Raw genomic sequence first — 56,159 nt, 5'->3', positions numbered from 1 at the left:
GTGCACCCCGACGAGCGGCCCACCCGGGACTTCCGCGCTGATGAGGTACGTGACGACGAGGCCACTCGCCCGACTCTCACCAACCCGGAGCATCGGGCCACGATGCCGGCGGGCCATGTGCGGCATCACCGGCGGGACCAGGAAACCGCACCGCTCGGGAGTACACCACGGCGGGTGGGTGGTGGTCGGCTTACCGGTACGGGTCACCGCCGCCACCGCCCACCGTTACCCCGACGTGCTTGGCCCGCCGCCAGCAGCGGGGCACACCGCAGGGTGGGCAGCTCGCGGGTCACCCCGACCGACCACCACTGAGTGTGCGGCAGGGCAGCGGCGCTGGGCGGGTTCGTCGGGGCGCTGTGACGTCCGGGGCGCGACGGTGAGCGCTTTCGAGCCCGCCAGGACGAGAACCAACCACATCGACGATGAGTGCCGGACATCACACCTCCACGGGTAATCGGGGGCGAGGACCCCGGGTTGCTTGGCTGCCAGCGGCATGGCCTGGTCCTCCGAGCGGCCTGAGTCCAAAACCTGCTCGCGACAGGACCAACATCGGCGACAACTGGCTTAAGCCAGTTTCGATGAAGGGCATTGGGCTGTCAATAGCTGGCTTGAGCCAGTTGCGCTAGCCTGGGTACCACCTTGAGGAGTGGTGATCCGATGAGTGACCAGCAGGAGCGGCAACCTCCGAGCCGCCGCATCGCCGAGGAGCTACGGGCCGCGATCATGCGCGGTGACCTCGGCGACGGCGACCAACTACCTTCCGAACGCGATCTGGCGGCCAGGTACGCCACGGCCCGTAACACCGCCCGGGAGGCGTTGGGCATCTTGCAGGCCGAGGGCCTTGCCCAGGCCCAGCACGGCCGAGGCGTGTTCGTACGCCTGCGACGTCCGCTGATGAGGATGGGTCGCGACCGGTACTCCCGCCGGGCGCGGAACGAGACGGGACTTTCGCCGTTCCGCATCGAGGTGGAGCGGCAGGGACGGACCCCACACACGGAGTGCCGGTCGGTGACCACCGTGCAGCCACCCGCCGAGGTCGCCCAGCGGCTGGGGCTCGACGCCGGCCAGGAGGTCATCCGGCGAGAGAACTGGTACTTCGCCGACGACGAGCCCATGCAGGTCGGAGTGACCTACATCCCGACAGCGGTGGTCGAGGGATCACCACTGGCGAGTGCGAAGAAGCTCGGCCGGGGCAGCATCTACCAGCGGTTCGAGGATCTGGGTTACCCGATCGCGCGTATCCGGGAGGAGGTGAGCGCCCGGATGCCGACGCCGGAAGAGGTGAAGGGGCTCTCGATGCCGCCGGGCGTGCCGGTGATCGAATTGCTGCACACCAGCCTCGATGGTGATGGACGAGCCTTCGAGGTGACCCGGTTCGTCATGCGCGCCGACGTGAACGGCCTGGACTACGACATGCCCGTTGAAGACTGAGCGTCAACGGGTCAGCTGGGCAGGTATCGCCCGGGTGGCCGGTCTCGCGTTGCTGTGGGGTTCCGGCTTCCTCTGGATCAAGCTCGCGTTGCGGGGCTTCAACCCGGTGCAGATCGTGTTCGCCCGGCTCCTGCTCGGCTTCCTGGTCCTCACCCCGATCGCGCTGTCCCGGGGACTCCGCTTTCCGAGGCAAGGGCGGCTCTGGGGTCACCTGTTCGTGGCCGCCCTGGTCGCCAACGCCGTGCCGTACCTGTTGTTCAGCGTCGCGGAGGAGACGATCGGGTCGAACGTGGCGGGGGTGCTGAACGCGACCACGCCGTTGTGGACGTTGCTGCTGGCCTTCCTCGTCGGCGTCGACCGGGCCGTCACCGTCAAGAAGGCCGCCGGGTTCGCCCTCGGGTTCCTCGGCGTCGTGGTCATCTTCTCGCCGTGGGAGTCGGCGAGCGAGATCGCCAGTTGGGGTGGCCTCGCCTGCCTCGCCGCAGCCGCCAGCTACGGGCTCGGCTACGTCTACATGGGCCGGTACCTGACCGGGCGCGGAATCCCGCCGCTCATGCTGTCGGCGACCCAACTCGGCGCAGCCACCGTTCTGCTGGTCCCGGCGCTGCCGTTCGCCGGCCTGGAGCCGCCGGTCTGGCGGCTCGACGCGGTGGCGAGCCTGCTCGTACTCGGGGTGCTCGGCACCGGGGCCGCCTACGTCCTGAACTACCGCATCATCGACGACGAGGGGCCGACCGCCGCATCGGTGGTCACCTACCTGCTGCCCGTCGTCGCCGTGGTCCTCGGCTGGGTGATCCTCCGCGAGGCCGTCACAACCGCGATCGTGGCCGGTATCGCACTGGTCCTCGCCGGAGTCACCCTGACCCGGAAACGCTCCACCGAAATCGGATAACCCACACTTCACATCGATCAGCAATCCTCTTACCCGGGTGGTGCGGATGGCTGGCCCATCCTGATGGTCATTGAGTCGAAGCCAGCCACCGACGCTCCCCGCCGAATCGGATCGTCGGCTCTGAACCGCGTGGAGGACGCTGATGCAGGTGGTCATGGCGACCCGTCCGGCCAAGTCCGACCAGCCCAACGAGGACTTCGCCGGTGCCGTACCGAATGCCGTCGTCCTACTCGACGGTGCCGGCCTGTCCGGCACCACATCCACCTGTCTCCACGGCGTCGCCTGGTACACCCGCCGGCTCGGCGGCGCGCTGCTCGGCCAACTGGCGGCCGACGACGGTCAGGACCTCACCACCATCCTCGGTCAGGCGATCGTGGAGGTTGCCGATGCGCACCGGGACACCTGCGACATCAGTGATCCGAGCAGTCCGTCAGCAACCGTCACCATCTTCCGGACCGACGACGACCGCGCCGACTACCTCGCGCTCGCCGACTCCGTGCTGGTCCTCGACCGCGCCGGAGACGTCCCCGAGGTGATCACCGACGGGCGGGTGGACGCCGTCGGCAGCCGCTACCGCGCCGCAATGGACGCCACCCCGAACGGGAGCGCCGAACACGACCGGGCGCTCCGCGAATACATCGAAGCCCTCCGCGCCCACCGCAACCGGCCCGGCGGGTTCTGGGTCGCCGCCGACGATCCGGGGGTGGCAGCGGAAGCGCTGACCGGAAGCCGACCTGTCTCGGAACTCAGGGGTGCCGTCCTGCTCAGTGACGGAGCCAGCCGCATCGTGGACCAGTTCGCGCTGGCGGACTGGCCGGAGGTTCTTGCGCTCATCGCTGCGAGAGGGCCGGGCGAGGTGATCCGGCGGGTCCGGGCGGCAGAGGCCAACGATCCTCAGGGCAGAAGGTGGCCGCGCGCCAAGGCGTACGACGACGCCACATTGGTCTGGTGCTCCCGGCTTCCCGCCCGACAGGCACCCGCTGGACCGGGCTTCACTCCCGCGCAAACATGATCGAACGCTGACACGTATACGACGCAGGCGGCCGGGTCGACGCGCCGGAGTCGGATGAAAGTGAACTCGCAGAAAAAGCCCTGACCGGCGTTCGCGCTGGTCAGGGGCTTCTTTGTGCACCTGGTGGCGGGTAGAGGATTCGAACCTCTGTAGCTTTCGCGACGGATTTACAGTTTTTCCCGTTATCAGGGTCATCGATAGAAGTCTGGGCAGGTCAGGGCCACTTTTCCCTCCCGCTGGACGGCTCGGACTCCCCCGCGTGCCCGTTGCGTGCCCCTGCGGAATGATCTTTGGCCTTCCGTGCCCGATCAAGGCGGCCCGCAAGCAGGCCGCGCCGGCCCGGCCCCGGCCTGCTGGCGACCTTCGGCCGGCATCGGCCGGGCCGGCCGGCCACGCTTGGGAGTCACAGGATTAGAAGACCTCGGGGCTCTGCCCCGAACCCCGGCCCTCCTCAGAGATGCCACCCGCGGATCACCTCGCCGGGCACCACAAGGGCTACCAGCCTCCCCGGACGGTCTACGACTGCCCGACGAGGAGATCCGCTGCAACACCACGCGCTACATGGATGCTCTCGGCACGGGTCAGAACGGCATCCACTCCAAGCGTGAAATGTCGGTCACGCGCACGTGCTTCTTGCTCTTCTCTAGACGCACGGTGGCCACCCACGCATTACCGCGTCTGTCCATGTTTTCGATACTCCCTGATTCGCCATCCATCACGACCGACTCGCCCGGCTTTAACTCGTAGCCATCCTTGTCCTGAGGCCATGCGATCCGGGGTAGATCTTTCTCCTCAACGGAATGAGCAAGGCTTCGCTGCAGATCCCTCATGCGGTCAAGCAGTTCCGAGACCATGTCCTGTGTGCCTCGGACCTTCTCCGTTGGCTTGGGCCGAGGCGGCGTCGAAGATATGGCGGCTAGTTTCGTCCCGAAGTCCTCCCAGTTGCGCTCGAACGCACGCTGCAGGCGTACTGAGTCCAAGGGAACGGCAGAAGATTCGTTTAGGGACGTTATGAACTTCAGCATGTCATCGCGGTCATTTGCCACGGTCGCCTGGAATTGAGCAAGGGGGCCGGTGACATCCGAAGGCTGAAGGCCCAACAGCAGAGGACGGACGCGGGAGTCATCCAGCGACTTGGCGAGGGCACCAGCCTCGAAGTTCAACCACGGCTCCCTTATATTCTCCGCCGTGATGCACAGCACACCCTGCCCAAGCTCGCCAAGTTTCGCGCCGACCTCTGAAGCCCACCTCTGCCCCTTGTCAATATCCTCGCTCGACATCCAGGGCTCGATCGACTGAATAACCTCGGGAAGCCAGTCACGGAGCGCCAAGCCAAGCTGGCGACTCACGGGCTTGGACCAGCTGATGAAGACCTTCATGGGCAGCCCCTAGCAGACACACCGGCCTCGCTCTTGGACGTGCCCGCTGCGTGCCCGATCGGCCGGACGGTCAGGGTCAGCAGCGGTCAACCACGGCGGGAGACGACGAAGGCCCCTGACTTACGTTTCCGCAGGTCAAGGGCCTTGCCGATCCCTGGTGGCGGGTAGAGGATTCGAACCTCTGTAGCTTTCGCGACGGATTTACAGAGCGCCATGCTCAGAGCCCTGACCTGGCCAGATGGGCCGTATCGGCAGGATCGCGACGCAGATACGACGCAACCTCACCCGTGGGGCAGGTGTAGCCCTTCTGGCGGGTGTCCGTCCGGCCATCGGTCGAACTCCGGGGGGTAGTCCAGATCCGCCCCGTCAAAGTACACCTCCCCGCCGCTGAACTTCGCCCGGTCGAAGGACACCCGCCCGCCGCCGAACGTCGCCATGCCGAAGTACACCGCCCCGCCGCTGAACGTCGCCATGCCGAAGTACACCGACCCGCCGCTGAACTTCGCCATGCCGAAGGACACCTGCCCGCCGCCGAACGTCGCCATGCCGAAGTACACCCACCCGCCGCTGAACTTCGCCCCGTCGAAGGACACCCGCCCGCCGCTGAACATCGCCCGGTCGAAGGACACCTCCCCGCCGCCGAACGTCGCCCCGTCGAAGGACACCCGCCCGCCGCTGAACATCGCCATGCCGAAGTACATCCCCCCGCCGCTGAACGTCGCCCCGTCGAAGGACACCTCCCCGCCGCCGAACGTCGCCATGCCGAAGTACACCGACCCGCCGCCGCTGAACTTCACCTCGTCGAAGGACACCTCCCCGCCGCTGAACGTCGCCCGGTCGAAGGACACCTCCCCGCCGCTGAACGTCGCCCGGTCGAAGGACACCTCCCCGCCGCTGAACGTCGCCCCGTCGAAGGACACCTCCCCGCCGCTGAACGTCGCCCCGTCGAAGGACACCCGCCCGCCGCCGAACGTCACCCCGTCGAAGGACACCCGCCCGCCGCCGAACGTCACCCGGTCGAAGGACACCTCCCCGCCGCTGAACGTCGCCCCGTCGAAGGACACCCGCCCGCCGCCGAACGTCACCCCGTCGAAGGACACCCGCCCGCCGCCGAACGTCACCCCGTCGAACGAGACCCGCTCGGTGCTGAACGTCACGCCAGAGAGGTCACCTCCGTCGAAAACAGCGCCGGTGAAGTCGTAGTCGAAGCCGCGCCAAGAATTCGCATCCTCCTCGGCAAGCCGTAAATGCCTGCCGATGAGTCGAATGACGGTATGACGCACCTCCCGCTCCTCGCGAGCGGCCCGAGCAGCCTCCGAGGTTGCCGCCGACGCATCGTCGTTGGCCTGCGCCGGCAGTGCTTTGTTTGATGCCTCCTGAGGAGGGGTGTAGGGCATGCGGAGGTATGCACAGAGAACGTCGATGCAGGTCTGGCGACCGTCTCGCCAGTCGTCTGCGAGCCCGGCCATGGCGTAGACCCCGGCCAATCGCACTGCCGCCTTGTCCGAGCCGAGCTGTTCGGAAGCCTTGGCGAATCTCTCGTTGAAAAGCCGGATCCCGTTTCGGTCGGTTTCGATCTTGGCCCGGCCCTCGGCAGCCTCCGCGCGTAGGTCAGCGGCGTGCGCTAGCCCATGGGCGAACTCGGCCAGCTTGTTGGCGTGCTCGGCAACGCGCTGCCGTCGGTACGCCACGACAAGAGCTGCGACGCCCCCAATACCCGCCACCACCGAAAAGACGAGCTTCAGCAGGTCAAACAGGGTGGCAGCCGTGACGGTGCTGGCCCGGTGGAGGCTCGGCCAACCGGCGTACCAAAGCGCTCCAGCGATCAGGGCTCCAACCACCAGCACCGCAGTTGCGATGACCAGCGCAATCGACCGGCGGATGCTCCATAGCCGAAGCGCCGGCACCGGACTATCCGCTGGTGGAAGTGGTGGGACTCCAATGCCGCCAGGCACCGGGGACAGAGATCGACTTTCGCGCTCCACGTCTCTCTTCGTAGTCGATCGAAGCAAACGACCAGATGCAGGCCCTCCCGATTTCAGCCCTCAGCCCGGTCGATCAGAACCTCGGCAATCTCGCCCATGCTGGTAACCACCGCGCCCGCCCCGGCGAGCCGGAAAGCATCGACCTTTGACGGCCGACTCGCGTAGCCGATCACCGCTACTCCAGCGGCCCGCGCGCCCTCGATATCCGACAGCGAGTCGCCGACCAGCACGCACCGGGCCGGCAACTGACCAAGGGCACGCACGGCTTGCAGGATTGGTTCCGGGTTGGGCTTCATGCGGTCCGGGTCTGCGTACGCCCGGCCGACGACCGGCGAGACGTACCCGGCGAGCCGGTGCGCAGCTAGGTAGGCGGATACAGCCCCGGCTGAGTTGTTGCTGACGGCCGCCACCGGCATCCCGGCTTGCTGGGCAGCCACGATGACCTCACGGCCGTACGGCGTTGGCTCGGCAGTCTCTACGGCCCGGCGCTCAGCCGCGCAGAGTGCATCCTCTACCGCACAGGTGGTGCCGTAGTTGCCGGCCGCCCCGGTGCGCCGCAGCACCTCAAGCGGATCGGGCTCCCCAGCTAGATCAGGAGGCACGTCGACACCGCGTCGCCGCAGCACCTCCACCAACTCGGCGGCAACCTGCGGAGCGGGGTACCCGGCGAAGATGCTGCACACCGGTCCATCGAAGTCGAGCAGCACCGCGCCGACCCCGCTGAACAGCCGGCCAAGGTCGGCGCTCATCCGTCGTACCGGTAGGCGATGGTCGACCACACCGAGTCGAACCACTGGCGGGAGGCCTCCACGAACTGCGTGCCGTGAGACGTGTCATCGTCGGTCACGGCATAGTGAAACAACGGCACGTCCTTGCCCATCAGGTCGTAAATCGCCATGGGCTCGCCCTTGATCGAGACGGTGCGCTCAACGACCGGATAGAAGCCGTAGAAGACCTCTTCCCCGTTCAAGATGTAGAGCTTGAACAGGGGAGATGCCCGGTGCATCCGTACCTCTACCGTGGTTGAGCGGATCAGGCCGAGGTCGCCCAGCTCGGCCACCTGGTCGATGATGCCGTCTGCCGCCCGGCGCGTAATGCGCTCGGCTCGCTCTCGTACCGCCGGATCATCCGCCTGAGTCTCAGCCCGAGCGGGCAGCGCCATGGGCATCGTCATGTCAGAGATCAGCACCCGTACCGCGATCGTCTCCGGCGCGAGCCTTCCTACCCGCACCTTATCGAGCGCTTCGGCAAGCGCGTCTCGCAACGTCTCGCCCGAGAACCCGGCGAAGTCGATGGTGACGTGCGCCCTCTCGAAAGCCGCTTCGATGTGGGGCCGCAGCTCCACCGCTCGCTGTGTCTGCGCACGAACGAACGCGCCGCTGCCCTGCCGGGACACGATAAGCCGTTCCGCCCGGAGCAGGTCTAAGGCCCGCTTGACTGTCTCCCGGGCAACGCCGTACCGGGCGGCCAGGTCGGGCTGTGACGGCAGCTTGTCACCGGGCGCGAGTCGACGCGTGAGGATGGCCGCTCGCAGCTTGTTCGCGATCTGCTGCGAAGCCTGTTTGGGGTCGTCGGGGTCCAGCTCGCCGAGGAAGTCAAGGTTCTCGCTCACCCCATCACGGTAGCGCTGACTAGCCAAGTCAGGAAAGTTTGCCGCGCCCCCTTGACCTGACTAGCCAAGTCGACTTAGGTTCATCACGTCCAACCTGGCTAGCCAGGCAGGGCAAACCGAACGGAAGCCGGGGAAGGCTGGCGCGCGCCGCGCCGCACGCCCACGGGCCGGTCGTGTGGTCGTTCATTGAGAACTTCACAGCAGAAGCGCCGCGTTTGATCCGTCTGCGGTATGCCCGCCTTGATCCACATGGTGGCCGATCCCGGTAGATCCCGGGGGAGCGGGCCGAGTGGGCTGATCTTGGCGCGCGGTTGCTTCTGCCTCTGATCCCCGTCGTGGATGGGGTCGCGCTGTCACAGCGCGACCCCGGCCCCGGCGCTCTGCTGCTGGTCCGTGTGACGCCCGGACCGCCCCTGCTTACCCGTCCTGACCTACCCCCGTGGGAGAGGTGATCCCGCTATGTCCGTGATTGCCGCGTGTGTGCGTGTCACGACCAAGAGCCGCGCCACCTGGCGCACCTGCACGGCGTGCGGGGCGCTCGCTCCGCTGGCCCCTGACGAGAGCCGCTGTCGGGCCTGCCCGCAGCCGTCGCGTTCTCGCCGTACCGAGAGGAACCGATCGAAGTGACCCCCGCCGAGATGGAACCGACCCCGGTTGACCTGGCCGCGATTGACGCTGAGTGGCCGTTGATCGCCGCTGAGTTGGACGTGCTTGACGCTGAGATCAGCCTGCTCTACGCCGACGACCGGGGCGGCCCCTCGCCGCTGGACTGGCGTCGACTGCGCCGGGCCGAGGCTCGCGTTACCCGCGCCGCCACGACGGCGGTTCGCCCGCCCTGGCACGCCGACGGGTGCGTGCCTCACCACCTGGCGGTGGTCGGCCGAACCGGTTGCGGCCACGACTGCGAGATCGTGCGCTGCCCCGGCTGCGGTGGCGAGCAGATTCTCCACCGCACCGACAGCGGCTGCCGGGCCGGCCTGCCTCGCGCAGTCTGATGTCCCGCATCCGGGCCGCCTACAACGATCCGGATGGCAACCGGTACGGCATCCCCACCTACTGGTGGCAGGGTGCCCCGCCCGGCTACGCCACCCGCCGTCAACTCCGCGCCGCCGGCCTGCGACCCGCCGGGCAGCCGATCGCCGCTCAGGTCCTCTGGCGTGGCATCGGCGGCACCCGCGCCGCCTACCTCTACCGGGTCGACCTGGCCCGGCCGAAGCGCACCGCCACCCCCGCCCAGCGCCGTGCCATCGCCGCCGCGTTGCTGGCCCGCCGTACCTGCCCGACCTGCGGCCAGGTGCGCCCTTACTACATCCCGCGATCCCTCGGAGAGTGCACCGACTGCTCTCCCCTGTGTTGAAAGAGGTTCCGCAGTGAGTGACCGGAAGAACCGTCGTGCCGTCCTGGCTGAGCTGATCCTGCTGGCCGACCCGACCGAGATCCGCACCCGTTCCGACGGCAGGTCGCTGACCGTCGATTTCGACAGCGTCGCCGAGTTGAAGTCGTGGTTGCACCTGGCCGGGTTGAACAGCCCGGACCTGCTGTCCCGCGAGTACCAGGGGACCGACAAGGACGGCCGACCGTACCGGGCGATGAGCGCCTATCCGACGTGGCACGGTTGGGAGTTCTTCGCCTACGCCCGCGAGTTCACCGACACCGCCGGGCCGCTCGACCCGTCGACCGCTGACCGGCTCGCCGCGCTGGCGGTGGCCTGATGACCGCGCCAACGCTGAGCATCTACCCCCGGTCGGTAGACGAGTTGATGCCCGAGGCGCACGCCCTGGTCGCCCGTCTCGGCACGGTCCCGTCGCGGAACCGGATCAAGACCGAGTTGCGGGTGGGTGGTCCGAAGGCGGACGCCATCATCGACCGGCTGACCCGCCCCCCGGTCGACCCGGACGCCACCCCGACCGGCAGCACCCCCGCGCCGGACGCCGCCGACTCGCCGACGGTCGACCTGGACCCGCACCCGGACGCCGACCCGCCCGCCCCGGACGCGCCCACGGACCCGGTGCCGCCCGCCCCGCCCACACCGGCCCCTGCCCTGGACGTGGCCGAGGTTCCCGAGGTGGTGTCGGGGCAGGCAGCACCCGCCGCAGACCCGGGTTCCAACATCACCACCACCCCGACCGCCGCCCGTCCGACGGGTCGGGGGTGGGCATACGTCGGGGTGATCCTGGGCGGGGTGGTGTCGATCGCCGCGAACGTGGCGCACACCTACCTCCCGAACCCGCCCGACGGCGCACCCGCCGGATGGGCACCCGGCCCGGGGTGGTCGCCGTCGCCTCTGGCGGTGGCGTTGTCGGTGTTCTGGCCGGTGGCCCTGTTCGTGACGGTGGAGATCCTGACCCGCATCCCCTGGGGCAACGGGGCAAGTTCCGTGTTCGCCCGGGTCGCGGGTGTGCTGCCGGTTGCGGTGGTCGCCGCCGTCGTGTCCTACCGGCACCTGTCCGGACTGCTGGCCCACTTCGGCGAAGACCCGCTCACCATCGCCATCGGCCCCCTCGCCGTCGACGGGCTGATGGTCATGGCTTCCGCCGCGCTGCTGGTGACCAGCCGCCGCAGCCGTACCTGACCCCGCCCGGCGGCACAGCCCCAATGGCCTCAGAAACCCGTGCTGTGCCGCCGGTCCGGTCACCCAACCCCTCATATGAGAGGAGGGCACCTCTGATGGTGCCAGTACCCGATCCGGCCTGGTTCACCGACCGGATCACCGAAGTCCGCACCGAACTCGCCCGCGCCGACAGCAAAGCCTCCACGTTGATGGCCGTCGCCGGAGCGGCCGTGACGGTCGGCGTGGCGATCCTCGCCCGCACCGACCTGCCCGCCCCCGCGCTGGCCGCCGGGGTGACCACCGTCGCCCTGGTCGGCACGGCGGTAGGGCTGCTGGCCGGTGCGGTCCGGCCGTGCCTGGGCGGTGGTCACGGCCTGGTCCGCTACGCCGCTGCCGCGCCGGGGGACCTCATGACCGAGGCCACCGCGCCGCCGCTGTCCGCCGCCGCCGAACGGGCGCACCACCTGGTGTGGCTGTCCCGCACGGCCGTGCGCAAGTACCGGCGGGTGCGTACCGCTGTCGATCTGCTGGTGGCCGGGCTGGTCGGCACCGCCGTTACCGCTGTTCTCGCTGTCGTCGCCTGACCTGGGAGGTAGCAACATGCTCAAGCACGCAAACCCGCCCGCCGGTACGCGGGCCGGTCGGGTAGCCGCCACCACCGTGGGTGTCCCGGTCGGGGTGTTCACGGCCGGGTACGGCATGGCCCGTGACGCGCAGCTCACCGCGTGGCTGCTGTTGATCCTGCTGGTCGGGTCGGGCGGCTACGTGGTGATGCGGTGGGTGCTGCGGTCGTGGGCTGGTCCGCGATGAGCACCGACACCATCGAGGCGGCCCCGGTAGAGCAGGAAGCCCCGGAGCCGACCAGCCCGGAGACGGCCGGCGACGACCTGCCGCTGTCCGAGGCCGACGAACCGACCGGCCAGCCTGCCGACGACGACCCGAGCGGCCCGGCCGAGGATGACGGGCCGGTCGGGTTTCCCGGTGGGGCGCTGCTGATCAGCGCCGCCGATATGGCGGCGGTGGGTGGTGGGGCGGTGTGGGCCGGGGCGACCGGGTTCGGTGCGCTGCTGTTGGCCGCTGCCGCGACCGCCGCCGCCGGACTCGCCGTGGCCGACCGGAAGGCCAGGCGGGACCGGGCACGCCGTGACGGCACCGGGCGTACCGGGCAGTCGGCCCGTCCCTCCCGCCGCACCGCCGCCGGTGGCGGCGGCACGGCCGGTGGCCGGGGTCGGAACAGGCCCGGCGGCGGCAAGGGCAGCGGCGGCGGGGTGTTCGGTCGCAGTAAGCCGGGTGGCAAGCACGGTGGCACCGGCAAGCCGACCGCTGGTGGCCCGTTCAGTCGGTCCGGCAAGAACAAGCCCTCTGCCGGTGGTGGCCTGTTCGGACGCAAGCCCGGCAAGGGCAGCGGCGGCGGCACCGGGGGCGGGTTGTTCGGCCGCAAGCCGGGCGGCAGCGGGAAGGGCTCCCCCGGTGGTGGGGGCCTGTTCGGCCGGTCCGGCAAGGGCAAGGGTCGGAAGCCGCACGTGATCAGCGATCCCGGATTCCGTCCCCTCACGGGGACCGGTTCTCGGGGCAGGAACGGCCGGAAGTCGTCCCCGAAGCCGGTCGGCAGCGCGGATGAGGCGGCCCGGCGGGCGGAGGAAGCCCGCAAGGCCATCGACACCGCCACCAAACCCAACGCCGACAGCCCCGAGGTCAAGCCTGCCGACGGCACCCAAGCCGCCGGCACCACCACGAACGGCGACGGCCCGGCCGTGCTGGTCGGGTCGCAGGAGATCACCGCAGGAGGTGCACTGATGGGTCAGTTCCCCCTTCCCGGCGCGGCATCGGAGTTCCGGTCCGCCGCGTCCCGCTACACCCCCGACGACATGTACGAGTTCGGGGCGCACCTGGCGCAGATGCCCGCCGCGATGCTCGACATCGCTGAGGGGTTGAAGGCGATGGCGTTGCGCACCCACGCCGAACGGCCCGTCGACCCGCGCGTGGTCGAAGCCCTCGCCGCGCTGTACCAGGTGCAGCGGGCCACGATCGCCGCCGCCGAAACCATCGCCCCGGTGTTCCGCAAGGTCCACGAACGCGACCTCGCCCGGCGGGAAGCCCCCCGCACCAACGAGCAGGAATGGAACGTCTGATGACCACCACCGACAGTCCGATCGTGCCCCCGGCCCCCGCGCCGGGGGCCACCCCCACCAGCACCCCGACCAAGCCGGCCCGGAGGCGGGCTGGGCACTGGCTCACCTATGCCCTGTCTACCTGGCATTGGCGGCACCCCCACCCCGCGTGGGGCGCGCTCAACGCCGCCGGGGCCACTCTCGGCGCGGCGGGGATCGCCGCCGCCGCCGATGTGCCGGGTCCGTTCGCCGCGATCGGTGGGGCGCTCGGCGCTGCCGGTGCCGTCGCCGCCGGCATGGTCGACGACCTTCCCGGGCACCGGCTGCTGTGGCGGGGCTGCTGCTGGATGATGCCCGGTACCTGGGCCACCACCGCCCTGATGACCGACGCCGTGTGGTCCGGGTGGGCACTGGGCACCCTGGCCGCCGGCACGGCCGGGTTCGCTACCGCCGCGACCGCGATCGGCCGCACCCGCCGCCGCCGGGCCGACGCCGCGCAGCAGCGGGCCGCCCTGGTCGACGCCGCCGCCCGCCGGGACCGGCTCGCCGCCGCGTGGGAAGCCCGCATCGCCCGGGTCACCGACGTGAAGGTCACCGTCCGGAACGTGCAGGGCTGGCCGACCCGCACCGGGTTCACCCTCGACGCCGACCTCCCGACGGGTGGGGCGACGTGGCGGGACATCGCCCGCCGCACCGAAGGACTCGCCGCCGACGCGAGACTCCCCCACGGCTGCGAGGTGACGGTAGAGCCAGGAGACAGCCGCGGTGCCGTGCTGCTGCACGTCTCCACCGTCAACGCCCTGTCCCAGGATCACCACCTCGACGACTACAGCCCTCTGTCCATCAACAACCCCCTTGCTATCGGGCCGCTGCGCAACGGCGAACAGGCCGTCATCAACCTGCGCTACGCCTGCGGAGTGCTGGTCGGACAGACCGACAGCGGCAAAACCAACCAGCTCCAGACCATCAACACCCAACTCGTCCGCTGCGTCGACACCCTCGTGTGGCAAATCGACCTCGCCGGTGGTGGCCTATCCCGACCGTGGGTCACCCCCTACGCCGAAGGACGCGCACCCCGCCCCGCCGTCGACTGGGTGGCGACCAGCATCGGGGAAGCGGAGATCATGGTCCGCGCCGCGATCGAGATCATCAACGGCCGCAAACCCGCCTACCAGCAGCGCATGCGCGCGGCGAACGACGACAAGATCCCGGTCGGCCCGGACCTGCCCGAGATCGTGATCGTCGTGGACGAGATCAAGACCATCCCGCCACACATCGTCAACATGCTCGCCCAGATCAGCGACACCGGACGTGCCGCCGGAGTCCGCACCCTGTGCTGCGCGCTGCGGGCCACCGACGACTACCTGCCGATCGCCATCAAGGAACAAGCCCGCATCCGCATCGGCATGCGGGTCACCGACGACAAGGAACTGAACTACCTGTTCGGCTGGAAGTACAACATCGACGCCGAAGCCGCCCCCTACCAGGGAACGGGGTTCCTGCTCGCCGGCACCCCCGGCGAGGCCGCGCCGATGCCGTTCAAGGGCTACCGCACCGACCCGGCCCGCATCGACGCCGCCGCCGTCGCCGTCGCCCCCTGGCGGCCCGACCTCGACGCGGTGTCGCAGCAGCTGGCCGGCAAGGTCGCGGTCAAGGGCACCCGCGCGTACGCCGACCGGTGGACGCGCACCATGCCGACCCTGTTCACCGACCCCATCACCATCACCCCGACCAGCACCACCAACCCGACCCCGCCGATCACGTCAGCACCGGCCACCGGCACCACCAACGGCGGTACCGGTGGGGACATTGCCCACCTGTTCGACCCGATCCCGGGAGACACCCTCGACGCCGCCCTCGATCGCTTCCGCACCATCGCGGCCCGCAACGTGACCGAACTCGGCATCGACATGACCACCGCCCTCAACCACCTCAACCCCAACCCAGTGCCGGAGTTGCTGACCCGCGCTCTCGACGCTACGGAGGCCAACGGCGGGCGCATCCACACCGGAGACCTCGCCGCCCGCCTCGACATGGACCCGGCCACCCTCGGCACCGAACTCAACCGGCTGCTACGGGATGTCGGGGTGGAGCGGCACAACGCCACCGGCAGCGTCCGCATCGGCGACGCCGTCAAGCCCGGATACCTCGCCGCAACTCTGCGTGAGGCCATCGACGCCTACCGGGCCGGTGGGCAGCGCGCCGCCTGACCCCACACAAACCGGCGTGTGGGTCACACACCAACACCCCCACACAACCGTGTGACCCACACGCCCCGTCCCACCCCACGTCCCACCCGCTGACCTGCCCATGAAGGCGTGTGACCCACACACCACAACAGGGGGCTACGGCCCGGAAATCGGCCCCCGGACCCCCCTTCCCTCACACGCCTGACACGCCCCACACACACCCCACGCCGAACCCGTTCCGGCGCGATCCCGCACGCCCACACGCGGCTACTGACAGTCATCAACGGGGCGCTTCGCGCGCTCACTCCTGAGTGGCCGGCACCCGTCTGACGCTGCCCTCCACCGCCACACCGGAAGGAGTGGCACCGGCTGATGAACCTGCTCGACACCCGGTGCGGGCACTGGATCGGTACGGAACGGCGCTACTGCCACCACCCCGATGGTGTCCGCCCCTACCTGCAAGGGCCCCGCTGCCCGGCCCACACCCCCAACGCGCTGGCCGGACGGCCCGAACCCTCATCGACGTCCCTGCACGAACCTGAGAGGAGCGCCATGCCTGACACATCCTCGCTGGTCGTCCCCGCCCTGACCTACGCCGCACGCGGGTGGCCGGTGTTCATGCTCGCCCGGTCGAAACGACCCGTCGCCAACTGCCAGCCCTGCGCCGACGCTGGCCCCGACCACGACCGGGACACCTGCTCCTGCCTGACCTGTCACGGCTTCTACGCCGCGAGCACCGACCCGGATCGGGTCGCCGCGATCGTGGGCGCTGTCCCTACCGGGCAGCTCGCCTTGCGTACCGGTGCCGCTTCCGGCACCGTCGTGGTCGACGTCGACCCCGCCCACGGCGGACGAGACACGATGAACGCGCTCATCGCCGCTGGGCTGCTGCCGCCTACGGCCTATGTAGTGACCGGGTCGGGTGGGTTGCACCTGTACTACCGGCACCCCGGACAGCCGGTGCAGTGCAGTCAGGGCAAGCCGGGGCAGGGACTCGGCCCCGGCATCGACGTCAAAGCCGACGGCGGCTACGTGGTCCTACCCCCGAGCGTGCACCCACGCACGGGCCGCCCGTACCAGTGGGCGCCACGCCGGGAGATGCAGGAGATGCCCCCCGCCCTGGTTGACGCCTGCCGACCGGCCCCGCCCGCACCGACCCCGGTCCCGGCACACGAACCGACCAGCACCCGGGAGGCGGAAGGCATCTCCCATCCCGACCGGCTGTTGGCCGCACACCTGCACGCGGTCGCCACCGCCCCGCAGGGCACACGCCGGACCACCCTCTACGGGGCAGCCCGAGGCGTCGCCCGCATGGTCACCGCCGGAGCCATCAACCACCACGACGCCGTCGCCGCCCTCACCACCGCCGGCCACCAAGCAGAGCAGACCGACCGAGACATCCGCGCCGCCATCACCGGGGGCTTCCGCGCCGAAGGGATCGCCGCATGAACCCACCGACCAGCACCACCGATCAGCCCGTAGACGGTGCCGCGATCCTCGACCAGGTACACGCCTGCCTCACCAAGTACGTGATCCTGCCCTCGGCGGAAGCCGCCGACGCGGTCACGCTGTGGATCGCCGCCAGCCACGCCCAACCCGCATGGGCACACGCCCCCCGCCTGGTCATCCGCGCCCCGGAGAAGCGGTGCGGAAAGTCCCGACTGCTCGACGTCGTAGAGGCGACCTGCTACGCGCCGCTGATCACCGTCAACGCCAGCCCCGCCGCCGTCTACCGGGCCATCGGCAGCGACGACCCGCCCACCCTGCTCGTCGACGAAGCCGACACCATCTTCGGAGCCGCCGCCGAAGGCAACGAAGACCTACGCGGACTCCTCAACGCCGGCCACCAACGCAACCGGCCCGCCATCCGGTGGGACAACAACACCCGCAGCCTGGAGAAGATCCCCACCTTCGCCATGGCCGCACTCGCCGGCATCGGCGCGATGCCCGACACCATCGAAGACCGCGCCGTCGTCATCCGCATGCGCCGCCGCGCACCCGGAGAGCAGGTCGCCCCCTACCGGCACCGCCGCGACGGCCCGGCCCTGCGGATCCTGGCCCGGACCCTCACCACCTGGCTACGCGCGAACCTGCCCACCCTCGAAGCCGCGGAACCCCCCATGCCCGTAGAGGACCGGGCCGCCGACACCTGGGAACCCCTGGTGGCCGTCGCTGACCTGGCCGGGGGACCCTGGCCCGACCGGGCGCGCCGTGCCTGTGAAACCCTCACCGCTCTTCGCGACGGGGCAGCCGTTCCCTCCGACCGGATTCGGCTCCTGGCCGACTGCCGCGCGATCTTCCGCACCGCCGGGGTGACCGACACCCAGAACCGTCCCGGTATCCCCAGCAGCGTCCTGCTGGACCACCTGCGTGCCGACGCCGAAGCGCCGTGGGCCGAGTACGGCAAGAGCGGCACCGGCCTCACCGCGATGAAACTCGGTCAACTCCTGGCCGAGTACGAGATCCGGTCCACGAACATCCGGTTCGGGCCGCCCCACGGGCAGGTCAAGGGCTACTACCAAGCCGACTTCACCGACGCCTGGCAGCGCTACTGCCCCGGCCCCGAAGCCGTACCCCCGGCGGAGGCGTCCCAGCCGTCCCAGCCGTCCCCGCCCAGCTCAGCCCCGGGACGGGTTATCCCCCTGGGACGGCTTAAGCCGTCCCACCCCACCGCAGCCCAGCCGACCGCTGGGACGGCTTAAGCCGTCCCAGCTCCCAAGCCGTCCCAGCCCTGACCTGCAACGGGACGGCTGGGACGGCTGGGACGGCTACCCCAGGCAACCCCGACCACCCAGCGACGCACCGACCTCCACACCGAGGAAGGACAGCCAACCGTGACCAGCCGACCGAAGCGCACCACCCCCACTGGAAACCTGCTCACCCTCGCCGAAGTCCTGGACGAACTCCGCGTACCCCGGTCGACCTTCTTCCGCTGGAAGGCCACCGGCCGCGCCCCCCGAACCATCAAGTACCCGAACGGGAGCCTCTACGTCCGCCGCCGCGACCTGGACAACTGGATTGACGACCACGAGGAGGCCGCTTGATCAGCTATGACGTCCGGGTGTGGAGCATCCTCCCGAACCGCAGCCAGAAAAAGCCCAGCTACTCCGTTCGCTGGTTCGTCGCGAAGAAGCCGTTCCGGAAGACCTACGCGACGCGCGCTCTTGCTGAGAGCTTCCGCGCCAAGCTGATCGTTGCGCAGCGGGAAGGCGTCGCGTTCGATCAGGTCAGCGGCCTGCCCGAGCCGATGGCGCGAGCACTCAACACCCGGACGTGGTTCGACCACGCTGTGGCCTACGTCGACATGAAGTGGCCCCGCTCGTCGGCCAAGCACCGCAAGGGCATCGCTGAGACGCTGGCCACCGTCACCCCGGCACTGCTCGCGACCGACCGAGGTGTGCCCAGCGATAAGGCGCTACGGGCCGCGCTCTACGGGTGGGTGTTCAACAAGGCACGCCGAGACGCCGGGGAACCGCCCGCCGACCTCGCCGCCGCCGTGCGCTGGCTCAAAGCCAACACCGTCAACCTGTCCGCGCTCGCCGACGCCGCGTTGGTGCGGAAGGCTCTCGACACGCTTGCCCTGCGGATGGACGGTGCCGCCGCGTCGGCCAGCACGATCGCCCGTAAGCGGGCCGTCTTCTCCGGGGCGTTGAAGTACGCCGTTGAGCTGCGGCTACTCGACGCGCACCCGCTGTCTCTGGTGAGCTGGACCGCGCCGAAGACGGCCGATGAGGTCGACCGGGGGGCGGTGGTCAACCCCGATCAGGCGCGAGCACTGCTCGCCGAGGTGGGGCGCTCGGTGCCCGAGCTGGAAGCGTTCTTCGGATGCATGTACTACGCCGCCCTGCGCCCCGAGGAGGTGCTTCACCTGCGGGAAGACGAATACGAGCGGCCTGCCCAGCGCGGGGGGTGGGGCGTTCTGCACCTCACTGGCTCGACGGTGGCCGTCGGCCGCGATTGGGGCGACGGAGACGACACCACCGAAGACCGGGAGTTGAAGCACCGCGCCAAGGCAGCCACGCGGGACGTTCCGGTGCCGCCGCCGCTCGTGCGGCTACTCGACCACCACGTTACGGAGTACCCGCCCGGATCGAACGGCAAGCTGTTCGTGACCCGGCGCGGCCCCGGCGGGCGATACGTGCCTACCGCCGGCCAGCCGATCCCGAACAACACCTACGGGAAGGCGTGGCGTGATGCGCGGGCAAAGGTGCTCACCCCGGCTCAGCAGCGCTCCCCGCTGGCTCGCCGGCCGTACGACCTGCGGCACGCTGCCGTGTCGCTCTGGCTCAATGCGGGGGTGCCGGCTACCCAGGTCGCCGAGTGGGCTGGGCACAGTGTGAACGTCCTCATGCGGGTCTACGCGAAGTGCGTCTACGGCCAGGAGGAAGCCGCCCGCCGCCGGATCGAGGCCGCGCTGGGAGGTGCGGAAAACGCCGACGCGAATACGACGCGACAGGCGAGATTGAGCGGGTCAGAGCAGGACTGAGTGAGACTCACGAAAGTGGCCCCTGACCGGCATTCACGCTGGTCAGGGGCCACTTTGTGCACCTGGTGGCGGGTAGAGGATTCGAACCTCTGTAGCTTTCGCGACGGATTTACAGTCCGCTCCCATTGGCCGCTCGGGCAACCCGCCAGGGCACACCGCCGTGTCGTAACGCGGCAGCGGAGCAAGGATAGCGGTCACCCCCGGGGGCGTGGCAACCGGGTACCGTCAGAGGGTCGTGGGGCTGGTCAGCACCGCGACGACCCTGACAGACCGCCGGACAAGCAGGAGCATCAGCATGGCAGCGAACCCGTCGTTCGACATCGTGAGCAAGGTCGACCGGCAGGAGGTCGACAACGCCCTTCGCCAGACGGAGAAGGAGCTTGCCCAGCGGTTCGACTTCCGTGGCACCGGCGCCGAGATCTCCTGGTCGGGTGAGGAGGCGATCAGCCTCCAGGCCGAGACCGAGGAGCGGGTCAGCGCCGCCCTGGACGTGTTCAAGGAGAAGCTGGTCAAGCGGAACATCTCGTTGAAGTCCCTGGACGCCGGTGACCCCCGCGCCTCGGGCAAGGTCTACAAGATCGACGCCAAGGTGATCCAGGGCATCGAGTCGGAGAAGGCCAAGGCGATCAGCAAGAAGATCCGCGACGAGGGCCCGAAGGGCGTCCAGGCGCAGATCCAGGGCGACCAGCTCCGGGTGACCGGCAAGAAGAAGGACGACCTCCAGGCCGTCATCTCGCTGCTCAAGGGCGAGGACTTCGGGGTGGCCCTCCAGTTCACCAACTACAGGTAGAGCGGCCCCGGCCGGGCGGTCGTCCCCCGACGGGGACGGCCGCCCGCCGCACGGACCCCGGAAGACAGCGGGGCCGCGTACCCCGTTCAGACCGTGACGGGGTGTTCGGCGCGGACGGCGGCGGCCTCGGCGCGGGCGATCGGGCCGCCGGGCAGCGCCGCGACGGCTGCCCCGACGCCGACCGCCCCGGCGGCGAACAGGAACGCCCAGGGCACCCCGCCGGCGTGGTCGACGATCAGGCCGGCCACCGCGCCGCCGGCCGCGCTCGCCGCCACCGACATGGTCACCACCCAGGTGTACGCCTCGTTGAGCATGCCCGTCGGGGTGATCCGCCCGACCAGGGTGTTCTCCAGGGTCAACGCGGGGGCGATGGTGGCCCCGCCGATCACCAGGGCGATGCCGAGGGACACCGGACCGGGCATCACCGCGAAGATCGCCAGGGTGCCGGCCACCGCCGCGAGCAGCCAGGCGAACTGGCGGGTCATGTTGGCCGCCGGGCGGCGTACCCCGAACCAGAAACCGCCCACGGCGCTGCCCACCCCCCAGACGGCGAGCAGCAGGCCGGCCAGGCTCTGCGGGTCGTCGGTGGGCTGGCTGCCGGCGAACGCCGGCACGATCACCCCGGCCGCGCCGAACGCGATGCCGAGGCTCGCCACGCAGACCAGCAGTGCCGGGAAGCCGCCGACCCGCAGCGGGCCGAGCCCTCGGGCGTGGTGCTCGCGGGCGTGCGGACGCCAGGCGCGCATCACCCGGCCCAGCGCTACCCCGCCGGTGCCGACCAGGGTCACCACTGCCGCGCCGAGCAGCGCGGCGGCGGCGTCGGCGACCAGGACGAATCCGGCCACCAGCAGCGGGCCGAGCACGAAGACGACCTCGAACAGCGACGTCTCGGCGGCCAGTGCGGTGTTGCGCAGCTGGTAGCGGCCGGTCGACGGGGCGGTCAGGTCGTTCCAGGCTCCCCGGATGGCGGCGGTCAGCGGCGGGTAGGTGGCCCCGGCCAGCCCGGCCGCCAGGTAGATCAGGCGCAGGTCGGCGTTCTCGGCGCGACTGGCCCCGAGCAGCCCGAACAGGGCCAGCGGGTGGGCCACGGCGGTGACCAGCAGCACCGGGGTTGGTCCGACCCGGTCGGCGATCCGGCCGGCGACCGGGCTGAGCGCGGCACCGGACAGCGCATAGATCCCGCCGGCCACGGCGGCGAGGGAGTACCGGCCGGTGACCTGCTCCACGACCAGCAGCAACGCCAGCGGTGTCATGCCGATGCCGAGCCGGCCGACGACACCGAGAAGCAGCAGCAGTGGGGCGCCGGGAATCCGCCAGACGCCCAGGTACTGGCGCAGTGCGGACACGGCCCACCTCCCAGGAGACGATCAGGTAACGACTCAGAACCCTGTAGACCCTAACGCCGCAGGTCGCTCCGGGAATGGTCGATTCACTCACACCCGGGGCCGCTGACCCGGTGGCGGCGAGAGGGTAACTTGCTGATCGACCCAGATACATACACCGCTGGATCGCCCCCGATGTCGTAGGAGGTCCAATGGTCGGCACGACGACCGAACGCCGCCGGCCCGGCCCGGCGTCCCGGGGCGGCCGTCACCGGGCAGCCGCCCCGGTGCTCCGGGAGAGCCCCGGTCACCAGCAGAACGGGGTCGAGGAAGCGGAACCGACGACCTGATGACCGACGCCGACGAGCGGCTCTCACCGCCCCCCGGTTACCTGGCCCTGTTCCGCCATCCGGTCGCCTCCCGGCTGGTCACCGCCCGGGGGATCTCCGAGCTGGGCGACTTCGTGGGGCTCGCCGCGCTGCTGCTGCTCGCCTACGACCAGACGCAGTCGGTCCTCGGGCCGGCCGCCGTGTACGCCGCCCGCGCCCTGCCCGCCCTGCTGGTCGCCACGGTGTTCAGCGGTTGGCTGGACGTGCCGGCCCGCCGTACCCTGCTGGTCTGGCTCTCGGTGGCCGGTGCGGTGCTGATCGCGGTCCCCCTCGCGGCGCCCCGGCCGGTGCCGGCAATCGTCGCGGCCGGCCTGCTCGGTGCGGTCCGGGCCGCCTACTCCAGCGTCAACGTGGCGGTAGCCGCCGAGTCGGTGGACGCCCCGCTGCGGCTGCCGCTGTTCGGCCTGTCCGCCTTCGCCAACCAGGTCGGCCAGGTGGTGGGGCTGCTGGCCGGGGCGAGCATCACCGTGGCCCTCGGCCCCCGGGTGGCGCTCCTGATCGACCTGGTCTCGTTCCTCGTGGCGGCGGTGGTGCTGGCCGGGTTGCCGACCGGGCAGCAGCGGCGGCGCGGGCCACGCCCACCGGCCACCGCCGGCATACGGACCATCGCCGGGCACCCGGTGCTGCGCGGCGTCGCCCTGCTCACCCTCGCCACGGTGCTCTCCGGCGCGCTGCCCGAGACCCTCACCCCGGACCTCGCCGACGGGGCCTGGCGGCCCGTGGTGCTGGCCTCGTCGGCGTTGGGCGGCGCGGTCTTCGTGCTGGTGCTGGGGCGGGGCACCTGGTTGGGCCGGTTGACCGGGCAGGTCACCGTGGCCGCCGCCCTGGCCGGGGCGCTGCTGCTGGCCGCCCTGCTGGTCGCCACGCACTCCCCGGTGTGGGCGCTGGCCTGCGCCAACGCGCTGATCGGCGCGGGCGGAGGGTGGCTGATCGGCGCACAGGCCACCTTTGCCCGGCTGGCCCCGGTGGAACGGATGGGGCAGGTGGAGGCGACCATCGTGGCCGCCAACATCGTGGTGGCAGGTTGCGGGATCTTCCTGCTCGGGTCGGCCGCCGCGCTGTTCGGGCCGGCCGTGGCCTACCTGCTGGCCGGGGTGCTGCTGCTGGTCGTGGTGCTGCTGACCCGCCCCGACCAGCTGCCGGCCGGGGCCGGCGCACAGCCGACCGGCCGAACCCCCTGACCGTGGATATGACCGCGCCCGCGTCCAGGGTGTGGACGCGGGCGCGGTGGGTGTGACCGTCAGCGCTGGAACTGCACCGGGCCGGAGTTGCGGGCCATCTGCTCCAGCCGGGCCACCCGCTCCTCCATCCGGGGGTGGGTGGAGAAGAGCGCGGCGATGCCGCCACCCCGCTTGAACGGGTTGTCGATCATCAGGTGGGCGGTGCTGGTGAGCTGTCCCTGGGCGGGCAGCGGCCGGGCCTGGGTACCCAGGTGGATCTTGCGGAGGGCGCTGGCCAGGGCCAGCGGGTCCCGGGTGAGCTGCGCGCCCGAGGCGTCGGCCTGGAACTCCCGGCTGCGGCTGATCGCCAACTGGATCACGGTGGCCGCGATCGGGCCGAGGATGATGGTGAGCAGCAGCACCGCCGGGTTCGGGCCGTCCTCGTCGTTGCTGCCGCCCAGCGGGATGAAGAACGCCAGGTTCGCCAGCATGGTGATGATACCGGCCAGTCCGGCCGCCACGCTGGAGATCAGGATGTCCCGGTTGTAGACGTGGGACAGCTCGTGGCCGATCACCCCGCGTAGCTCGCGGTAGTCGAGGATCTCGGTGATCCCCTGGGTGACGCAGACCGCCGCGTTGGCCGGGTTACGACCGGTCGCGAACGCGTTGGGCTGTGAGGTGGGGCTCACGTACAGCCGGGGCATCGGCTGCCGGGCCTCGGTGGCCAGCTCACGCACCATCCGGTACAGCTCGGGGAACTGGGCCTCGCTGACCGGTTGCGCCCGCATCGAGCGCAACGCGAGCTTGTCGGAGAAGAAGTAGGTCACGCCGTTCATCAGCAACGAGACGACGACGGCGACGACGAGGCCACCGCTCCCACCGAACCAGTAGCCGACCGCGAGGATCAGCGAGGTCAGCAGGCCCAGCAGCGCTGCGGTCTTCAGACGGTTGTGATGCACGATCGCTCCTTCGGTGCGCGGGTCACGCGGGACCCGCTGACCGGTACAACGTCACCGGTACCCGTCAACCATCCAGCTCATGACTGGCAGTTGACTGACAGAAGCTGTGAACCCGCTGAACGCACCGGACAACCGGGGACGACCCGGGACACCAGGTCAGCGGGTGGCGGAAGCTCCGAGCGGGCCGGTCAGCGGGAGGCGAGATCCAGCACCAGTTGGGGGGCGAAGCCGATCACCACGGCCAACGCGGTCGCCACGGCCAACGCCACAGAGACCGGCCAGGCCACCCGGCCGGGCGTCACCCCGGGCGCGACCCCGACGGGCGCGGTCGGCTGCCCGGTTCGGGCAGGTAAACCGGCCGCAGCCGGCTCCCCGGCGGGACCGGCCGGCACCCGGGTCGGGTCGGCGTACAGGGTGGCGGCCAGGCGCAGGTAGTAGGCCAGTCCGATGACCGCGTTCAGCGCCACCACCAGGGCCAGCCAGCCGGCCCCACCGTCCAGCACCGCCCGGACCACTGTCACCTTGGCGAACAGCCCCGCCAGCCCGGGTGGCAGGCCGGCCAGCCCGACCAGGGCCAGCGCGAACGCCGCCCCGGCCCAGGGCCGCCGCCGGGCCACCCCACGCAGGTCCGCCACCGCGCCGCCGTCCGCACCGGCCGGACGCAACGCCACCAGCGCCGCGAACGCCGCCAGCTCCACCACCACGAAGAAGACCGCGTACGCCACCGCGGCGGCGTACGCCCCGGCCCGGACGTCGTCGCCGCGCCCGGCGGTCGACGCCAGCACCCCCAACGGAGCCAGGATGTAGCCGGCCTGGGCCACCGACGACCAGGCGAGCAACCGGACGGTACGCCGCTGGCGCAGCGCCACCAGGTTGCCCACGGTCATGGTGAGCACCGCCAGCAGGGCCAGCACCGGGCCGGTCACCTCGGCCGGCAGCGCCCGCTGCACCACCGCCAACAGGGCCACCACCCCGCCCAGCTTCGACGCGGTGGACAGGTAGGCCGCCACCGGCAGCGGCGCCCCGTCGTAGGTCGCCGGCGCCCAGGCGTGGAACGGCACCGCCGCCACCTTGAAGGCCAGCCCGAGCACCACCAGCGCCACCGCCGCCGGGACCAGCGGCACGTCCGGCGCGTCGGCCAGCAGCCCGCCGAGCCGACCCAGGTGCAGGCCGCCCGTCGCCGCGTAGAGCAGGGCCGCGCCGAGCAGGGTGACCGTCGTGGCCACCACGCTCACCACGAAGAAGGTGACCGCCGCCTCGGCGCTGGCCAGGCTGCCCCGACGCAGGCCCACCAGCACGTACAGCGGCAGGGTCAGGGTCTCCAGGGCGACGATCAGGGTGATCAGGTCACCGGCCGCGCCCAGCACCACGCCACCGGTCATCGAGCAGGCCAGCAGGAAGCAGTACTCGCCGACGGGCGTCGGACCGCCGCGCAGCAGCGGACCGGAGAGCCCGAGCACCCCCAGGGTGAGCAGGGCGAAGACCCCGGCGATCAGGGCCGCCCGGCCGTCGAACACCCACGAGCAGTCGGCACCCACACAGAACGTCCGCCGGGTGCCGGCCGCGCCCACCACCACCGCGCCGACCCCGGTGGCGACGACGCCCGCGCATGCCACCGCCACCGTCGCGCCGGCCCGGCCGACCAGCAGATCCGCCAGCAGCACGAGTACGGCGGTGCCGGCCGCCAGGTACGCCGGCAGCAACGCCACGTTGTCGACGCTCTGCACCACACTCACGAGTCGGACCTTTCGTTCGCGACTGCGGGGCTCCGCTGCGCTGCACTCCCCGCGCTCACCGGGCCACCCTTCCGCTCGCGACTGCGGGGCTCCGCTGCGCTGCACTCCTCGCGCTCACCGAGCCACCCTTCCGCTCGCGACTGCGGGGCTCCGCTGCGCTGCACTCCTCGCGCTCACCGGGCCGACCCCGTTCACCGGACGATCCCCACCAGGGCGTCCACCGGGCCGGTGGCGTAGCCGAGCACCAGGGTGGGCAGCAGGCCGACGGCGAGGGCGAGCAGGACCAGCGGGACCCAGGCGGCCAGCTCCACCCCGGCCAGGGCGGGGGTGAACCGGCCGACCACCGGGCTGGGCCGACCGTGGGTGACCCGACGCAGCAACCGCAGGAAGTACGCGGCGGTGAGCGCCCCGCCGATCGCCGCCAGCACCGCCAGCGTGGTCCACAGCGGCCCGCCCCGCTCGACGGCCGCGACCACCGCGAACGCCTCACCCCAGAAGCCCGCCAGACCGGGCAGGCCGAGCGAGGCGACCGCCGCGAAGCCGAGCAGACCGGCCAGCCGGGGCGCGGTCTCCCGCAGCCCGGACAACTCGGCCAGCGCCCCGGTGTGGGCCCGGTCCTTGACCGCGCCGGCGAGGAAGAACAACAGCCCGGTGATCACCCCGTGCGCCACGTTGCCGATCAGCGCCGCCTGGATGCCGGTGGCGGTCAGCGTCGCCACCCCGAGCAGCACGAACCCCATGTGCCCCACGCTGGAGTAGGCGATCAGCCGCTTCAGGTCGTCCTGGGCCAGGCAGACCAGCGAGCCGACGAGGATCGCCGCGACGGCCAGCACCCCGAGGATCGGCGCAGCCCAGCGGGCCCCCTCCGGGGCCACCCCGACGGCGACCCGGATCAGGCCGTACGTGCCCATCTTGAGCAGGACCCCGGCGAGGATGACGCTGCCGACGGTGGGGGCCTGGGTGTGCGCGTCGGGCAGCCAGGTATGCAGCGGCCAGAGTGGGGCCTTCACCGCGAACGCCAACCCGAGCAGGGCGAACGCGGTCAACTGGGTGCCCCGGGACAGCCCCACCCCGCCGGTCAGCGCGACGATGTCGGCGGTGCCGGCGGCGGCCACCACCACGAACACGCCGACCAGCAGCAGCACCGAGCCGAAGAGCGTGTAGAGGGCGAACTTACGGGCCGCCGCGCGGGCCGCGTCGCGTGCCGGCAGATCATCGCCGGTGCCGCCCCAGCCGGCGATGATCGCGTACATCGGCAGCAGGACGACCTCGAAGAAGACGAAGAACAGCACCAGGTCGAGGGCGAGGAAGGTGCCCAGGATGCCCACCTCGACCACCAGCAGCAACGCCACCAGCGCCCGGCCGCTCCCCCGCCCCTGCGGCACCCGACGCACGGTGTAGCCGCAGCAGAGCAGGGTGAGCAGGGCGGTGAGCACCACCAGCGGCCAGGAAATGCCGTCCACGCCGAGGTGGAAACGCAGGTCGAGGCCGGGCACCCAGGGCAGGTCGACCTCGTGCCAGGGCTGCACGGCCGGTGCCGGGCCGTAGCCGAACCAGCCGTGGTCCCCGAGCACCAGCAGCACCGCCCCGACCAGGGTCAGCCCGGCGACCGCCGTACCCAGCAGCCGGGCCGCCCGCTCCCCGGGGAGCACGGCGACCAGCGCCGCCCCCACCGCCGGCAACGCCAACACCCCGACCAGCAACACCTGTCCCAAGCTCATGAGGAGACTCCGATCAGGGCGGCGGCGAGGCCGATCAGCAGGGCACCGGCCAGCACCGCCGCCGTCGCGCGGGGCAGCGCCGCCCGGTGCAGCGCGGCCAGCCCGGCACCGAGCGCCGAGGCGCCCCGGCCGACCCCCTCCACCAGGCCGTCCACCCCCACCTCGTCACCGGTACGGGTCACCCGGGCGAGCGCCGTCGTGGGGCGTACCACGAGGGTGTGTTGCAGGTCGTCGAGGCGGAAGGCGCGGGCGAACACCGGCCGCAGCGGACCCAGCGCGCGGGCCGGATCGGCGGCCGGGTCCCGCCGCCAACCGGCCCAGGCCAGCCCCGCCCCGGCCAACAGCAGCACCAGCGGCAGCAGCACCGCCGGGGCGAGGTGGACCAGGTCGACGTCGGCGGCGGTGCCCCGCAGCCGGTCGGTGAACGGCGGCCAGAACGCGGCCAGCCCGAGCAGCGCGGCCGGGACGGCCAGCAGCAACACCGGCCAACGCATCAGAGCCGGCGGGTCGTGCGGGTGCAGCAGCGGCAGCCGGGGCTCGCCGAAGAAGGCGCGCAGCAGCAGCCGGGTGGCGTACGCGGCGGTGAGCAGCACCCCGAGCAGCCCGGCCAGCCAGACCAGCCACCCCACCCAGGTCGGGGCGGGGCCGGTGCCGTCAAGCGCGGCGGCCTCGGCGGCGGCGAGCACCCCGTCCTTGCTCCAGAACCCGGACAGCGGCGGCACGCCGGCCAGCGCGCCGAGGCCGATCAGGGTGCACCAGAAGGTGACGGGCATGCTGCGGCGCAGCCCACCCATCCGGGACAGCAGGGTGGTGCCGACGGCGTGGATCACCGCACCGGCGGCGAGGAACAGCAGCGCCTTGAACGCGGCGTGGGTCAGCAGGTGGAACAGCGCGGCGGCCGGGGCACCGACGGCGAGCGCGCCGGTCATGTAGCCGATCTGGGAGACCGTCGACCAGGCGAGCACCCGTTTCAGGTCGTCCTGGGCGGTGGCGGCGAGCGCCCCGAGCAGCAGGGTGATCGAGGCGAGCACGCCGAGCACCGCCAGCGCCACCGGGGCCCGGGTGAACAGCGGGTAGAGCCGGGTCACCGCGTACACCCCGGCGGCGACCATGGTCGCGGCGTGGATCAGCGCGGAGATCGGCGTCGGGCCGGCCATCGCGTCCGGCAGCCAGGTGTGCAGCGGGAACTGGGCACTCTTGCCGGCCACCCCGGCGAGCAGCAGCAGGCAGGCGGCGGTCAACACGCCGGTGGAGTGGTCGTGGGCGAGCACGTCGGCGATCCGGAAGCTGCCCGCCGAGACGCCGAGCAGCGCGATGCCGAGCAGGAACCCGACGTCACCCACCCGGGTGACCAGGAACGCCTTCATCGCGGCGGCCGGCGCCTCGGGCAGCCGCCGGTCGTGGGCGATCAGCAGGTACGAGCAGAGGCCCATCACCTCCCAGCCGACCAGCAGCAGGATCAGGTCACCGCTGACCACCACCAGCAGCATCGCGGCGGTGAACAGGCTGATCTGCGCGGCGTAGGGCGGATAGCGGTGGTCCACCTCGACGTCGTCGTGCGGGCCGCGCCGCAGGTAGGCCACCGAATAGACCTGCACCGCCAGGGCCACCGCCGCCACCGCGACCGCGACCAGCGCGGCGCCGCCGTCCAGCCGTACCCCGAGGGTGACCCGCAGCCCACCCAGATCGATCCAGCTGGTGCTGGTCTCCACCGGGTCGCCGACCCGGACCAGCAGCAGCACCGCGACCAGCAACGCGCCGGCCGCGCCGGCCACCCCGAGGCCGATCGCCGCCCGCCGGGCCGCGCCCTCCCCGCCGGTCGCGCCCTGCGGTGCCGGCGGCAGCAGCAACCCGAGCAACCCGGCAACCAGGGGTACGACGGGCAGTGCCGCCCCGAGTAGCCCGGTCACCGCCCGACCTCCGCCCGTGCGCCGGCCGACCCGGCCTCGACGTCACCTGTCGACCCCGCCCGGCCCCCGGCCGGCTCGGTCAACGGCACGTCGTCGACGGTGACACTGGCCCGCAGCCGGTAGAGCTGGAGCACGATGGCCAGCCCGACGCCGATCTCGGCGGCGGCCAGCACGATCACGAACAACGCGAAGACCTGCCCGGAGTGCGGCAGCACCGCCCGCACGGTGGTGTCGGCGGTGACCAGGATCAGGTTGACCGCGTTGAGCATCAATTCCACCGCCATCAGCACCAGCACCGCGTTGCGTCGCCGCAGCACGCCGTAGACGCCCAGGCCGAACAGCAGCGCGGCGGTGACGTACGGGATGACCGGCCTCACCGGATGACCTCTGTTCGCGACTGCGGGGCTCGCAAAACCGGCTCACTCCTCGCGCTCACGGGACCACCTCAGTTCGCGACTGCGGGGCTCGCAAAACCGGCTCACTCCTCGCGCTCACGGGACCACCTCAGTTCGCGACTGCGGGGCTCGCAAAACCGGCTCACTCCTCGCGCTCACGGGACCACCTCTGTTCGCGACTGCGCGGGGGCGGCGTCGGGGCGGCGGCCGATGTCGGGGCGGGACAGGATGACCGCGCCGACCAGGGCGGACAGCAGCAGCACCGACAGCACCTCGAACGGCAGCACCCAGGAGCGGAACACCTGCTCGCCGATGCCCTCGGCGGTACCCGCCGCCGGCAGCTCCACCGTCGACCAGCGGAACGCGTCGACCAGCAGCGCCGTCAGTCCCAGCCCGGTGCCCGCCCCGATCAGCGCGGCCGGCCAGCCCGGACGGTCCAGATCGTCGGACGCCCCGATCGGGGCCCGGGTCAGCATCACCGCGAACAGCAGCAGCACCACCACCGCACCCACGTAGATCAACACCTGCACCCAGGCGACCAGTTCGGCGGTGAGCACCAGGTAGTCGCCGGCCAGCGCGCCCAGGCAGAGCACCAGGTAGAGGCCGGCCCGGACGAGGTGCTTCGTGGCGACCACCAGCACCCCCGACCCGACCGCCACCGCGCCGAGGGCGAGCAGCAGCACGTCCGCACCGGTCACCGGGAGGCACCTCCGTCGTCGGCGGGGCCGGGCTCGGGGCGTACCACGGTGGGGCGGGCGGCGGAGCTGGTCGGGGCGGCGGCCTTGCGCGCGGCGGTGGTCTCCTCCTTGGCCGGCTCGCCGTGCGGGTCGTGCGCGGGCGGCGGCGGCACCGTGGCCATCCACTGGCCGAGGTGGTCCTTGTCGTGCAGCAGGTCCTTGATGTCGTACTCGGCGTACTCGAACTCGGGCGACCAGTAGAGGGCGTCGAACGGGCAGACCTCGATGCAGATGCCGCAGTACATGCAGAGCGAGAAGTCGATGTCGAACTTGTCGAGGACGTTGCGCTGGCGGGGACGGGCCGCGCCGGCCACCGCCACCTCCTCCTTGTGCGAGTCGATGTAGATGCACCAGTCGGGGCACTCGCGGGCGCAGAGCATGCAGACCGTGCAGTTCTCGGTGAGCAGCGCGATCACGCCCCGGGAGCGGGGCGGCAGTTCGGGGGCGACGTCGGGGTACTGCTGGGTGTGCGACCGGCGGGTCATCGTCTTCAACGTGACCGCCAGCCCCTTCACCAGCCCGCCGCCGGTGCCACCGCCGTGCTCGCTCACCGTGTCGCCCCGACTCGCTCGCTCATGGGGTCATCCTGCCCTGTGGCCACGGCGTGCGCGACCACCACCCGGCGTTTGCCGGCGTTACCCTGCGGCCGGGGAGAACGACGCACCGGGAAGGACCGACCGATGACCGCCGCGTTGCGGAGCTACCAGCCACCCGAGGGCGGTTGGACGACCGACGATCTGGACGCGCTGCCCGAGGACGGCCGCCGCCGCGAACTTCTCGATGGAGTGCTGATCGTGCCCGCCTCCCCCACCCGGATCCACCAGACCATCGCGATGCGACTTGGCGTCGCGCTCGAAGAGGAGTGTCCCGACGACTACGACGTGACCCAGGCCGTGGAGGTGCGGATCAATCGGACCCGCTCGTTCATCCCCGACGTGCTGGTGACCACGTCCACTGCGGCGGCCCGCGAGCCGTCCCGGTACGAACCGCACGAGGTGGTGCTGGCCGTCGAGATCGTCTCCCCCAGCACCCGCTCCATCGACCGGGTGCTCAAGCCGACCCTGTACGCGCAGGCGGGCATCCCGTTCTACTGGCGGATCGAGGTGGAGGACGACGGCCTGGTCGTGCATACCTACAAGATCGACGCGGTGAACGAGGTCTACACCGAGACCGGGCGGTGGACGAAGTTCGTCGACACCGGTGAGCCGTTCCCGGTGAACCTGTCGGTCGCCCGGATCACGCCCCGGCGTCGGTGAGCGGCGGCAGCATCTCCACACCCAACTGTTGCAGCAGTTGGAACAGCTCGTTGACGCTCCACACGTCGACGATCCGGCCGGCGGCGTCGAACCGCAGGAACGTCGCCCCGGAATAGCTGACCACCTGCCCGGTCGGCGGCACCGGGCCGAACTGCCCCGCCTGGGTGCCGGCGGCTCGCCAGCGCAGCGCCACCCGCTCCCCGGCCGCAACCACGTCCACCAGTTTGTAACGCAGGTCGGGGAAGGCGGCCCGGCGGTCCCGGTGCCAGGCCAGCACCGCCGCCGGGCCGGTGCCGCCGAGCCCCGGGCACTCCTGCGCCACCAACTCGTACGCCGACTCCTCGCGGCCGGCGTTCCACACGTCGGCCACGAACCGCCGGGCCACCGCCGCCACGTCGATCATGTGGGCAGCCTAGGCCCGCGTTACCGTGCCACCGGACGCCGGACCCGCCATGATGGGAGCCGAAGCGGACGAAGGGCGACATGATGGCGGAGAGCAACGGCAGGACGGCGACCCAGACCGGCGGCAAGTACGTCGAGCCGGGCGGCGAGTTCACCCGGGACCAGCGCTACATCGCCACCCGGATCACCGCCGACGGGCGGGACGGCTACCCGGTCGAGCCGGGCCGCTACCGGCTGGTCGTCAGCCGGGCCTGCCCGTGGGCCAACCGCATGATCATCGTACGGCGGCTGCTCGGGCTGGAGGAGGCACTGCCGATGGCGGTGGCCGGGCCCACCCATGACGCCCGGAGCTGGACGTTCGACCTGGACCCGGGCGGGCGGGACCCGGTGCTCGGTATCGAGCGCCTGGCCGAGGCGTTCTTCGCCCGCTACCCGGACTACGACCGGGGGATCACCGTGCCGGCGATCGTCGATGTGCCGACCGGTCAGGTGGTCACCAACGACTACGCGCAGATGACCCTGGACCTGTCCACCGAGTGGGGGGCGTACCACCGTGAGGGCGCCCCGCAGCTCTACCCGGAACACCTGCGCGCCGAGATCGACGAGGTGAACGCGGTCGTGTTCGCCGACGTCAACAACGGGGTCTACCGGTGCGGCTTCGCCGGCTCGCAGGAGGCGTACGACAAGGCGTACCGGCGGTTGTTCGACCGGCTGGACTGGCTCAGCGACCGGCTGGCCGGCCAGCGCTACCTGGTCGGCGACACCATCACCGAGGCCGACGTGCGGCTGTTCACCACGCTGGCCCGGTTCGACCCGGTCTACCACGGCCACTTCAAGTGCAACCGGCAGAAGCTCAGCGAGATGCCGGTGCTGTGGGCGTACGCGCGGGACCTGTTCACCACCCCCGGGTTCGGCGACACCATCGACTTCGACCACATCAAGCGGCACTACTACGAGGTGCACCGGGACATCAACCCGACCGGGGTGGTGCCGCTCGGCCCGGACCTGGTCAACTGGCTCAGCCCGCACGGGCGGGAGGCGCTCGGCGGCCGGCCGTTCGGCGACGGCACGCCCCCGCCGCCCCCGCCGCCGGCCGAGCAGGTGCCGCCGGAACACACCCCGATCGGCTGAGCCACCCCGACCACGCGCCCCCGCCCGGCCCACCGGATCGGGGGCGCACCGCCGTGCCCCCACTGAGCCATCCCCGCACGCGCGGAACCACGGTCGACAGCGGACACCGAGAGCTGCCACACATTCACCCTCAGCGTTCAAGAGTTAACACGATGGTCAATATGACCTGTTCGACTAGGGGGCGTCCGTCGCCGCGATTCCCGTCGGCGGGCTACCAGTCCACTACGGACTCCCCCTTCGAGGAGGAACGAGCCTTGCGCAAGCTGGGTAGCAGGACCGCACGTCTGGGCGTACTCGCCGGTGTTCTCGCCGGCGCGCTCGCCGCCACCACCAACGCCGCCGTCGCGGCACCGGTCACCCCCGGCCCCGGCCGGACCGCACCCGCGCCGCTGCTGACCGGCAGCGGGGAAGCCGCGCCGGACCGGTACATCGTCGTCCTGGACGACAAGCCGGTCAGCGGCGAGCGCACCGCCCGCCTCGCCCGCACCGCCCAGTCGGCCGCCGTCGCCGAGCGGGCCGGCGGCACCGTGCTGAACCGCTACACCCAGGTCCTCGACGGGTACGCCGCCGTGCTGCCCCCGGCCGCCCTCGCCGCCGTCCGCAGCGACCCGGCCGTGCAGTACGTCGAGCGGGACACCCGGATCGAGGGCGGACTGACCAGCACCACCCCGGACCGGACCGGCCCGACGACGGCCCGCGCCGAGCGGGCCCAGGCCGGCGGCGCGTCCACCCAGGCCGTGCAGAGCAACCCGCCGTCGTGGGGGCTGGACCGCATCGACCAGCGCAACCTGCCGCTGAGCAACAGCTTCGGCTACACCACGACCGGTTCCGGGGTGACCGCCTACATCGTCGACTCCGGCATCCGGGCCACCCATGTCGACTTCGGCACCCGCGCCGCCGGGGTCTACGACGCGGTAGGCGACGGCAACGGCACCAACGACTGCCACGGCCACGGCACGCATGTCGCCGGCACCATCGGCGGCACCACCTACGGGGTCGCCAAGTCGGTGACGCTGCGGGCGGTCCGGGTGCTCCAGTGCGACAACTCCGGGTGGAGCACCGACCTGATCGAGGGCGTCGACTGGCTGGCCACCAACCACGCCACCACCTCGGTGGCGAACTTCAGCCTCCAGGGTTACGGCACCTCGGCGAACACCTCGATCGAGAACCTGATCGACCACGGCGTGTACCCGGTCTTCATCGCCAACAACTTCAACACCGACGCCTGCACCAACGGCCCCCGGTCCAGCCGGGGCATCACCGTCGCGGCGACCGACATCAACGACAACCGGGCCTCGTTCTCCAGCTACGGGACCTGCGTCGACATCTTCGCCCCGGGGGTGGACATCACCTCCGCCGGCATCGCCTCGAACACCGCCGTGGCCAGCGGCTGGTCCGGCACCTCGATGGCGGCCCCGCACGTCACCGGTTGGCTGGCCCGCTACCGGCAGACCAACCCGACGGCGACCCTCGCCACCGCCAAGAGCGCACTGATCAGCGCCGCCACCACCGGCAAGGTGGTCAACCCGGGGACCGGCTCCCCGAACCGCCTGCTCTACGCCGCGCCGTGAGCACGCCGGAGGGGCCCCGTCCGGGGGCCCCTCCGGGCCGACGCTCAGTTCAGGGTGAGACGTACGGCGGTGGTGAGGACGAGCTGGGCCAGCGCGGCCGGCACCAGCACCAGCCAGCACAGCCGCTGGAGCTGGTCCTCCCGCAGCCGGGGGAACGACACCCGCAGCCAGATGATCACGAACGAGACGGCGAACACCTTCAGCAGGGTCCACAGCCAGCCGAGCTGGGCGTCGGCGAACGGGCCCTGCCAGCCGCCGAGGAACAGCACGGTGGTCAGCGCGGCGATCACCACGATCCCGACGTACTCGGCGAGCAGGAAGAACGCGAACCGCAGCCCGGTGTACTCGGTCATGTAGCCGAAGACCAGCTCCGAGTCGGCGACCGGCATGTCGAACGGGGGCCGCCGGATCTCGGCCAGCCCCGCCACGAAGAACACGATCATCGCGGGGGCCTGCCAGAGCAGCCACCACGGCTGCCACGCCTCGACGATCCCGCCGAGGCTCAACGTCCCGGCCGCCACCGCCACCGAGGCGGCGGCCAACACCAGCGGCAGCTCGTAGCCCAGCAGTTGGGCCGCCCCGCGCAGCCCGCCGAGCAGGCTGTACTTGTTGGCCGACGCCCACGCCGACATCAGCACCGCCACCACGCCGACCCCGACCACCGCCAGGACGAAGAACAGGCCGATGTCCAGCGGCTGCCCGACCAGGTCGTCCGGGCCGAGCGGGATCACCAGCAGCACCAGCAGGTAGGGCACCAGGGCCACCACCGGCGCCAACCGGAACACCGCCCGGTCCGCCTCACGCGGGGTGATGTCCTCCTTCTGGACGAACTTGATCCCGTCGGCGACGAGCTGCGCCCAGCCGTGGAAGCCACCGGCGTACATCGGGCCGAGCCGGCCCTGCATGTGCGCCATCACCTTGTGCTCGGCCTGGCCGACGATCAGCGGCAGGGTCAGGAACGCGACCAGCACCCCGCCGATCCGGATCACCAGCTCCAACCAGGTCGGCATCAGGCCGTACCCCCCTCGTCGCCAGCCTGGTCACCGCGCGCCGGGCCGTCGCTCGTCCCCGGCCCGTCGGGGGCCGGGCGGGCGGTGGCCGCCGGGTCGTCGCCTGCTGCGCCGAGGCCGGGGGTACGCGGCGGTCGGGCCCCCGGGGCCGGCCGGGCCGGCCGCTCCCGGGGCGCGCGGGCCGCAGCCCTGTCACCCACCGTCACCGGTCCGGCCGGGGCCGGCACCACGCCCCACTCCCCCGGAGCGGGCACCCCGGGTGGGCGGACCGCCCGGCGACCCCCGCCGGCCTCGGACTCGCCCGGCTCCTTCGCCCCCGGCCACGGCTTGGCCACCCGGGAGGCGAGCACGAACTCCTTGCGCAGCGGATGCCCCTCGAACTCGGGCGGCAGCAGCAGCGGGGCCAGGCCCCGATGGCCGGTGAAGTCGACACCGAACATCTCGTGGGTCTCCCGCTCGTGCCAGGCCGCGCCCGGAAAGACGTCGACCACCGACGCCACCGTCGGCGTCTGCCTCGGCACCCGGGTACGCAGCAGCACGCCGTGCCGGTGCCGGGTCGACCACAGGTGGACCACGACGTCGAACCCGTCGGCCAGCTCGTCGACGGCGGAGAGCCAGTCGAAGAAGTCGCAGGCCAGCTCGGCGTCGTCGCGTACCGCGCGGAGGGTGTCCGCCCAGGCCGCCGGGGGTACGTCGACGGTGGCCCGGGCGTGGGCCTGCCCGCCGGACACCGACGCGGTCGCCTCGACCGGCGTGAGCAGCGCGACCACCCGCCGACCGACCTCTTCCGGAGTCATGCGGTTGATCCTATGGCCGCCGCCCCGACGCCGGGCCCGCCCGCCCGGTCGTACGCGCCCGGCGGACACCTGGATGAGGTGAACGGACGGCCCGCGCCACGGTTCCGACGGGTGCCGGAGCGGGCATCTGGCGCTTTGTCAGGCATGACGACGTGGGGCGGGGAAAGATGGGGCCGTGCGCGCTGTGACGGTGACTCCCGGAGTCCGCGACTCGCTACGGCTGGTGCAGGACTGGCCGGAGCCGCTGGCCGAGGAGGGCGCCATCCTGGTCGAGGCGCTCGCCGTCGGCATCTGCGGCACCGACCAGGAGATCATCTCCGGGGACTACGGCGAGGCCCCGCCCGGCCAGCGGGAACTGGTGCTCGGCCACGAGTCCCTCGGCCGGGTGCTGGAGGACCCGACCGGCACCCTGCAACCCGGCGACCTGGTGGCCGGCATCGTCCGCCATCCCGACCCGGTGCCCTGCCCGAACTGCGCCGTCGACGAGTGGGACATGTGCCGCAACGGCCGGTACACCGAGCACGGGATCAAGGGGCTGCCCGGCTTCGCCCGGGAACGGTGGCGGGTGCAACCGAAGTTCGCCGTCGGGCTGGACCCGGTCCTCGCCCCGGTCGGCATGCTGCTGGAGCCGGCGAGCGTGGTGGCGAAGGCGTGGGACCACATCGCGCAGATCGGCACCCGGGCCGAGTGGAAACCGCAGACCGTGCTGGTCACCGGGGCCGGGCCGATCGGGCTGCTGGCGGCCCTGCTGGCCGTCCAGCGTGGCCTGTCGGTGCACGTGCTGGACCGCAACACCACCGGCCCCAAACCGGACCTGGTCCGGGCGCTCGGGGCGACGTACCACACGGTGCCGGTCGACGAGCTGGACTTCGAGCCGGACGTGGTGGTCGAGTGCACCGGCGCGCCGACCGTGGTGCTGGACACCATGTGCAAGGTCGGCCCCGCCGGGATCGTCTGCCTGACCGGGGTGTCCAGCGGGGGCCGGACCATCGACTTCGACGCCGGGGCGCTCAACCGGGCGCTGGTGCTGGAGAACAACGTGGTGTTCGGCTCGGTCAACGCCAACCGACGGCACTGGGACCTGGCCGCCCAGGCGCTCGCCCGGGCCGACCAGTCCTGGCTGAACGCCCTGATCACCCGCCGGGTGCCGGTGTCGGCGTACGCACAGGCGTACGCCCACGCCGACGACGACATCAAGGTGGTGCTGGAGTTCGGGCTGTGACGCCCGACGGGCCGGCTCAGATGCCGGGGAGCCGGCCGTTGCGGAACAGGTCGACGAAGAGCTGGTGGTCGGTGCGGGCCCGGACGCCGTACGCGTGGGCGAACTCGACCAGGTGCCCGACGAAGCCGTCGGTGTCGTCGCCGATCGCCGCGACGATCGCCTCCTCGGTGGAGTAGTCCACCAGATCGTGGCTGGACTCGTCGTCGGCGACCGAGTGCATCCGGGCCACCGCCCGACCCAGGTCGGCGAGCACCCCGGCCAGCTCGTCCGGCTCGTTGACGTCCGACCAGTCCAGGTCGGCGGCGTACGGGGAGACCTCGGCGACGAGCTGACCGGCCCCGTCCAGCTCGGTGAAGCCCAGCCACGGGTCGGCGTGCGCCTGCAACGCCCGCTGCGACTCGGCCGTGCGGTGCCCCTGGTGCCGGAAGTAGCCCCGGACCCGCTCGTCGTCGATGTGCCGGGCCACCGCCGGCACCTGCGCCTGCTTCATGTAGATGACGACGTCGTTCTCCAACGCCTCGGTGTGCCCCTCCAGCAGCAGGTTGTACGACGGCAACCCGGCCGAGCCGATGCCCACGCCTTTGCGCAGCACCACGTCCTTGATCTGGGTGGCGACCGGTCGCAGTCGGGCCGTCGAGGGGGGCAGGGTGTCCAGGTACCCGGTGAACGCGGCGCACACCTTCTTGCGGGTCTCGCCGTCGATCTCGAAGACCCCGTCGCCGAGGGAGAACCGCCGCTCGTAGTTGTCGACGGTGGTCTGCGCGGCCAGCAGGTCGACCCGGGTGTTCAGCCGGGCCTCCTGGAGCACCCGGCGCAGCACCCCGTCGGCGTTGTCGAGGGTGATCGAGCCGATCGCGTCGTCCCCACCGGCGGCGATGGCCTGCAACTCGGTCAGGTACGACCGGGCGAAGCCGGTGACCAGCTCGCCGATCGCCCGGTCGGACAGGGCCTTGGCGTAGCCGATCAGGGCCACGCTGGCGGCGAGCCGTTTGAGGTCCCAGGAGAACGGCCCGACGTACGCCTCGTCGAAGTCGTTGACGTTGAACACCAGGCGGCCGGAGGCGTTCATGTACGTGCCGAAGTTCTCGGCGTGCAGGTCGCCATGGATCCACACCCGGCTGGTCTGCTCGTCGAGGAAGGCGTCGTCGGCGAAGTCGCCGCGCTGGTCGGCGTAGAACAACGAGGCGCTGCCCCGGTAGAAGGCGAACGGGGAGGCGGCCATCTTGCGGAACTTGCGACGGAACGCCGCCGGGTCGAGCGCCATCGACGCGCCGAACTCATCGGTCAGTACGTCGACGATGAAAGTGGACCGCCGGTCCACGGAGTCGGTCATGAAACGCACGCTAACCCCTACCCGCCACCCACCCTCGGGCCCCTCCTCCCCAACGCGCCCCACCCCGCCCTGCCCAGCCTCGCCCCGCCCCGCCCGGCCTCGCCCCGCCCGGCCCGGCCCGGCCCCGGTGATCAACCTGCCCGCCCCGCCTCGCCCCACCCCGCCCCACCCCGCCCCGTCTCGGTGATCAAGAGGTTTACGTCAGTTGATCAAGAGGTTCGCGTCAGATTCACGCGGAATGGTGACGCGAACCTCTTGATCACCGAGACGGGGCGGCTTGGTCACCGGCCCGGATCGGCCACGCACCTGCGGCACCACCCTGACCTCGGCCGCCCCGACTGAACCGGCCGGCATCCGGCCTCCAGCCCGCACACGGCACAGTGATCAAGAGGTTTTGGACAGTGTCGGGCGCGGATTTGACGCAAACCTCTTGATCACCGGGGCCCAGCGGGGGATCACTCGGGCCCAGCGGGGGTGCGGTGGGGCCCAGCGGGGCCGGGGGTGGGGCGCAGCTGGGCAGGGTGGGGCGGGAGCGGGTCAGGAAGGGGTCGGAGGGCGGACCGGGGGGGCGGTCAGGGACTCGACCGGGCGGGGGGCGTCGGCGGGCGAAGCCAGCGGGTCCGTGCGGTCGACGCCGCCGATGCCTGACTGTTCGGCGGCGATCTTCTCCTGAAGGCGGAGGATGCCGTGCAGGAGCGCCTCCGGCCGGGGTGGGCAGCCGGGCACGTAGACGTCGACCGGGATGAGCTGGTCGACGCCCTTGGTCACCGAGTACGAGTCCCAGTACGGGCCACCGCAGTTGGCGCAGGACCCGAAGGAGATGACGTACTTCGGCTCGGGCATCTGGTCGTAGAGCCGCTTGATCGCCGGGGCCATCTTGTCGGTCACCGTGCCGGAGACCACCATCAGGTCGGCCTGCCGGGGTCCGTGCGCGAACGGGATGACGCCGAGCCGGATGAAGTCGTGCCGGCCCATGCTAGTGGCGATGAACTCGATCGCGCAGCAGGCCAGGCCGAAGTTGAACACCCAGAGCGAGTAGCGACGACCCCAGTTGAGGACGAACCGGATCGGCTCGCCGAGCACTCCCGGCAACTGCACGACCGCCTCCTCGTCCGGCCGGTCGACGCCCATCCGTCGCCGTGGCCGCTGCGCTGTCTCCCACTGGACAGTCAACCACAGCCCACGGACGCAACCCCGTGCGCCGGCAGCGGGCTCTTACCGGTGTGACGGCGGCCCGGGTCCGGGATGCGGGCCGCCGGCGACCACGGGGAGGACGAGTGACTGTGACGAGAAGCGCGCGGGTCGGTGATCCGCCACCCGACCCCGCGACCGCACCCGGGCAGCTGAGCTTCGACGGGTTCTACCACGCCCACTTCCGAGGGCTGGTCGTGCAGCTCACCGCCTACACCGGCGACCTCGGGCAGGCGCAGGACCTGGTGCAGGAGGCGTTCTGCCGGGCGTACGCGCGATGGGACCGGGTGTCCGGCTACGACGATCCGCTGGCCTGGGTCCGCAAGGTCGCCTGGAACCTCGGTCACCACCGGTGGCGGCGGCTGCGGACCGCCCAGGCGTGGCTGTCGCGGCAGCGGGAGACGCACGTGGCCGGGCCGACGCCCGACCGGGTGGCGCTCGACGTCGCGTTGGCGCAGCTGCCCGCGAAGCAGCGCCGGGCGGTCGTCCTGCACTACCTGGCCGACATGTCGGTGGGCGAGATCGCCGCCCAGGAACGGGTCGCCGAGGGGACGGTCAAGTCCTGGTTGCACCGGGGCCGGGCCGCGTTGGCGACGCAACTGCGGGAGAGCACCGGGGAGGTGCGCGATGCCTGATTCGGAGATTCTCGACCCGACCGAGGAGTTCGCCCGTTACCGCCGTACCGTGCTGGACTCGGTGGTGGTGCCGGGCCCGGCCGCCGTCCGGCGGACCGTGCGGCTGCGCCGCCGTCGCCGGTGGGCCGCGCTGGTCGCGGCGGCGCTGGCGTTGCTCACCGGTCCGACCCTGGGCTACGTCGCGCTGCACCGCCCGGAGCCCCGGCCCGGCCCGGTGCTGCCCACCCCCGACGCCACCGGCACGCCGACGCCGACCGCGCCGACGACCCCGACCGGTGGCCCTCCGCCGACCGGCGCGGGCCCGACGGCGACCCCGCCCGACGGCCGGATCAGCCGGGGCGAGCTGCTGGCCACCCCGGTGACGCTGCCGACCTGGCCGACCGGTGCGGCCTGCCCTACCGCAGGCGTCCGGTTGACCGCGGACGGCCAGGAGGGGAGGAACGCCCTGCTCGCCCTCGCCCACGGGGACGTCGACGGGGACGGGGCGCAGGAGACGGTGGTGTTGGTGCAGTGCGTCTTCGGCACCCACGGCTGGCAGCAGGTGGTGGCCTTCGACCGGGGCACCACCGGCCGGATCGTCACCGTCGGGCGGGTGGTCGTCAGCGCCCGGGAGCGGCCCCAGTGGCTGATCGGGGTGCAGGTACGCGGCGACGGGGTGGTCCGGGTGCAGGTCGGCGACATCTACCCGGGCGGCGGCTGGGCCGGTGAGTGGTCGCAGCGGCAGTGGCGCGGCTACCGCTGGGACGGCGGCTCGTTCCGCCAGGTTTCCGGTCCGACCGGTTTCCCGACCAACCCGCACGAGGTGAACCTGGTGGTCACCGCCACCGAACTGGTGCTCGGCGTCGCGCCGGACGGCTCCCGTACCGGAAGCACGACGGTGCGGGTCCGCAACACCGGCACCGCGCCGGCCCGGTCGGTGGCGCTCCGGTTCGACCTGCCGGCGGCGTTGCGTCCGGACGGCGACGGCTGGTCCGCCTGCCGGAGCGCCCCGGGAACGACCGGCGGGCCGGTGCGCTGCGAGGTGGCCGGGCTGACGCCCGGTGCCGAGATCCGGCTCGTCCTGGGCCTGCGGGTGGCAGGTGACGACCCGCCCGGCGCGGGCACCGCCGAACTGACCGCCAGCGCGTTGGACGCCGACCACCGGGTCGTCGCGGAGGTCGTCGAGTACGACAACGTCACCCCGCTGCGCTACCGGTGACCAGCCGTCCCGGCCGGCCCGAGCGCCGGCCGGGACGCCCGGGTCACCAGGTGGGGCGTTGCAGCAGGCCGACGAACTCCACCAGCAGCCGTTCCCGCAGCGCGGCGGGGGCGGCGTTGAGCAGGGTGTTCACCACCGCCATCCGGTCCGGCGGTCCGGCACCGAGCCCCAGGCCGGCGGCGAGTCCACCGATCAGCTCCGGGGTGAGCGCCTCCGGGGTCAACGAGCCGGCCAGGGCGACCAGGTCGGCAGAGAGTTCGACCGGCCCGGCCTGACGGGCGGCGGCCACCGCGTCGGCCAGGTCCGGGCCGAATTCGGCCACCCGGGGGGCCACCGAGGCGGTCACCGTGAGGTGCACGCTGACGGGCAGGTCGGCGTACCGGAGCTGGGGCTGGGTGTGCCAGCCCCGGGCGGTCAGCTCGTCGACCAGGACGAACAGGTCGAGCGCCGGGTCGGTGCTGGTGAAGCAGACCACGGTGGCTTCGGGTTCGGCCATCAGCCGCAGCCCGTCGACCCCGCGGACGGCGGCGGCCAGGGTGCCGACCGCGTCCCGGGTGGTGGCGGCCAACCGCAGGTAGCCGTCGTCGCCAAGGTGCCGCAGCGTGGCGTACGCGGCGGCGATCGGGCCACCCGATCGGGTGGAGGCGAGCACCGGGTTGACCATGGTGTAGCCGGGCCAGTCGGCGTACGCGAAGTACTGCGGGGAGCGCAGCGTCGGGTCCCGGTGCAGCAGCACCGACACCCCCTTCGGGGCGTACGCGTACTTGTGCAGGTCGACGGAGATCGAGGTGACCCCGTCGACGGTGAAGTCGAACGGTGGCACCGGCACGCCGAGGCGACGCAGGTAGGGCAGGGTCCAGCCGCCGAAGCAGGCGTCCACGTGGCACCGCACCCCGGCCGCCGCCGCCACCTGCGCGATCCCGGCCACCGGGTCGATCACCCCGTGCGCGTACGACGGGGCGGAGCAGGCCACCAGCACCGTCTGCGGGCCGATCGCGGCGGCCATGTCCGCCACCGACGGGCGCAGGGTGACCGGGTCGACGGGAACCGTGTCCAGGCCGACCCGCAGCAGGTGGGCGGCCTTGGCGAAGGCGGCGTGCCCGCTGGCCGGCACCACGATCCGGGGTGCGGTCAGCTCCGGGTGGGAGTCCCGGGCGGCCTTGACGGCCAGGATCAGCGACTCGGTGCCGCCGCTGGTGACGCTGCCCACCACGTCCGGTGCGGCGCTGCCCGGCCCACCTCCGAGCAGCCCGCCGGCCGCCCCCACCAGCCAGTTCTCCATCGCCAACAGGGACGGGAAGGCGGTCGGATCGAGCCCGTTCACATGCGCGCTCTCCGCGTAGGCCGCCGCCCCCAACTCGTCGAGCCCCCCGACCCCCGGGTCATACACATAGGCGAACAACCGCCCCCCGTGCACCGGCCGATCCCCCACCCGCATCTGCCGAATCTCATCCAGCACCTGCTCCGCAGGCACCCCGTTCTTGTCGATCATGGACTTGTGGTGGCCTTTCCGTGGGTTTTCGCGGCTTTCGTCCCCGCCACAACTCCATGATCGACGAGGCGGGTGGGGGGAGGCGGGGTGGGGGGAGGGGGGGTGGGTGGGGGTGGGGGGAGGTAGGGGTGGGGGTGGAGGAGGAGGGTGGCGGGGGCGATGAGGAGGGCGGGGAGGAGGGTGAAGCCTAGGAGGACGCCTAGGCGGGCGGTGGGGGTTTGGGGGGCGGCGGTGCCGGTGGCTGAGGAGACGTAGCCGGAGAGGGCCAGCACCAGGCCGTAGATGCCGGGGCCGAGGGCCAGGCCGAAGGTCTCCCCGGCGGTCCACAGGCCGGTGAAGACGCCGGCCTGGCGGCGGCCGGTGCGCGCCGTGGAGGCGGCCACGCAGTCGGGGAGCAGGGCCAGCGCGAAGACCTGCTGGCCGGCGTACCCGACGCCGAGGAGCGCGACCACCGCGTAGACGACGACGGCGGGCAGCACCGGCGCGGCCACCAGGGCCGCCGCGCCGGCGGCCAGCAGCAGCGAGGCGGCCACCAGCGCGGTCTTCTTGCCCAGTCGCGCGCCGAGCCGGGTCCACAGCGGCATCACCAGCAGCGCCGGCCCGACGAAGCAGGCGAACAGCACGGTCGGCCCGGTGGTCGGGTCGCGCAGGATCTGGGCGGCGAAGTAGCTGACCCCGGCCAGGATGGTCGCCACCCCGGCGGACTGGATCACGAAGCAGAGCAGCAGCGCCCGGAACGGCCGGTCCGCGGCAACCACCGCGAGCTGGGCGCGCAGCGTCGGCTCGGTGGCGGTCACCGTACCGGTCGCCGCCGACCGGGTGCCGAGGAACGCGCCGAGCGCGCCGAGCGCGATCAGCGCGGCGACGAACACCCCCATCCAGCGGTGCCCGGCCACCCCCTCGCCGCCGGCGGTCACCACCACCGGGGCCACCGCGCCGGAGATCAGGATGGCCAGCGCCAGCACCGCGACCCGCCAGCCCATCAGCCGGGTACGCTCCGCCGCGTCGTCGGTCAGCTCGGCGGGCATCGCCACGTACGGCACCTGGAAGAAGGCGAACGCGGTGGCGGTGGCGAGGAACGCGACGGCCACGTACGCCCCGGCGGCCGGCCCGACGCCGAAGGGCGCGGCGAAGATGGCGGCGAAGAGCACCGCCAGGGCGAGCCCGGCACCGAGCAGCCACGGCCGGCGCGGCCCCCAGCGGGAACGGGTGCGGTCGGAGATCCGCCCGGCGACCGGGTTGACCAGCACGTCCCATGCCTTGGGCAACAGCACCAGCAGGGCGGCCAGCCCGGCGGCCACCCCGAGGGTGTCGGTCAGGTAGGGCAGCAGCAGCAACCCGGGCACGGTGCCGAACGCCCCGGTGGCCAACGAGCCGAGCGCGTAGCCGGCGTGCACCCGACGCGACAATCCGCCCCCGCCGGCACCAGCCGACCGGGGCGTCCCACCGGCCGACCCGGACGAACCGCTGGCCGACCCGGACAGCCCGGCGATCGACGCAGGCGGATCGCTCGCCGACCCGGGCGGACCGGCGGGTGGGGAGCCGGGCCCGGCCGGCGGCGCGTCCATCGGCCGAATGTTACTCACGTTACCGCCGGGTCACCGCCCCTCATCCGGCCACCATTTGGCGGCATCCAGATCCACCCCGGCCCCGCGCAACGGGCAGCCCTCGGCCCGCAGCAGGGCCCGCGCCCGCACCTCGTGCCCGGGTGGCAGCCGACCCGCCGCGTTCACCACCCGGTACCAGGGGACCCCGCCACCGTGCCGGGCCATGATCGAGCCGACCAGCCGGGCCGAGGCCCGCCCGGACCGCTCGGCCAGTGCGTCGGCGATCGCCCCGTAGGACATCACCCGGCCCGGCGGAATCCGCTCGACCAGCGCGAGCACCGCCTCCACGTACTCCTCAGGCGTCACGACCGGCCAGGATATGGGAACGCGACGGGGTCCGCCGGCACCGACCGCGCAGAATGGGCGGGTGCGTGAAGCAGTCACCCAGGCCCGACGGATCGTCGTCAAGATCGGTTCGTCCTCGCTGACCACCGCGACCGGCGGCCTGGACGACGCCCGGGTGGACACCCTGGTGGACGCCCTCGCCGCGCTCGCCGCCGCCGGCCGCGAGGTGGTGCTGGTCTCCTCCGGGGCGATCGCCGCCGGGCTCGCCCCGCTCGGGCTCCCCCGCCGCCCGCGCGACCTGGCCACCCAGCAGGCCGCCGCCAGCGTCGGCCAGGGCCTGCTGATCGGCCGGTACGCGGCCGGCTTCGCCAGGCACCGGCTCACCGTCGGGCAGGTCCTGCTCACCGTCGACGACGTGACCCGACGGGCGCACTACCGCAACGCGTACCGCACCCTGCGCAAGCTGCTCGACCTGCGGGCGGTGCCGATCGTCAACGAGAACGACACGGTCGCCACCGAGGAGATCCGGTTCGGCGACAACGACCGGCTGGCCGCCTTGGTCGCCGCCCTGGTCGACGCCGACCTGCTGATGCTGCTCTCCGACGTCGACGCGCTCTGGACGGGCAACCCGACCCGCCCCGGCAGCACCCGGATCACCGAGGTACGCGGCGAGGCCGACCTGGCCGGCGTGGACATCGGCGGGGCCGGCCGGGCCGGAGTCGGCACCGGCGGCATGGTCACCAAGGTCGAGGCGGCCCGGATCGCCACCGGCTTCGGCATCCCGGTGGTGCTGACCGCCGCCCCGCTGGCCGGCGACGCGCTGGCCGGGGAGCCGGTGGGCACGTTCTTCCACCCGGCCCGGCGACGCCCGGCGGCCCGGCTGTTCTGGCTGGCGCACGCCACCGCCCCCCGGGGCCGGCTGCACCTGGACCCGGGCGCAGTGCAGGCCGTGGTGGGCCGGCGCAAGTCGCTGCTGCCGGCCGGGATCACCGCCGTGGACGGCACCTTCACCGCAGGCGACCCGGTGGACCTGGTCGACGTCGACGGGGCGTCGGTGGCCCGGGGCCTGGTCAACTACGACGCGGTGGAGTTGCCCGGCCTGCTCGGCCGCTCCACCGGAGAACTCGCCGCGGCACTCGGCCCGGCGTACGAACGTGAGGTCGTCCACCGCGACGACCTGGTGCTGCTGTGACGTCAGGCGTCCCCGCGCGGGCGCTTCCGAAGATCCGAAGGAGTACGCAATGAGCGTCGTCGAGCAGGCCCGGCGGGCCCGGGACGCGGCGGAGGCCCTCGCCGTGGCCACCCGTACGGTCAAGGATGCCGCGCTGCACGCGATGGCCGACGCGCTGGTGACGCGTACGCCGGAGATCCTCACCGCGAACGCGGCGGACCTGGCGGCCGGGCGGGAGGCCGGGCTGAGCGCGGCCGTGCTGGACCGGCTCGCCCTCGACGCGGGCCGGGTGGCCGGCATCGCCGACGCGCTGCGCGAGATGGCCGCGCTGCCCGACCCGGTGGGCGAGGTGGTCCGGGGTTCGACCCTGCCCAACGGGCTGGAGCTGCGGCAGGTACGGGTGCCGTTCGGGGTGGTCGGGATCATCTACGAGGCGCGGCCGAACGTGACCGTGGACGCGGCCGGCATCTGCCTGAAGTCCGGCAACGCGGCGCTGCTGCGTGGGTCGTCCTCGGCGGCGCACTCCAACGCGGCGCTGGTGGCGGTGCTGCGCGACGCGGTCGCCGGGGCGGGCCTGCCCGCCGACGCGGTGCAGTTGCTCGACGCCGGCTCCCGGGACTCGGTCAAGGAGCTGATGCGGGCCCGGGGCCTGGTCGACGTGTTGATCCCGCGCGGCGGCGCGTCGCTGATCCGCACCGTGGTCGAGGAGTCGACGGTGCCGGTGATCGAGACCGGGGTGGGCAACTGCCACGTCTACGTCGACGCCGCCGCCGACCAGGCCAAGGCGGTGGCGATCGCCCTGAACGCCAAGACCCAGCGCCTGTCCACCTGCAACACGGCCGAGTCGCTGCTGGTGCACGCCGACGTCGCCGACGCGTTCCTGCCGGCGGTGCTGGCCGCGTTCGCCGAGGCCGGGGTGACCGTGCACGGCTCCCCCGAGGTCGCCGCGTACTCGCCCGCCGTGGTGCCGGCCACCGACGAGGACTTCGCCACCGAATACCTCAGCGCCGACATCTCCGTCGCCGTGGTCGACTCGCTCGACGCGGCGGTCGCGCACATCCGCCGCTACGGCACCGGGCACACCGAGGCGATCGTCACCGACTCGCAGGCCGCCGCCCGGGAGTTCGTGGCCCGGGTGGACGCGGCGGCGGTGATGGTGAACGCCTCCACCCGGTTCACCGACGGCGGCGAGTTCGGCTTCGGCGCGGAGATCGGCATCTCCACCCAGAAGCTGCATGCCCGGGGCCCGATGGGGCTGCCCGAGCTGACCTCCACCAAGTACGTGGTGACCGGCGACGGTCACCTGCGCTGAGCCGCCCGGCCCCCGGCCACGCCCGAGGCCGGGGTCACCAGGTGCCGGGCTCGTCGTCCGTCGGCGGTGGGACCGGCCGGACCCGGCGCACGACAGGTGAGCCGGGTGGCGTCACCGGCGAGCCCATCGGGGCGAGTGGGAGGACCGGGCCGATCGGGCGGCAGGCGCGGATCGCGGTGAGCGTGGTGTGCACGTCGAACTGGTGGCCGTCGTCGCTGTCCCAGCCGCCGTCGCTGCGTTGGGTCTCGGCGAGCCGCTTGCGGGCCGACACCAGCACCCACTGCTCCTCGCCCACCTCGACCCGGCGCAGCGTGGCCGCCAGCGCGGCGGTGTCGGCCGGGGAGAGCTGCGGCATCCGCTCGGCCAGCACCGCCTGGATCCGGGCCGACTCGTAGTAGAGCTGCTGGCGGTGCAGCACGGCCGCGCTCAACCAGCCGGCGGCCAGGAACGACGGCCAGCTGCCGTCCGCGGCGAGCTGCCCGGCCAGGGCCTGCGCCGCCGCCTGCACCACCCCGGCGTACGCGCCGCCGACGCGGTGGTCCAGCGGGCCGGCGGCACGGGCGTCCCGACCGGCGACGCTGAGCCAGAACGCGGCGTTGGCGGAGAGGTAGAGCCGGGCCTCCGGGTCGCCCGGGGTGGCCCACTCGGGGGCGCTGCCGGCCAGCCTCGGGTCCTCGTCCCAGCCGCCGTCGGGTAGTTGCCGGGCGGCCAGCCAGTCCAGGGCGTGCCGGGCCGCCGGCCGGCCGAGCGCGCCGAGGTCGTCCAGCTCGGCGAGACGGAAGCAGGTGGCGTCGATGGAGGGCACGTCACCGCCGAGCATGGCCGGCCAGCCACCGTCGGGGGTCTGCCCGACCTCGGCCGCGTCGAGCAGGTCGGGGGGCACCGGCGCACCGGTGCGCAGCCGGGACAGTCGGGCGCGGTCCACCGCGTCGCCGTGCGCCACGACGAAGCCGACCGCGGCATCCAAGTCCACCACGGCGCTGACGCTACCGGCGCGAACGCGATCCCGCCTCGGGGAATCGGTCGAGGCCGGGGGCGGTTCGGCACCGCCCCACGGCCCCGGCCCAGGTCAGTACGCGGGCAGTGAGGGATCGATCTGCTTGATCCAGGAGAGCACCCCGCCCTGGACGTGCACCGCGTCGCGGAACCCGGCCGCCTTCAGCGCGGCGAGCGCCTCGGCCGAGCGGACCCCGGACTTGCAGTGCAGCACCACCTGCTTGTCCTGCGGGAGCTTCGCCAACGCCTCACCCGAGATGATCTCGCCCTTGGGGATCAGGGTGGAGCCGGGGATCCGGACGATCTCGTACTCGGCGGGCTCCCGGACGTCGACCAGGAAGATGTCCTTGCCGGCGTCCTGCCACTCCTTGAGCTCGGTGGCGGTGATGGTCGAGTCGACGATCGCCTCCTGGGCCGCCTCGGAGACCGCGCCGCAGAAGTCCTCGTAGTCCTCCAGCAGGTCGGTGACCGTGGGGTTCTCGCCGCAGAGCACGCAGTTCGGGTCCTTGCGGATCTTGATCTTGCGGTATTCCATCTCCAGTGCGTCGTAGACCATCAGCCGGCCGACCAGCGGCTCGCCGACCCCGGCGAGCAGCTTGATCGCCTCGTTGACCTGGATCGACCCGATCGAGGCGCAGAGCACGCCGAGCACGCCGCCCTCGGCGCAGGACGGCACCATGCCGGGCGGCGGGGGCTCCGGGTAGAGGCAGCGGTAGCAGGGGCCGTGCTCGGCCCAGAAGACCGACGCCTGGCCGTCGAACCGGTAGATCGACCCCCAGACGTACGGCTTGCCGAGCAGCACCGCCGCGTCGTTGACCATGTACCGGGTGGCGAAGTTGTCGGTACCGTCGACGATCAGGTCGTACTGGGCGAAGATCTCCCGGACGTTCTCCCGGTCCAGGGCGGTGTTGTGGATCTCCACCTGGACCAGCGGGTTGATCTCGCGGATCGACGCGGCGGCGGACTCGGCCTTGGACCGGCCGATGTCGGAGACGCCGTGGATGATCTGGCGCTGGAGGTTGGACTCGTCGACGGTGTCGAAGTCGATGATGCCGAGCGTCCCGACCCCGGCGGCGGCCAGGTACATCAGAGCCGGCGAGCCGAGGCCACCGGCACCCACACAGAGCACCCGGGCGTTCTTCAACCGCTTCTGCCCCTCGACCCCCACATCGGGGATGATCAGGTGACGGGAGTAGCGACGGATCTCGTCAACGGTCAGCTCGGCGGCGGGTTCGACGAGCGGGGGCAACGACACGGTGGACTCCCCGGTGATCGGCTGATGGCGAACCGAGCCATTGTTGCTCGACCGGCCACCCTTCGGCCATGAGCAGTGACACCCCGTCCGACATACGGGAGCGGGAATATCTCAACTGCCGGGTACGAGATCGCCCGCGTACAACGAGCCGTCGACGTACGGCCAGGCGTTCGCCACGCAGCCGTCCAGCCCGTACGTCTGCTGCTGCATGACCGGGGCCGGCTCGCCGGGGCCGGGGCAGGCCTGGTGTTCCTCGCCGAGTTCGTGCCCCACCTCGTGGTTGACCACGTACGTCCGGTAGACCGACAGCGGCGCCCCGTAGTCCGGCACCGCCTCCATCCAGCGGGCCAGGTTGATGACCACCCGACCGGGCAGCCGGCAGGAGGTGTAGCCCTCGGTGTCCAGCCCACCCTCGGCGCACATCCGCTCGGAGGTGGCCGGGGTGGCGAGATAGATGGTGAAGTCGGCGGCGGCGACCTCCGGCACCCGCTGGAACCGCAGTTCGCCCGAGCGGATCCAGCTGTTCGGATCGCCGAGCGTCGCGTCGACGGCGGCGGCGAACGCGGCCACGTCCTGCCCGGTTTCCTGCTCCACCTCGATCCGGTAGCGGTGCAACGGCCCGTCGAAGCCGTACACCTCGGAGCGGCCGTCGGCGGCGGTGAAGCGGCCGGGTCCGCTGCGCGGGTAGGCGACGGTGGTCCGTTCCGCGCGTACCCCGTCGGGCAGCCGGCCGCCGCCGGACCCGTCGGCCACCCGCCCGGCGACCTGCTCGGGGCGGCTCGGGCCGCGCTCCGGGTGGAGGGTGACGAACCCGCCCACGCCCGCGCCGAGCAGGGCCAGGCCGAGCAGGGCGGCCCGTCGACGACGCCGGCGCATCCGCCGGCTGCGGCGCGGCCCGACGCCCGGCTCGCCGTGCCACCATGCGGCGCGCGGGTCGGCGTGACGCGGGCCGGCCCGGTACGGGTCGGCGGCGTACGGGTCGGTGTGACGCCGGTCGGGCCGGCCGGAGTCCGGCGGCCCCGGGCGCTCGGCGGACTCGGTGCTCACCCGGCCAGCATGGCAGACTAATCGGGCATAAACCTGCTATTGCCGCAAACTACGAGAACATGTTTCACTTCTCCGGTAACCGTCCGACAGCAGGCACCAGGCCCGGACACCCCCACCGGGAACTCAGAGCGCCGGGCCGGCATACCGGCGACCGTCCAGGTACGGCCACGGGTTCGCGGTGCAGCCCCGCAGGAACAGCGACTGCTGCTGCATCACCGGCGCCGGCCGACCCGCCCCCGGACACCCCTCGTGGCGGTGCCCCAACTGGTGACCCACCTCGTGGTTCACCACGTACGTCCGGTAGACCGACAGCGGCACCCCGGCCCGGACGAAGTGCGGCACCGACGTCCGCCACCGGTCCAGGTTGATGATCACCTTCCCCGGCGCGCGGCACGACGTGTACGGCACGCCACCGACCCTGATGTCCACACCCCCGGCCCGGCACAGCCGCCCCGCCGTGCCGCGGGTCGCCAACTGCACGGTGAAGTCGGCAGACGCGTTCCCCGGCACCCGGCGCAGCCGCAACCGGCCGCCGTCCACCCAACTCCCCGGCCCGGCCAGGGCCGCCTGCACCTGGTCCGAGAAGGCACGCACGTCCTCGCCGGAGCCGTCCTCCACGGCCACCCGGTAGCGCCGCAGGCCGCCCGACCGGCCCAGCGTCGCCCCCGCCCGGTCGTCGTAGCGGAAGGTGCCCCGGCCCGTCGCCGGCACCGGGCCCGACAGCGCCAACGGCGGCACGGTCCCCGCCGGGACCACGGCACCGGCCGGTGCCGGCCGGGCCGACCCGACCCCGCCCGGCGCACCGACCGGCCCGGCCCCGACGACCGACCCGCCGCGACCGAACGGCCTGCCCGCACCGGACGCTGCCCCGGCACCGAACGCCCCGGTGGCACCGGGCGATCCGGCGGTCACACCGGACGCGGGTACGCCGGGCAGGCCGGCCGGGCCCGGCGCGTAACCGTTCGGGCCGCCCGGTGCCGTCGCCGGACCGGCGACGGGCCGGCCGGCAGCCGGCGGCGGGGTGGCGACGGCCAGCCCGCCGGAGGTCACCACCAGCAGCAGGACCACCAGCGCGGTCGGACGCCAGCGGGCGGTGCCGGACGCCGGCCGTGGGAGGAGGATCGGACGCGGGTCACGGGAGGGGAGCGCAGACATCCGGGTCAGGATGCCATGCCGGGAAGCCACCTTCCGTCATCACCGGACCCCGGCGCGTCATCACCGGGCAGGGTCGCGGGACGCTGCGCCGACGGGCCCGGCGTCGACTCGGCGAGCAGGTGCAGCACCGCGCGGGCCACCGTACGCGGCACCTCCAACTGCGCCACGTGTCCGACGCCGGCCAGCATCATCAGCCGGCTGTCCGGGATGACCCGGGCCGTCTGCGGGGCCACCCGCACGTCCACCAACCGGTCCTTCATCCCCCCGACCACCAGCGTGGGCGCCCCGATGCCGGCGGCGATCCGCCACAGCGACTCCGGCCCCGGCAGGTACGACCGCAGGAAACTGGCCACCAGCCCCCGGAACGTGCGCACGTACGCGGCGGCGTAGTGGGGCGCGTCGTAGCGGACCCGGATCTCCTCCAACGCCTCCTGCCGGCGCTGCTCGCTGATCCGGCTCAGGTCGGCCACGCACGCCTCCATCGCCTGCTGGGCCATCACCTCCGGGGCGAGCTGGGCGAGCCGCCAGGCGGCCAGCCGCTCCCCGCGCGGAATGGCCAGCAGCGGCAGCATCCGCCCCTGCAACGAGCGGCCGAAGTTCAGGAACGGCAGCGCCGGGGAGATCAACGTCAGGGTACGCACCAGGTCCGGCCGGCGACCGGCGACGTACACCGAGACGGCGCCGCCCAGCGAGTTGCCGAACAGGTGCACCGGCCCCCGGCCGGAGTGCTCGATCCAGCGCACCACCCGGTCGGCGAAGGCCGGGATCGTGTACCGCAGCCCCGGCTCGCTACGCCCGAAGCCCGGCAGATCGATCGCCTGCCCGTCGAGGCGCTCGGCGAGCAGACCGGCGAGGTCCGTCCAGTTCTGCGACGAACCGCCCAACCCGTGCACGTACAGCGCCGGTTCCGCGTCCGGGCCGGTGGCCGGGGTGTCCCGGACGTAGGTGACCGTGCCGTCGAGGCGTACCGGCCGGCCGGGCCAGGGCGGGGGCAGCCGGTGCGGGGGCAGGTGCTCCTCGGGCCAGAGGGCGGCGCGTTTCATACCGCCAAGTGTTCCCGTTCCGGCCCCGTACCGACAATGTGGCCGGTCAGGCCAGCAGCGCTTCGAGGCGACGGTTGACCGCCGCCAGGGTCGCCCGCACCACCGCCTGGCGTGGGTCCCCGGAGACCAACGCCGACCCGGCCAACTGCTCCACCCAGCCGTCGCAGACCAGCAGCACCACCACGGTCGCCACCTCGCAGTTGCCGAACGGCACCACGGCGGCGTGCTCGACGAAGCACCGCCCCCGTTCGGCGGTGCGCTCGGCGTGCCGCAGCAACTCGTCCACCGCCGCGGCGGCGGCCACCGCGCACAGCCGCAGGACGTAGCCGTCCACGGCCGGCCCGGTGGCGTGCCCGGCGGCCGGCTCACCGGCGGTGAGCAGGCGTACCTCCACGTTGGCGTCCAGGCCGAAGGTGCTCACCTGGACGTGGTCGATGACCACCCGGGGCCCCGGCACGCCGCCGGTGTCCAGCGGTCGCGAGGGCGCGGTCTCCGTCGTGGTCATCTGCCCGCCCGAGTACGACGCGTTGAGCGTCGCCGGGCTGCCGGTGGGCGGCAGCGCGCCCGGGAGGGTCTCCTCCACGCTGGCCCGTCCCCGGTGCGGGGTCGACTGTCGGCGTCGCCGGGGCACCCCGGACGCCGTCGGTGACTGCTCGGCCGGCGGGTCCTCGGCGTCGCGGGCCGGGCCGCCGGTCGCCGCGTCGGCGCGTACCCCGGTGGCCTGTCGCTCCGCGGCGGGCCGGGCGGCCGGGGGCTCCGCCGCCGACCGGGCCGGGTCACCTGCCGGCCGTTCCGCGGGGGTCGGCAGGCCGGCGGCCGGCTCGACCACGCGGGGTTCACCGGTACGGCGGCGCATCGGCGGCGGCACCGCGGCGCTGGGCTCACCGGACAGGCTCTGCGGTGCGGCGGCGAGCCCCATCCGTTCCTGGAGCAGGCGGGCCACCAGCCGGCTCACCTCCGCCGGGTCAGCCCCGTCGGACAGGTCGAGCCGCAGGCTGTGCGCCCCGGCCGGGGTACGCCGCAACGCCGCGTCGCGGACCCCGGCCACCTCACGTACGGCGTCCAGGATCGCGTTGACGTCGAAGCCCTCGGGGCGTTCCCGCAGCGGCGCCGGCTCGTCGTCGCGGCGCAGGTGGGTGGCGATCCGGGCGAGTTCCGGGGTCTCGGCGGGGGGCTCCACGGCTGGCGGCTCCGGCACGACGGGCACGTCCGGTTCGGCGGGGACGCGCTGCGGCAGCACCGCCGTGCCCCGGTCCGGTCTCCGTCCGTCCACCACCGGCTCGGTCGTGGTCAGCGGATCGGGCGCGGATCGGCGGGCCGCGTAGGGGGGTGCGCTCGTCGGGGCGGGCGCTGCGGGGATCTGGTCCAGCCGGCGTGGCCCGCTCGTGGCGGGGGCACCGGCGGTCGGGAGGGGCTCCGGCGGGTGGCCGGGCAGGTCGGTGGCGGTGGCCGGCTCGGTCGGCACCGACCGGAGCCGGAACGGCTGGTCGGCGCGGCCGGCCGGGGAGGTCGCCGGGCGGGGCGACGGTTCGTCGCGCGGGAGCCGGAACGGCTGCTCGGCGCGGACGGCGGCGGGCAGCGGGGCGGCCCGGTCCTGGCGCAGGCCGGTGGGCTCGTCGCGGGTCAGCGGCACCACGCCCGGCTCGTCGCGGGCGGCGGGCTCGTCCCGGGGCGACGGCGGCGGAACGACAGGCACCTCCCGCGGGGGCGGGGGCACCTCGGTGGGTCTCCCCGTCGACCATCCGGGCCGCTCGGCCGGGTGCAGTCGTTGCAGTGCAGGCGGCTCGGCCGGATGCAGCCGTTGCGGCACGGGCGGCTCGGCCGGATGCAGCCGTTGCGGTGCGGGCGGCTCGGCCGGCGACCGGTCCCGCTCGCCGGGACCGGGCCAGTTGCGCCCGGCCGGGTCCGACCAGTCCCGCTCGGACCGGTCGGCCCAGTCCCGCCCGGCGGGGTCGGACCAGTCCCGCTCCGGTCGGGTGCCCCGCTCGGACCAGTCCGGACCGGCACGGTCGGCACGGTCCCGCTCGGCGCGATCGGCGGGCTCGTGCCGCTCCGGCCGGTCGGCGCGCTCGGACCAGTCCGGTACGGGGTACTCCCCGCTCCGCCCGGCCCAGGCTCGCTCGGGGTGGTCGATGCCCGGGGTTCCCGGGGCGACCCGCTCGGCGGCCGGCCGTTCCCGCCCGGACCGCTCGGCGGTGGGCTCCGGCAGGGCCGGTGGGGTGGCCGGTTCGGTTCGGGTCAGCTCGTACGGGCGGGGCACCTCCGAGCGCACCGGCTCGTACG

At 72.5% G+C, this 56,159-nt stretch carries 53 protein-coding genes and 1 tRNA gene (2 of these 54 only partly in view); 26 read left to right on the top strand and 28 right to left on the bottom strand.

The window, feature by feature from the left end:
• Positions 1 to 207, bottom strand: partial view of a hypothetical protein gene (locus ACWCHM_RS32910; protein WP_454221206.1) — the 5' portion only. Its footprint begins 180 nt before the window's first position; the window shows 207 of its 387 coding nt (coding positions 1–207); it begins with the start codon at positions 205 to 207; its stop codon lies beyond the left edge, outside the window.
• 450 nt (positions 208 to 657) lie between these two features.
• On the opposite strand from ACWCHM_RS32910, the gene ACWCHM_RS32905 reads away from it, so the two are divergent.
• The 3 genes from ACWCHM_RS32905 (at position 658) to ACWCHM_RS32895 (ending at position 3,335) form a co-directional block, all read left to right on the top strand.
• On the top strand, positions 658 to 1,431 hold the full coding sequence (locus tag ACWCHM_RS32905) for a GntR family transcriptional regulator (protein ID WP_454221205.1): 774 nt from the start codon (positions 658 to 660) through the stop codon (positions 1,429 to 1,431).
• Entirely contained in the window at positions 1,421 to 2,323 is a 903-nt protein-coding gene (locus tag ACWCHM_RS32900) for a DMT family transporter (protein WP_454221204.1), read from the top strand. The genes ACWCHM_RS32905 and ACWCHM_RS32900 overlap by 11 nt, the downstream gene beginning before the upstream one ends.
• 154 nt (positions 2,324 to 2,477) lie before the next feature.
• Positions 2,478 to 3,335 carry a hypothetical protein gene (locus ACWCHM_RS32895; RefSeq protein ID WP_454221203.1) on the top strand — a complete coding sequence of 286 codons (858 nt, stop codon included), beginning with the start codon at positions 2,478 to 2,480 and terminating at the stop codon, positions 3,333 to 3,335.
• A 581-nt stretch (positions 3,336 to 3,916) separates the two neighbouring features.
• Here ACWCHM_RS32895 and ACWCHM_RS32890 read toward each other — a convergent pair.
• The 4 genes from ACWCHM_RS32890 to ACWCHM_RS32875 all read right to left on the bottom strand — a co-directional run bounded on the left by ACWCHM_RS32890 (position 3,917) and on the right by ACWCHM_RS32875 (position 8,311).
• Positions 3,917 to 4,714 carry a hypothetical protein gene (locus ACWCHM_RS32890; RefSeq protein ID WP_454221202.1) on the bottom strand — a complete coding sequence of 266 codons (798 nt, stop codon included), beginning with the start codon at positions 4,712 to 4,714 and terminating at the stop codon, positions 3,917 to 3,919.
• Between the two features lie 281 nt (positions 4,715 to 4,995).
• Positions 4,996 to 6,621, bottom strand: a complete 1,626-nt coding sequence (locus ACWCHM_RS32885; protein ID WP_454221201.1) for a pentapeptide repeat-containing protein — start codon at positions 6,619 to 6,621, stop codon at positions 4,996 to 4,998.
• 131 nt (positions 6,622 to 6,752) lie between these two features.
• On the bottom strand, positions 6,753 to 7,448 hold the full coding sequence (locus tag ACWCHM_RS32880) for an HAD family hydrolase (protein ID WP_421490050.1): 696 nt from the start codon (positions 7,446 to 7,448) through the stop codon (positions 6,753 to 6,755).
• Positions 7,445 to 8,311 carry a GntR family transcriptional regulator gene (locus ACWCHM_RS32875; RefSeq protein ID WP_421484203.1) on the bottom strand — a complete coding sequence of 289 codons (867 nt, stop codon included), beginning with the start codon at positions 8,309 to 8,311 and terminating at the stop codon, positions 7,445 to 7,447. The genes ACWCHM_RS32880 and ACWCHM_RS32875 overlap by 4 nt, the downstream gene beginning before the upstream one ends.
• A 623-nt stretch (positions 8,312 to 8,934) precedes the next feature.
• Here ACWCHM_RS32875 and ACWCHM_RS32870 point away from each other — a divergent pair.
• The 12 genes from ACWCHM_RS32870 to ACWCHM_RS32815 all read left to right on the top strand — a co-directional run bounded on the left by ACWCHM_RS32870 (position 8,935) and on the right by ACWCHM_RS32815 (position 19,648).
• Positions 8,935 to 9,306 carry a DUF6284 family protein gene (locus tag ACWCHM_RS32870; RefSeq protein ID WP_454221200.1) on the top strand — a complete coding sequence of 124 codons (372 nt, stop codon included), beginning with the start codon at positions 8,935 to 8,937 and terminating at the stop codon, positions 9,304 to 9,306.
• On the top strand, positions 9,306 to 9,668 hold the full coding sequence (locus ACWCHM_RS32865; protein WP_420117491.1) for an RRQRL motif-containing zinc-binding protein: 363 nt from the start codon (positions 9,306 to 9,308) through the stop codon (positions 9,666 to 9,668). Before ACWCHM_RS32870 ends, ACWCHM_RS32865 begins: the two co-directional genes overlap by 1 nt.
• 43 nt (positions 9,669 to 9,711) lie before the next feature.
• A complete protein-coding gene (locus ACWCHM_RS32860; protein ID WP_420117499.1) occupies positions 9,712 to 10,023 on the top strand; it encodes a hypothetical protein in 312 nt (103 codons plus the stop codon).
• Complete coding sequence (locus ACWCHM_RS32855) at positions 10,023 to 10,883, top strand: DUF2637 domain-containing protein (protein ID WP_454221199.1); 861 nt, start codon at positions 10,023 to 10,025, stop codon at positions 10,881 to 10,883. Before ACWCHM_RS32860 ends, ACWCHM_RS32855 begins: the two co-directional genes overlap by 1 nt.
• Before the next feature lie 95 nt (positions 10,884 to 10,978).
• Positions 10,979 to 11,446, top strand: a complete 468-nt coding sequence (locus tag ACWCHM_RS32850; protein WP_421490046.1) for a Pycsar system effector family protein — start codon at positions 10,979 to 10,981, stop codon at positions 11,444 to 11,446.
• Positions 11,447 to 11,462: 16 nt separating this feature from the next.
• Positions 11,463 to 11,672, top strand: a complete 210-nt coding sequence (locus ACWCHM_RS32845; protein ID WP_421490045.1) for a hypothetical protein — start codon at positions 11,463 to 11,465, stop codon at positions 11,670 to 11,672.
• Positions 11,669 to 12,994 (top strand): hypothetical protein, encoded by a 1,326-nt coding sequence (locus tag ACWCHM_RS32840; RefSeq protein WP_454221198.1) that lies wholly within the window; start codon positions 11,669 to 11,671, stop codon positions 12,992 to 12,994. The genes ACWCHM_RS32845 and ACWCHM_RS32840 overlap by 4 nt, the downstream gene beginning before the upstream one ends.
• The gene (locus ACWCHM_RS32835; RefSeq protein ID WP_454221197.1) at positions 12,982 to 15,183 is read left to right on the top strand and encodes a hypothetical protein; all 2,202 of its coding nucleotides are present in this window, start codon (positions 12,982 to 12,984) and stop codon (positions 15,181 to 15,183) included. The genes ACWCHM_RS32840 and ACWCHM_RS32835 overlap by 13 nt, the downstream gene beginning before the upstream one ends.
• A 531-nt stretch (positions 15,184 to 15,714) precedes the next feature.
• Positions 15,715 to 16,611 carry a bifunctional DNA primase/polymerase gene (locus ACWCHM_RS32830; protein ID WP_454221196.1) on the top strand — a complete coding sequence of 299 codons (897 nt, stop codon included), beginning with the start codon at positions 15,715 to 15,717 and terminating at the stop codon, positions 16,609 to 16,611.
• Positions 16,608 to 17,864: a DUF3631 domain-containing protein gene (locus tag ACWCHM_RS32825; RefSeq protein ID WP_454221195.1), complete on the top strand. Its 1,257-nt coding sequence runs from the start codon at positions 16,608 to 16,610 to the stop codon at positions 17,862 to 17,864. The genes ACWCHM_RS32830 and ACWCHM_RS32825 overlap by 4 nt, the downstream gene beginning before the upstream one ends.
• A 132-nt stretch (positions 17,865 to 17,996) precedes the next feature.
• On the top strand, positions 17,997 to 18,206 hold the full coding sequence (locus ACWCHM_RS32820; protein WP_282344959.1) for a helix-turn-helix transcriptional regulator: 210 nt from the start codon (positions 17,997 to 17,999) through the stop codon (positions 18,204 to 18,206).
• The gene (locus ACWCHM_RS32815) at positions 18,203 to 19,648 is read left to right on the top strand and encodes a tyrosine-type recombinase/integrase (protein WP_421490041.1); all 1,446 of its coding nucleotides are present in this window, start codon (positions 18,203 to 18,205) and stop codon (positions 19,646 to 19,648) included. Before ACWCHM_RS32820 ends, ACWCHM_RS32815 begins: the two co-directional genes overlap by 4 nt.
• Positions 19,649 to 19,711: 63 nt before the next feature.
• Here ACWCHM_RS32815 and ACWCHM_RS32810 read toward each other — a convergent pair.
• Positions 19,712 to 19,795 (bottom strand) — tRNA-Tyr (locus ACWCHM_RS32810).
• 148 nt (positions 19,796 to 19,943) lie between these two features.
• Here ACWCHM_RS32810 and ACWCHM_RS32805 point away from each other — a divergent pair.
• On the top strand, positions 19,944 to 20,438 hold the full coding sequence (locus ACWCHM_RS32805) for a YajQ family cyclic di-GMP-binding protein (protein ID WP_088644769.1): 495 nt from the start codon (positions 19,944 to 19,946) through the stop codon (positions 20,436 to 20,438).
• Positions 20,439 to 20,524: 86 nt separating this feature from the next.
• On the opposite strand, the gene ACWCHM_RS32800 is transcribed toward ACWCHM_RS32805, so the two are convergent.
• Positions 20,525 to 21,784 (bottom strand): MFS transporter, encoded by a 1,260-nt coding sequence (locus ACWCHM_RS32800; protein ID WP_454221194.1) that lies wholly within the window; start codon positions 21,782 to 21,784, stop codon positions 20,525 to 20,527.
• A gap of 188 nt (positions 21,785 to 21,972) precedes the next feature.
• Between ACWCHM_RS32800 and ACWCHM_RS32795 the strand changes: the two genes are divergently transcribed.
• Both ACWCHM_RS32795 and ACWCHM_RS32790 read left to right on the top strand, forming a co-directional pair.
• Positions 21,973 to 22,110, top strand: coding sequence for a hypothetical protein (locus ACWCHM_RS32795; protein ID WP_158224196.1), 138 nt, complete (start codon positions 21,973 to 21,975; stop codon positions 22,108 to 22,110).
• A complete protein-coding gene (locus ACWCHM_RS32790; RefSeq protein ID WP_454221193.1) occupies positions 22,110 to 23,330 on the top strand; it encodes an MFS transporter in 1,221 nt (406 codons plus the stop codon). Before ACWCHM_RS32795 ends, ACWCHM_RS32790 begins: the two co-directional genes overlap by 1 nt.
• A 59-nt stretch (positions 23,331 to 23,389) precedes the next feature.
• On the opposite strand, the gene htpX is transcribed toward ACWCHM_RS32790, so the two are convergent.
• The 7 genes from htpX to ACWCHM_RS32755 form a co-directional block, all read right to left on the bottom strand.
• The gene (htpX, locus tag ACWCHM_RS32785; RefSeq protein ID WP_204957674.1) at positions 23,390 to 24,268 is read right to left on the bottom strand and encodes a zinc metalloprotease HtpX; all 879 of its coding nucleotides are present in this window, start codon (positions 24,266 to 24,268) and stop codon (positions 23,390 to 23,392) included.
• Between the two features lie 188 nt (positions 24,269 to 24,456).
• On the bottom strand, positions 24,457 to 26,004 hold the full coding sequence (locus ACWCHM_RS32780; protein ID WP_454221192.1) for an NADH-quinone oxidoreductase subunit N: 1,548 nt from the start codon (positions 26,002 to 26,004) through the stop codon (positions 24,457 to 24,459).
• A 191-nt stretch (positions 26,005 to 26,195) separates the two neighbouring features.
• Positions 26,196 to 27,725 carry a complex I subunit 4 family protein gene (locus tag ACWCHM_RS32775; RefSeq protein ID WP_454221191.1) on the bottom strand — a complete coding sequence of 510 codons (1,530 nt, stop codon included), beginning with the start codon at positions 27,723 to 27,725 and terminating at the stop codon, positions 26,196 to 26,198.
• Positions 27,722 to 29,635 carry an NADH-quinone oxidoreductase subunit 5 family protein gene (locus ACWCHM_RS32770; RefSeq protein ID WP_454221190.1) on the bottom strand — a complete coding sequence of 638 codons (1,914 nt, stop codon included), beginning with the start codon at positions 29,633 to 29,635 and terminating at the stop codon, positions 27,722 to 27,724. Before ACWCHM_RS32770 ends, ACWCHM_RS32775 begins: the two co-directional genes overlap by 4 nt.
• Positions 29,632 to 30,012, bottom strand: coding sequence for an NADH-quinone oxidoreductase subunit NuoK (gene nuoK, locus ACWCHM_RS32765; protein ID WP_421490037.1), 381 nt, complete (start codon positions 30,010 to 30,012; stop codon positions 29,632 to 29,634). The genes ACWCHM_RS32770 and nuoK overlap by 4 nt, the downstream gene beginning before the upstream one ends.
• 173 nt (positions 30,013 to 30,185) lie before the next feature.
• Positions 30,186 to 30,728 carry an NADH-quinone oxidoreductase subunit J family protein gene (locus tag ACWCHM_RS32760; protein WP_454221189.1) on the bottom strand — a complete coding sequence of 181 codons (543 nt, stop codon included), beginning with the start codon at positions 30,726 to 30,728 and terminating at the stop codon, positions 30,186 to 30,188.
• Positions 30,725 to 31,318, bottom strand: coding sequence for a NuoI/complex I 23 kDa subunit family protein (locus ACWCHM_RS32755; protein ID WP_454221188.1), 594 nt, complete (start codon positions 31,316 to 31,318; stop codon positions 30,725 to 30,727). Before ACWCHM_RS32755 ends, ACWCHM_RS32760 begins: the two co-directional genes overlap by 4 nt.
• Positions 31,319 to 31,447: 129 nt before the next feature.
• Here ACWCHM_RS32755 and ACWCHM_RS32750 point away from each other — a divergent pair, with 129 nt between their 5' ends.
• Positions 31,448 to 32,023, top strand: coding sequence for a Uma2 family endonuclease (locus tag ACWCHM_RS32750; RefSeq protein WP_454221187.1), 576 nt, complete (start codon positions 31,448 to 31,450; stop codon positions 32,021 to 32,023).
• Here the strand turns inward: ACWCHM_RS32750 and ACWCHM_RS32745 are convergent.
• Positions 32,004 to 32,426, bottom strand: a complete 423-nt coding sequence (locus tag ACWCHM_RS32745; RefSeq protein WP_454221186.1) for an ester cyclase — start codon at positions 32,424 to 32,426, stop codon at positions 32,004 to 32,006. The genes ACWCHM_RS32750 and ACWCHM_RS32745 overlap by 20 nt on opposite strands.
• Before the next feature lie 83 nt (positions 32,427 to 32,509).
• Here ACWCHM_RS32745 and ACWCHM_RS32740 point away from each other — a divergent pair, with 83 nt between their 5' ends.
• Together ACWCHM_RS32740 and ACWCHM_RS32735 are read left to right on the top strand one after the other, a co-directional pair.
• On the top strand, positions 32,510 to 33,556 hold the full coding sequence (locus ACWCHM_RS32740; RefSeq protein ID WP_454221185.1) for a glutathione S-transferase family protein: 1,047 nt from the start codon (positions 32,510 to 32,512) through the stop codon (positions 33,554 to 33,556).
• A gap of 254 nt (positions 33,557 to 33,810) precedes the next feature.
• Positions 33,811 to 35,127: a S8 family peptidase gene (locus ACWCHM_RS32735; RefSeq protein ID WP_204957665.1), complete on the top strand. Its 1,317-nt coding sequence runs from the start codon at positions 33,811 to 33,813 to the stop codon at positions 35,125 to 35,127.
• A 44-nt stretch (positions 35,128 to 35,171) separates the two neighbouring features.
• Here ACWCHM_RS32735 and ACWCHM_RS32730 read toward each other — a convergent pair whose 3' ends face one another.
• Both ACWCHM_RS32730 and ACWCHM_RS32725 read right to left on the bottom strand, forming a co-directional pair.
• A complete protein-coding gene (locus ACWCHM_RS32730; RefSeq protein ID WP_088644755.1) occupies positions 35,172 to 36,137 on the bottom strand; it encodes a complex I subunit 1/NuoH family protein in 966 nt (321 codons plus the stop codon).
• On the bottom strand, positions 36,137 to 36,934 hold the full coding sequence (locus ACWCHM_RS32725; protein WP_454221184.1) for an NADH-quinone oxidoreductase subunit C: 798 nt from the start codon (positions 36,932 to 36,934) through the stop codon (positions 36,137 to 36,139). The genes ACWCHM_RS32730 and ACWCHM_RS32725 overlap by 1 nt, the downstream gene beginning before the upstream one ends.
• A 175-nt stretch (positions 36,935 to 37,109) precedes the next feature.
• On the opposite strand from ACWCHM_RS32725, the gene ACWCHM_RS32720 reads away from it, so the two are divergent.
• A complete protein-coding gene (locus ACWCHM_RS32720; protein ID WP_454221183.1) occupies positions 37,110 to 38,156 on the top strand; it encodes a glucose 1-dehydrogenase in 1,047 nt (348 codons plus the stop codon).
• Positions 38,157 to 38,172: 16 nt separating this feature from the next.
• Here ACWCHM_RS32720 and ACWCHM_RS32715 read toward each other — a convergent pair whose 3' ends face one another.
• Together ACWCHM_RS32715 and ACWCHM_RS32710 are read right to left on the bottom strand one after the other, a co-directional pair.
• On the bottom strand, positions 38,173 to 39,489 hold the full coding sequence (locus ACWCHM_RS32715) for a DUF2252 domain-containing protein (RefSeq protein WP_454221182.1): 1,317 nt from the start codon (positions 39,487 to 39,489) through the stop codon (positions 38,173 to 38,175).
• Between the two features lie 537 nt (positions 39,490 to 40,026).
• The gene (locus ACWCHM_RS32710) at positions 40,027 to 40,587 is read right to left on the bottom strand and encodes an NADH-quinone oxidoreductase subunit B (RefSeq protein ID WP_204957661.1); all 561 of its coding nucleotides are present in this window, start codon (positions 40,585 to 40,587) and stop codon (positions 40,027 to 40,029) included.
• 179 nt (positions 40,588 to 40,766) lie between these two features.
• Between ACWCHM_RS32710 and ACWCHM_RS32705 the strand changes: the two genes are divergently transcribed.
• Positions 40,767 to 41,315: a SigE family RNA polymerase sigma factor gene (locus ACWCHM_RS32705; RefSeq protein WP_374760075.1), complete on the top strand. Its 549-nt coding sequence runs from the start codon at positions 40,767 to 40,769 to the stop codon at positions 41,313 to 41,315.
• The gene (locus ACWCHM_RS32700; protein WP_454221180.1) at positions 41,308 to 42,513 is read left to right on the top strand and encodes a hypothetical protein; all 1,206 of its coding nucleotides are present in this window, start codon (positions 41,308 to 41,310) and stop codon (positions 42,511 to 42,513) included. The genes ACWCHM_RS32705 and ACWCHM_RS32700 overlap by 8 nt, the downstream gene beginning before the upstream one ends.
• Positions 42,514 to 42,556: 43 nt before the next feature.
• Here ACWCHM_RS32700 and ACWCHM_RS32695 read toward each other — a convergent pair whose 3' ends face one another.
• Genes ACWCHM_RS32695 through ACWCHM_RS32685 form a run of 3 tightly spaced genes read right to left on the bottom strand, consistent with a single transcriptional unit; the run spans position 42,557 to position 45,918 of the window.
• Positions 42,557 to 44,005 carry a pyridoxal phosphate-dependent decarboxylase family protein gene (locus ACWCHM_RS32695; protein ID WP_454221179.1) on the bottom strand — a complete coding sequence of 483 codons (1,449 nt, stop codon included), beginning with the start codon at positions 44,003 to 44,005 and terminating at the stop codon, positions 42,557 to 42,559.
• Entirely contained in the window at positions 44,002 to 45,573 is a 1,572-nt protein-coding gene (locus tag ACWCHM_RS32690) for an MFS transporter (protein ID WP_454221178.1), read from the bottom strand. Before ACWCHM_RS32690 ends, ACWCHM_RS32695 begins: the two co-directional genes overlap by 4 nt.
• Before the next feature lie 30 nt (positions 45,574 to 45,603).
• Positions 45,604 to 45,918 carry an MGMT family protein gene (locus tag ACWCHM_RS32685; protein ID WP_454221177.1) on the bottom strand — a complete coding sequence of 105 codons (315 nt, stop codon included), beginning with the start codon at positions 45,916 to 45,918 and terminating at the stop codon, positions 45,604 to 45,606.
• Between the two features lie 13 nt (positions 45,919 to 45,931).
• Here ACWCHM_RS32685 and proB point away from each other — a divergent pair, with 13 nt between their 5' ends.
• Together proB and ACWCHM_RS32675 are read left to right on the top strand one after the other, a co-directional pair.
• On the top strand, positions 45,932 to 47,089 hold the full coding sequence (gene proB, locus ACWCHM_RS32680; RefSeq protein WP_281902661.1) for a glutamate 5-kinase: 1,158 nt from the start codon (positions 45,932 to 45,934) through the stop codon (positions 47,087 to 47,089).
• A gap of 49 nt (positions 47,090 to 47,138) precedes the next feature.
• The gene (locus ACWCHM_RS32675; protein WP_204957654.1) at positions 47,139 to 48,380 is read left to right on the top strand and encodes a glutamate-5-semialdehyde dehydrogenase; all 1,242 of its coding nucleotides are present in this window, start codon (positions 47,139 to 47,141) and stop codon (positions 48,378 to 48,380) included.
• Positions 48,381 to 48,414: 34 nt separating this feature from the next.
• Here the strand turns inward: ACWCHM_RS32675 and ACWCHM_RS32670 are convergent, their stop codons facing one another.
• The 6 genes from ACWCHM_RS32670 to ACWCHM_RS32645 form a co-directional block, all read right to left on the bottom strand.
• The gene (locus ACWCHM_RS32670) at positions 48,415 to 49,356 is read right to left on the bottom strand and encodes a prenyltransferase/squalene oxidase repeat-containing protein (RefSeq protein ID WP_204957653.1); all 942 of its coding nucleotides are present in this window, start codon (positions 49,354 to 49,356) and stop codon (positions 48,415 to 48,417) included.
• Positions 49,357 to 49,449: 93 nt separating this feature from the next.
• The gene (gene moeZ / locus ACWCHM_RS32665; protein ID WP_204957652.1) at positions 49,450 to 50,631 is read right to left on the bottom strand and encodes an adenylyltransferase/sulfurtransferase MoeZ; all 1,182 of its coding nucleotides are present in this window, start codon (positions 50,629 to 50,631) and stop codon (positions 49,450 to 49,452) included.
• Between the two features lie 111 nt (positions 50,632 to 50,742).
• The gene (locus ACWCHM_RS32660) at positions 50,743 to 51,678 is read right to left on the bottom strand and encodes a DUF3152 domain-containing protein (protein WP_281902656.1); all 936 of its coding nucleotides are present in this window, start codon (positions 51,676 to 51,678) and stop codon (positions 50,743 to 50,745) included.
• Positions 51,679 to 51,801: 123 nt separating this feature from the next.
• Complete coding sequence (locus ACWCHM_RS32655) at positions 51,802 to 52,833, bottom strand: DUF3152 domain-containing protein (RefSeq protein ID WP_454221176.1); 1,032 nt, start codon at positions 52,831 to 52,833, stop codon at positions 51,802 to 51,804.
• 5 nt (positions 52,834 to 52,838) lie between these two features.
• Positions 52,839 to 53,876 (bottom strand): alpha/beta fold hydrolase, encoded by a 1,038-nt coding sequence (locus ACWCHM_RS32650; RefSeq protein WP_204957650.1) that lies wholly within the window; start codon positions 53,874 to 53,876, stop codon positions 52,839 to 52,841.
• Positions 53,877 to 53,922: 46 nt separating this feature from the next.
• On the bottom strand, positions 53,923 to 56,159 hold the 3' portion of the coding sequence (locus ACWCHM_RS32645; RefSeq protein WP_454221175.1) for a hypothetical protein. Its footprint extends 1,006 nt past the window's final position; the window shows 2,237 of its 3,243 coding nt (coding positions 1,007–3,243); its start codon lies beyond the right edge, outside the window; the stop codon is at positions 53,923 to 53,925.

It is taken from the genome of Micromonospora sp. SCSIO 07396, from assembly GCF_053667945.1.
This window is presented reverse-complemented; position numbering and strand designations above follow the sequence as displayed.

What these genes read in the sequence shown, in the direction of transcription:
- ACWCHM_RS32905 (WP_454221205.1), top strand. Translation starts at nt 658, where the DNA reads ATGAGTGACCAGCAGGAGCGGCAACCTCCGAGCCGCCGCATCGCCGAG.
- ACWCHM_RS32895 (WP_454221203.1), top strand. Translation starts at nt 2,478, where the DNA reads ATGGCGACCCGTCCGGCCAAGTCCGACCAGCCCAACGAGGACTTCGCC.
- ACWCHM_RS32890 (WP_454221202.1), bottom strand. Translation starts at nt 4,714, where the DNA reads ATGAAGGTCTTCATCAGCTGGTCCAAGCCCGTGAGTCGCCAGCTTGGC.
- ACWCHM_RS32880 (WP_421490050.1), bottom strand. Translation starts at nt 7,448, where the DNA reads ATGAGCGCCGACCTTGGCCGGCTGTTCAGCGGGGTCGGCGCGGTGCTG.
- ACWCHM_RS32865 (WP_420117491.1), top strand. Translation starts at nt 9,306, where the DNA reads ATGTCCCGCATCCGGGCCGCCTACAACGATCCGGATGGCAACCGGTAC.
- ACWCHM_RS32855 (WP_454221199.1), top strand. Translation starts at nt 10,023, where the DNA reads ATGACCGCGCCAACGCTGAGCATCTACCCCCGGTCGGTAGACGAGTTG.
- ACWCHM_RS32850 (WP_421490046.1), top strand. Translation starts at nt 10,979, where the DNA reads ATGGTGCCAGTACCCGATCCGGCCTGGTTCACCGACCGGATCACCGAA.
- ACWCHM_RS32845 (WP_421490045.1), top strand. Translation starts at nt 11,463, where the DNA reads ATGCTCAAGCACGCAAACCCGCCCGCCGGTACGCGGGCCGGTCGGGTA.
- ACWCHM_RS32840 (WP_454221198.1), top strand. Translation starts at nt 11,669, where the DNA reads ATGAGCACCGACACCATCGAGGCGGCCCCGGTAGAGCAGGAAGCCCCG.
- ACWCHM_RS32835 (WP_454221197.1), top strand. Translation starts at nt 12,982, where the DNA reads ATGGAACGTCTGATGACCACCACCGACAGTCCGATCGTGCCCCCGGCC.
- ACWCHM_RS32830 (WP_454221196.1), top strand. Translation starts at nt 15,715, where the DNA reads ATGCCTGACACATCCTCGCTGGTCGTCCCCGCCCTGACCTACGCCGCA.
- ACWCHM_RS32825 (WP_454221195.1), top strand. Translation starts at nt 16,608, where the DNA reads ATGAACCCACCGACCAGCACCACCGATCAGCCCGTAGACGGTGCCGCG.
- ACWCHM_RS32805 (WP_088644769.1), top strand. Translation starts at nt 19,944, where the DNA reads ATGGCAGCGAACCCGTCGTTCGACATCGTGAGCAAGGTCGACCGGCAG.
- ACWCHM_RS32795 (WP_158224196.1), top strand. Translation starts at nt 21,973, where the DNA reads ATGGTCGGCACGACGACCGAACGCCGCCGGCCCGGCCCGGCGTCCCGG.
- ACWCHM_RS32790 (WP_454221193.1), top strand. Translation starts at nt 22,110, where the DNA reads ATGACCGACGCCGACGAGCGGCTCTCACCGCCCCCCGGTTACCTGGCC.
- ACWCHM_RS32775 (WP_454221191.1), bottom strand. Translation starts at nt 27,725, where the DNA reads ATGAGCTTGGGACAGGTGTTGCTGGTCGGGGTGTTGGCGTTGCCGGCG.
- ACWCHM_RS32750 (WP_454221187.1), top strand. Translation starts at nt 31,448, where the DNA reads ATGACCGCCGCGTTGCGGAGCTACCAGCCACCCGAGGGCGGTTGGACG.
- ACWCHM_RS32745 (WP_454221186.1), bottom strand. Translation starts at nt 32,426, where the DNA reads ATGATCGACGTGGCGGCGGTGGCCCGGCGGTTCGTGGCCGACGTGTGG.
- ACWCHM_RS32740 (WP_454221185.1), top strand. Translation starts at nt 32,510, where the DNA reads ATGGCGGAGAGCAACGGCAGGACGGCGACCCAGACCGGCGGCAAGTAC.
- ACWCHM_RS32730 (WP_088644755.1), bottom strand. Translation starts at nt 36,137, where the DNA reads ATGCCGACCTGGTTGGAGCTGGTGATCCGGATCGGCGGGGTGCTGGTC.
- ACWCHM_RS32725 (WP_454221184.1), bottom strand. Translation starts at nt 36,934, where the DNA reads ATGACTCCGGAAGAGGTCGGTCGGCGGGTGGTCGCGCTGCTCACGCCG.
- ACWCHM_RS32715 (WP_454221182.1), bottom strand. Translation starts at nt 39,489, where the DNA reads ATGACCGACTCCGTGGACCGGCGGTCCACTTTCATCGTCGACGTACTG.
- ACWCHM_RS32700 (WP_454221180.1), top strand. Translation starts at nt 41,308, where the DNA reads ATGCCTGATTCGGAGATTCTCGACCCGACCGAGGAGTTCGCCCGTTAC.
- ACWCHM_RS32695 (WP_454221179.1), bottom strand. Translation starts at nt 44,005, where the DNA reads ATGATCGACAAGAACGGGGTGCCTGCGGAGCAGGTGCTGGATGAGATT.
- ACWCHM_RS32690 (WP_454221178.1), bottom strand. Translation starts at nt 45,573, where the DNA reads ATGGACGCGCCGCCGGCCGGGCCCGGCTCCCCACCCGCCGGTCCGCCC.
- proB (WP_281902661.1), top strand. Translation starts at nt 45,932, where the DNA reads ATGGGAACGCGACGGGGTCCGCCGGCACCGACCGCGCAGAATGGGCGG.
- ACWCHM_RS32675 (WP_204957654.1), top strand. Translation starts at nt 47,139, where the DNA reads ATGAGCGTCGTCGAGCAGGCCCGGCGGGCCCGGGACGCGGCGGAGGCC.
- ACWCHM_RS32655 (WP_454221176.1), bottom strand. Translation starts at nt 52,833, where the DNA reads ATGTCTGCGCTCCCCTCCCGTGACCCGCGTCCGATCCTCCTCCCACGG.
- ACWCHM_RS32650 (WP_204957650.1), bottom strand. Translation starts at nt 53,876, where the DNA reads ATGAAACGCGCCGCCCTCTGGCCCGAGGAGCACCTGCCCCCGCACCGG.